The organism is Micromonospora sediminicola (assembly GCF_900089585.1).
GTDB classification, from domain to species: Bacteria; Actinomycetota; Actinomycetes; order Mycobacteriales; family Micromonosporaceae; genus Micromonospora; species Micromonospora sediminicola.
Map to the genome: position 1 here is coordinate 555,917 of NZ_FLRH01000003.1, position 46,584 is coordinate 602,500.

At 72.5% G+C, this 46,584-nt stretch carries 38 protein-coding genes and 2 tRNA genes (1 of these 40 running past the window's edge); 17 read left to right on the forward strand and 23 right to left on the reverse strand.

The genetic code is table 11. The annotated features are described in order from the left end of the window. Nucleotides 1–905: the 5' portion of a globin domain-containing protein gene (locus GA0070622_RS03110; RefSeq protein ID WP_091568206.1), read on the reverse strand. Its footprint begins 217 nt before the window's first position; the window shows 905 of its 1,122 coding nt (coding positions 1–905); it begins with the start codon at nucleotides 903–905; its stop codon lies off the left edge, out of view. 122 nt (nucleotides 906–1,027) lie between these two features. Between GA0070622_RS03110 and GA0070622_RS03115 the strand changes: the two genes are divergently transcribed. Continuing rightward, complete coding sequence (locus tag GA0070622_RS03115) at nucleotides 1,028–1,801, forward strand: CPBP family intramembrane glutamic endopeptidase (protein ID WP_091568210.1); 774 nt, start codon at nucleotides 1,028–1,030, stop codon at nucleotides 1,799–1,801. Between the two features lie 60 nt (nucleotides 1,802–1,861). Here GA0070622_RS03115 and GA0070622_RS03120 read toward each other — a convergent pair whose 3' ends face one another. Then, entirely contained in the window at nucleotides 1,862–3,451 is a 1,590-nt protein-coding gene (locus GA0070622_RS03120) for a hypothetical protein (RefSeq protein ID WP_245666114.1), read from the reverse strand. Nucleotides 3,452–3,699: 248 nt separating this feature from the next. Between GA0070622_RS03120 and GA0070622_RS03125 the strand changes: the two genes are divergently transcribed. The 5 genes from GA0070622_RS03125 (at nucleotide 3,700) to GA0070622_RS03145 (ending at nucleotide 7,510) form a co-directional block, all read left to right on the forward strand. Then, a tRNA-Ser gene (locus GA0070622_RS03125) sits at nucleotides 3,700–3,790 on the forward strand. A 36-nt stretch (nucleotides 3,791–3,826) separates the two neighbouring features. Continuing rightward, a tRNA-Arg gene (locus GA0070622_RS03130) sits at nucleotides 3,827–3,899 on the forward strand. A gap of 333 nt (nucleotides 3,900–4,232) precedes the next feature. Next, nucleotides 4,233–5,552: an FUSC family protein gene (locus tag GA0070622_RS03135; RefSeq protein ID WP_091568213.1), complete on the forward strand. Its 1,320-nt coding sequence runs from the start codon at nucleotides 4,233–4,235 to the stop codon at nucleotides 5,550–5,552. A 127-nt stretch (nucleotides 5,553–5,679) separates the two neighbouring features. Then, entirely contained in the window at nucleotides 5,680–6,561 is an 882-nt protein-coding gene (locus GA0070622_RS03140; RefSeq protein WP_218060564.1) for an NAD-dependent epimerase/dehydratase family protein, read from the forward strand. Between the two features lie 70 nt (nucleotides 6,562–6,631). Next, nucleotides 6,632–7,510: an RNA polymerase sigma-70 factor gene (locus GA0070622_RS03145; RefSeq protein ID WP_245666115.1), complete on the forward strand. Its 879-nt coding sequence runs from the start codon at nucleotides 6,632–6,634 to the stop codon at nucleotides 7,508–7,510. Between the two features lie 90 nt (nucleotides 7,511–7,600). On the opposite strand, the gene GA0070622_RS03150 is transcribed toward GA0070622_RS03145, so the two are convergent. The 6 genes from GA0070622_RS03150 to GA0070622_RS32360 form a co-directional block, all read right to left on the reverse strand. Next, complete coding sequence (locus GA0070622_RS03150) at nucleotides 7,601–8,257, reverse strand: dihydrofolate reductase family protein (protein WP_091568227.1); 657 nt, start codon at nucleotides 8,255–8,257, stop codon at nucleotides 7,601–7,603. Nucleotides 8,258–8,405: 148 nt separating this feature from the next. After that, nucleotides 8,406–9,260: an ABC transporter permease gene (locus GA0070622_RS03155; protein ID WP_141561953.1), complete on the reverse strand. Its 855-nt coding sequence runs from the start codon at nucleotides 9,258–9,260 to the stop codon at nucleotides 8,406–8,408. Then, a complete protein-coding gene (locus GA0070622_RS03160; RefSeq protein ID WP_091568237.1) occupies nucleotides 9,257–10,021 on the reverse strand; it encodes an ABC transporter permease in 765 nt (254 codons plus the stop codon). Before GA0070622_RS03160 ends, GA0070622_RS03155 begins: the two co-directional genes overlap by 4 nt. Then, nucleotides 10,018–10,974 (reverse strand): ABC transporter ATP-binding protein, encoded by a 957-nt coding sequence (locus tag GA0070622_RS03165; protein ID WP_091568241.1) that lies wholly within the window; start codon nucleotides 10,972–10,974, stop codon nucleotides 10,018–10,020. Before GA0070622_RS03165 ends, GA0070622_RS03160 begins: the two co-directional genes overlap by 4 nt. After that, entirely contained in the window at nucleotides 10,971–12,065 is a 1,095-nt protein-coding gene (locus GA0070622_RS03170) for a nucleotidyltransferase family protein (protein ID WP_091568245.1), read from the reverse strand. Before GA0070622_RS03170 ends, GA0070622_RS03165 begins: the two co-directional genes overlap by 4 nt. After that, on the reverse strand, nucleotides 12,055–12,852 hold the full coding sequence (locus GA0070622_RS32360) for a hypothetical protein (RefSeq protein WP_091568248.1): 798 nt from the start codon (nucleotides 12,850–12,852) through the stop codon (nucleotides 12,055–12,057). Before GA0070622_RS32360 ends, GA0070622_RS03170 begins: the two co-directional genes overlap by 11 nt. Nucleotides 12,853–13,551: 699 nt before the next feature. Between GA0070622_RS32360 and GA0070622_RS03180 the strand changes: the two genes are divergently transcribed. From GA0070622_RS03180 to GA0070622_RS03200, 5 genes are read left to right on the forward strand one after another with little or no spacing between them, the layout of a single operon-like run. After that, the gene (locus tag GA0070622_RS03180; protein ID WP_218012421.1) at nucleotides 13,552–15,084 is read left to right on the forward strand and encodes a B12-binding domain-containing radical SAM protein; all 1,533 of its coding nucleotides are present in this window, start codon (nucleotides 13,552–13,554) and stop codon (nucleotides 15,082–15,084) included. A 15-nt stretch (nucleotides 15,085–15,099) separates the two neighbouring features. Next, complete coding sequence (locus GA0070622_RS03185) at nucleotides 15,100–16,386, forward strand: radical SAM/SPASM domain-containing protein (protein WP_091568252.1); 1,287 nt, start codon at nucleotides 15,100–15,102, stop codon at nucleotides 16,384–16,386. A gap of 12 nt (nucleotides 16,387–16,398) precedes the next feature. Further along, nucleotides 16,399–16,788: a hypothetical protein gene (locus tag GA0070622_RS03190; protein ID WP_091568256.1), complete on the forward strand. Its 390-nt coding sequence runs from the start codon at nucleotides 16,399–16,401 to the stop codon at nucleotides 16,786–16,788. Then, the gene (locus GA0070622_RS03195; RefSeq protein ID WP_091568260.1) at nucleotides 16,785–17,699 is read left to right on the forward strand and encodes a phosphotransferase; all 915 of its coding nucleotides are present in this window, start codon (nucleotides 16,785–16,787) and stop codon (nucleotides 17,697–17,699) included. Before GA0070622_RS03190 ends, GA0070622_RS03195 begins: the two co-directional genes overlap by 4 nt. Continuing rightward, entirely contained in the window at nucleotides 17,696–18,670 is a 975-nt protein-coding gene (locus GA0070622_RS03200; protein WP_091568265.1) for a phosphoenolpyruvate carboxykinase (ATP), read from the forward strand. Before GA0070622_RS03195 ends, GA0070622_RS03200 begins: the two co-directional genes overlap by 4 nt. Here the strand turns inward: GA0070622_RS03200 and GA0070622_RS03205 are convergent. The 5 genes from GA0070622_RS03205 to GA0070622_RS03225 form a co-directional block, all read right to left on the reverse strand. Continuing rightward, entirely contained in the window at nucleotides 18,641–19,975 is a 1,335-nt protein-coding gene (locus tag GA0070622_RS03205) for an amidohydrolase family protein (RefSeq protein ID WP_141561950.1), read from the reverse strand. The two genes, GA0070622_RS03200 and GA0070622_RS03205, sit on opposite strands and share 30 nt — an antisense overlap. A 6-nt stretch (nucleotides 19,976–19,981) precedes the next feature. Beyond that, nucleotides 19,982–20,608, reverse strand: coding sequence for a histidine phosphatase family protein (locus tag GA0070622_RS03210; RefSeq protein ID WP_091568275.1), 627 nt, complete (start codon nucleotides 20,606–20,608; stop codon nucleotides 19,982–19,984). After that, nucleotides 20,608–21,081, reverse strand: a complete 474-nt coding sequence (locus GA0070622_RS03215; RefSeq protein ID WP_091568280.1) for an NUDIX hydrolase — start codon at nucleotides 21,079–21,081, stop codon at nucleotides 20,608–20,610. Before GA0070622_RS03215 ends, GA0070622_RS03210 begins: the two co-directional genes overlap by 1 nt. Further along, the gene (locus GA0070622_RS03220; protein ID WP_176710408.1) at nucleotides 21,078–21,545 is read right to left on the reverse strand and encodes a DUF6928 family protein; all 468 of its coding nucleotides are present in this window, start codon (nucleotides 21,543–21,545) and stop codon (nucleotides 21,078–21,080) included. Before GA0070622_RS03220 ends, GA0070622_RS03215 begins: the two co-directional genes overlap by 4 nt. A 71-nt stretch (nucleotides 21,546–21,616) precedes the next feature. Further along, on the reverse strand, nucleotides 21,617–22,420 hold the full coding sequence (locus GA0070622_RS03225) for a DUF1206 domain-containing protein (protein ID WP_091568284.1): 804 nt from the start codon (nucleotides 22,418–22,420) through the stop codon (nucleotides 21,617–21,619). A gap of 219 nt (nucleotides 22,421–22,639) precedes the next feature. On the opposite strand from GA0070622_RS03225, the gene GA0070622_RS03230 reads away from it, so the two are divergent. After that, nucleotides 22,640–26,083 carry an NACHT domain-containing protein gene (locus GA0070622_RS03230; protein ID WP_091568288.1) on the forward strand — a complete coding sequence of 1,148 codons (3,444 nt, stop codon included), beginning with the start codon at nucleotides 22,640–22,642 and terminating at the stop codon, nucleotides 26,081–26,083. Further along, on the forward strand, nucleotides 26,073–27,056 hold the full coding sequence (locus GA0070622_RS03235) for an alpha/beta fold hydrolase (RefSeq protein ID WP_396837263.1): 984 nt from the start codon (nucleotides 26,073–26,075) through the stop codon (nucleotides 27,054–27,056). The genes GA0070622_RS03230 and GA0070622_RS03235 overlap by 11 nt, the downstream gene beginning before the upstream one ends. Here GA0070622_RS03235 and fxsT read toward each other — a convergent pair. The 5 genes from fxsT to GA0070622_RS32365 all read right to left on the reverse strand — a co-directional run bounded on the left by fxsT (nucleotide 27,034) and on the right by GA0070622_RS32365 (nucleotide 35,573). After that, on the reverse strand, nucleotides 27,034–30,969 hold the full coding sequence (fxsT, locus tag GA0070622_RS03240) for an FxSxx-COOH system tetratricopeptide repeat protein (protein WP_091568293.1): 3,936 nt from the start codon (nucleotides 30,967–30,969) through the stop codon (nucleotides 27,034–27,036). The two genes, GA0070622_RS03235 and fxsT, sit on opposite strands and share 23 nt — an antisense overlap. Then, nucleotides 30,966–32,156: a TIR-like protein FxsC gene (locus GA0070622_RS03245; protein WP_091568297.1), complete on the reverse strand. Its 1,191-nt coding sequence runs from the start codon at nucleotides 32,154–32,156 to the stop codon at nucleotides 30,966–30,968. The genes fxsT and GA0070622_RS03245 overlap by 4 nt, the downstream gene beginning before the upstream one ends. A 129-nt stretch (nucleotides 32,157–32,285) precedes the next feature. Further along, nucleotides 32,286–33,092 (reverse strand): AAC(3) family N-acetyltransferase, encoded by an 807-nt coding sequence (locus GA0070622_RS03250; RefSeq protein WP_091576818.1) that lies wholly within the window; start codon nucleotides 33,090–33,092, stop codon nucleotides 32,286–32,288. After that, nucleotides 33,089–35,392: an FxsB family cyclophane-forming radical SAM/SPASM peptide maturase gene (locus GA0070622_RS03255; protein WP_091568301.1), complete on the reverse strand. Its 2,304-nt coding sequence runs from the start codon at nucleotides 35,390–35,392 to the stop codon at nucleotides 33,089–33,091. The genes GA0070622_RS03250 and GA0070622_RS03255 overlap by 4 nt, the downstream gene beginning before the upstream one ends. A gap of 7 nt (nucleotides 35,393–35,399) precedes the next feature. Then, nucleotides 35,400–35,573: a hypothetical protein gene (locus GA0070622_RS32365; RefSeq protein WP_176558965.1), complete on the reverse strand. Its 174-nt coding sequence runs from the start codon at nucleotides 35,571–35,573 to the stop codon at nucleotides 35,400–35,402. Nucleotides 35,574–36,076: 503 nt separating this feature from the next. Here GA0070622_RS32365 and GA0070622_RS03260 point away from each other — a divergent pair. Beyond that, entirely contained in the window at nucleotides 36,077–37,600 is a 1,524-nt protein-coding gene (locus GA0070622_RS03260) for a non-reducing end alpha-L-arabinofuranosidase family hydrolase (protein ID WP_091568306.1), read from the forward strand. A gap of 166 nt (nucleotides 37,601–37,766) precedes the next feature. Continuing rightward, nucleotides 37,767–38,060, forward strand: coding sequence for a DUF4287 domain-containing protein (locus GA0070622_RS03265; RefSeq protein WP_091568309.1), 294 nt, complete (start codon nucleotides 37,767–37,769; stop codon nucleotides 38,058–38,060). Between the two features lie 284 nt (nucleotides 38,061–38,344). Here the strand turns inward: GA0070622_RS03265 and GA0070622_RS03270 are convergent, their stop codons facing one another. The 5 genes from GA0070622_RS03270 to GA0070622_RS03285 form a co-directional block, all read right to left on the reverse strand. Then, a complete protein-coding gene (locus GA0070622_RS03270) occupies nucleotides 38,345–40,945 on the reverse strand; it encodes a cellulase family glycosylhydrolase (protein ID WP_091568313.1) in 2,601 nt (866 codons plus the stop codon). 240 nt (nucleotides 40,946–41,185) lie between these two features. Further along, the gene (argS, locus tag GA0070622_RS03275; RefSeq protein WP_091576820.1) at nucleotides 41,186–42,904 is read right to left on the reverse strand and encodes an arginine--tRNA ligase; all 1,719 of its coding nucleotides are present in this window, start codon (nucleotides 42,902–42,904) and stop codon (nucleotides 41,186–41,188) included. Between the two features lie 267 nt (nucleotides 42,905–43,171). Beyond that, nucleotides 43,172–44,230 carry a tryptophan--tRNA ligase gene (gene trpS, locus GA0070622_RS03280; protein WP_091568316.1) on the reverse strand — a complete coding sequence of 353 codons (1,059 nt, stop codon included), beginning with the start codon at nucleotides 44,228–44,230 and terminating at the stop codon, nucleotides 43,172–43,174. A gap of 88 nt (nucleotides 44,231–44,318) precedes the next feature. Next, entirely contained in the window at nucleotides 44,319–44,465 is a 147-nt protein-coding gene (locus GA0070622_RS32370; RefSeq protein ID WP_157779165.1) for a hypothetical protein, read from the reverse strand. A 49-nt stretch (nucleotides 44,466–44,514) separates the two neighbouring features. Continuing rightward, nucleotides 44,515–44,958 carry a PRC-barrel domain-containing protein gene (locus GA0070622_RS03285; protein WP_091568321.1) on the reverse strand — a complete coding sequence of 148 codons (444 nt, stop codon included), beginning with the start codon at nucleotides 44,956–44,958 and terminating at the stop codon, nucleotides 44,515–44,517. A gap of 273 nt (nucleotides 44,959–45,231) precedes the next feature. Between GA0070622_RS03285 and GA0070622_RS03290 the strand changes: the two genes are divergently transcribed. Both GA0070622_RS03290 and GA0070622_RS03295 read left to right on the forward strand, forming a co-directional pair. After that, the gene (locus GA0070622_RS03290) at nucleotides 45,232–45,681 is read left to right on the forward strand and encodes a hypothetical protein (protein ID WP_091568324.1); all 450 of its coding nucleotides are present in this window, start codon (nucleotides 45,232–45,234) and stop codon (nucleotides 45,679–45,681) included. A gap of 126 nt (nucleotides 45,682–45,807) precedes the next feature. Next, nucleotides 45,808–46,053: an SCO4848 family membrane protein gene (locus GA0070622_RS03295; protein WP_091576822.1), complete on the forward strand. Its 246-nt coding sequence runs from the start codon at nucleotides 45,808–45,810 to the stop codon at nucleotides 46,051–46,053. The last annotated feature ends 531 nt before the right edge of the window (nucleotides 46,054–46,584 follow it).

Here is a 46,584-nt window from a genome sequence, read left to right on the forward strand (position 1 = left end):
TGGGTCGCCACCAGCTCCTCCAGACCGGCCAGCCCGTACAGCTCCTCGGGGCGGCGGGCGCCGTAGAAGACGTGCACCCAGCGGGTTCGGTTGACCCGGGCCAGCTCCTCCACCAGCGCCTTGATCGGGGCCAGCCCGACGCCGCCGGCCACGCAGAGGATGTCCCGGGTGGAATCCGGGTCCAGCGTCATCGAGCCCATCGGCGCGGCCACCCGCAGCAGGTCACCCGGCTTGGTCCGGCGGACCAGCGCGCCGGAGACCCAGCCCGCCGCCCCGGGCGGTGTCCGGACGTGGAACTCCAGCACGTTCTCCTCGTTCGGGGCGTTCGCCACCGAGTACGTCCGCCACACCCGGGGGTGGTAGCGGGGCACCTCCACGCTCACGTACTGACCGGCCTTCCAGGGGAGCGGATCCTGGAGGGCGCGGACGGTCAGCACCGCCGTGTCCGGGCCGTGCCGCTCGTGGGTGAGCACCTCGGCGTGCCAGAACGGCGGGTTCCCGTCCGCCTCCGCGCCGGCGAGCATCCGCTCGCTGATGCTCGCGTACGCCTCCCGCCACGCCTGGTCGTACTCCAGGTTCCAGCCGTCGCCGGCGGTGCTGCGCAGCGCGTCGAGCAGGGCGACGCCCATGGTCTCGTAGTGGGCGGACGACACGTGGAACTTCCGGTGGTCCCGACCCAGCGCGCGCAGGTACTCGTCGAAGCTCTCCGGGTCGTCCACCGTCTGGGTGGCCGTGACGATGGCCTCCAGGATCCGGTCGCCCTGCCCGTTCATCTGCACCGGGAAGAGCGCGCGCAGCTCCGGGTCGAGGAGGAACAGCCGGGCGTAGAAGTGGCCGCTGAGCCGCTCCCGGTGCTCCTCCACCAGGGCCCAGCTCTCCTTCAGCAGCCGCGCGAAGTTCTCCACAGGGGCACGCTCCTTCTCCGTACGGGCGGATCGGCCCCCATAGAATGTCCACGCAGCGTGTCCGTCGGTCGCACACGATGTGCGACCGGCCCCCCTCGTCGCCGAGGTGGTTTCATGGTCCGGTGACGGTTGACGAGCTGGCCCGGCCGGTCTCCCGCCGGGTGCTGGGCACCGAGACGCTGCTCGTGCTCGGTCTCTCCCTCGGCCAGTCGGCCGTGTACGCGCTGGTCTCGCTGGTCGCCAAGCTCACCGCGTCGGGCGGGCTGTCGAAGCAGACCGCCGCGCTGAACACCTCCGCGTCCGCCCGGCCCTACCTCGACCTCACCTACCAGCTGCTCGGGATCGTCTTCGCGCTGCTGCCGGTGCTGCTCGCCGTACACCTGCTGGCGCGCGACCCCGGCGACCCGGCGCGGACGCTCGGCGTCGACCTCCGCCGGCCCGGCTCCGACCTGGTCCGCGGCGCGGGCCTGGCCGCGCTCATCGGCCTGCCCGGCCTGGCGCTGTTCTGGGTGGCGGCGCAGCTCGGCATCAACGCCACCCTCGTTCCGGCCGCCCTGCCGGACCTCTGGTGGGCGGTGCCGGTGCTGATCCTCGCCGCCGTGCAGAACGCCGTGCTGGAGGAGGTGATCGTGGTCGGCTATCTGGTCACTCGGCTGCGCCAGCTCAACTGGCGGCTCGGCGCGGTGCTCGCGACCAGCGCGGTGCTGCGCGGCTCGTACCACCTCTACCAGGGCTTCGGCGCGTTCGTCGGCAACGCCGTGATGGGGCTGATCTTCGGGTGGTTCTACCTGCGCACGCGTCGGGTGGCCCCGCTGATCGTCGCGCACACCCTGCTCGACGTGGTCGCCTTCGTCGGCTACGCGCTGCTGCCGAGGTCCTGGTTCGGCTGGCTCTGAGCGTTGCGCCAGGTCGGCGAGGTGGCGGGTGATGCCACCACCTCGCCGTACCGGTGTCGATCAGGCGCGGGTGGGCCGGTAGCGGGCGACCGCCCGGGCGGCGAGCCGCTCGGCGGCGGCCGTACCACCGGTCGCGGCCGCCAGCGCCGCCGCGCCCGGCAGCAACCGGGCGGCCAGCCGCAACCCGAGCCACCCACCCGCCTGCGCGGCCACCGGCGTGGCCAGCCGCCAGGCCGCCTCGGCCACCCGCCCCCACGGCCCGTCCGCCGGCTCGTCGGCCGCCCGGGCCGCCGCCAGCGCCGCCCGGGCCGTGCCGTCGTCCGGATGTACCGACGTCAGCACCAGCAACTCGGCCGCCCGGTCCGGATGCGCCGGCTCCCGCCCGTAGGCGGCGGCCAGGTGCAGCACCAGGTTCGCCTGGGTCCAGAGCACGGCGGTCAGCTCCGCGACCGGCGCGAACAGCCCGGCGCCCGCCGCCAACGCGCCGCCCGTGCCGGCCATCCGGACGAACCGCCGGGTCGCCAGCCGGGCCACCCCGTCCGCGTCCGCCTGCGGGTAGGCCCGGCGGACCTGCTCCACCCAGTCCCGGGCACGCGGACCGAGGGCGTCCACCGCGGCCAGGGCCAGCAACTCCGGCGCGAACCCGGGGTGGTCGCGCAACCTCGGCCCCACCGCCCGCCAGCCCTCCACCGGGGTACGCGCCACCGCCGCCGACCCGTCGGCCGGCCCGGTGCTCCGCTCACCCGTGCCCGCCGGGGTCGGCTGCGCGACGTCTCCACCGACGCGCTCCGGCCCGGCGGTCTCCGCGCCCGGCCCGGCGGTCTCCGCGCCCGGCCCGGCGGTCTCCGCGCCCGGTCCGGCGGTCTCCGCGCCCGGTCCGGCGTCCGGAGCGACGTCCGCGGCGGCCTGCTCGGCGGTGCGCTTCGCCGGGCTGGTCCGCGCCGCCGGGGCGGCCTTGGTGGTCCGGCGGGCGCGCGCGGGGCGGGACGTTGCCCCCGATTCCTCGGCCGTGACCGGCAGGGCGTCGTCGGGCCGCGGCCCGGCCGTGGACGGTTCGGTCCCGGCCGGGGCGGTGAACTCGGGCGCGCCGGAGGTCTTCCGGGTCGCGCCGGCCGCCTTCCGGGCGGCGGGCGCCGCCTTCTTTGCGGCCGGGGCGGTCCTCTTGCCGGCCGGGGTGACCTCCACAGCGGCAGCGGTCCCGTCCTCGGTGGCGGCCGTCCCGGTGGAGGCGCGTCGCGCCCGCTTCGGCGTCCCCTTCGCGACCGGGGCCGGCCCGGTCGCCGTCGCCCCGACCGGGGACTCCCCGGACGTCGTACTCCCGGCGGAAACCTCGCCCGGCATGGGATTGCCGGCCGCCGGTGGTGGGGCGGGCACCGCCGGCTCGCCGGGGAGCACGGCCGGCGGCGCACCGGGATCGGTGTCGTCCGGCTCGGTGGCGGCCCCGCCGGGCCGCGTGCCCGGACCGGTGTCGCCCGCCTCGGCGGCGGCCGTGCCGGCGCGCGAGGCCGGATCGGGCCCGGACAGGGCGCCGCCGGCGCGTGGACGAGGGGCCGGCGCCGTCTCGGTGACCGGGGTCGGCGGCTGGAAGACGACGGTCGGCGGGGTCCGACGCGACCGCCCGCGCGGTGGGGTGTCCTCCGTCGCCTCCACCGGAGCGGGCTCCGGCGCGGGTGGCGGACTGAAGGTCGGTCGGGGGGAGCGGCTCCGCCGGGCCTTGGCGGCGGGCTCGCGACGGGGCGGATCGCTCGGCGGGTGCTCCTGCATATCGATGGAGCGTAGCCGTGGAGGTGATCTGGCACACGGTGGAAACACGGTGGCCGGGTCGGGTACCGGTAGTCGCTTTGCTCCGGGCGGGTGCGGACCTGTATTCTCGGGCGCGGTGACCTCCGGGCCACCAGGGAGACTTCGCCTAGTCTGGTCTATGGCGCCGCACTGCTAATGCGGTTGGGGTCTTAAAGCCCCTCCCGGGTTCGAATCCCGGAGTCTCCGCGCGAAAGCCGGTTGTGTAGACTGGCCGAGCACCGGGCGCCCGTAGCTCAATGGATAGAGCATCTGACTACGGATCAGAAGGTTAGGGGTTCGAGTCCCTTCGGGCGCACAGGATTGATAAGGGCCCGAACTGCGGAAACGCGGTTCGGGCCCTTATTGCTGTTCGGCCTGTGCGGACAGCGGATGCGACGTGGTGCGGCTCCTCCGCGGCCTGCGGCAGTCGAGGGCCAGCCGGCCGGGGCGGGCGCGATCGGTCCGGCCGCGGTGCCCACTCCGTGATCGGCCACCCGGGCGCGCCCCGACAGCAGCAGTGTCAGCGCGACGGCTACCGCGATGATCGCCACCCCGTTGATCCCGGCCCAGAACATCGCCAGTTCCCGCAGTGTCGGGCGCTGCGGCCTTCATGGGTGATTCGTCCGCTCACGGCGGGGTAATCACCCCCATGGCCGATCATGACCGTGATGTCGCCCGTTCCCCGCTCGACCGGGTCGTCGAGCGGGGCGGCCACCTGCTCTCCACCGCGCGGGAGGAAGGCGGGGCGTTCGGGCGCGCCCGCCGGCGTCAACTGGAGATCATCCTGATGATCGCCGTGCAGGCCGGGCTGGCGGCCGGCTTGGCCGCGTTGCTGGCGGCCCGGCTCGGGCCCGGGGCCCACGTCTTCGCTCCGGCCGCGGCGGTCGGCACCATCGCCACCGCGATCGGTCAGCGTGTCCGGCGCACCCTGGAACTGCTCGCCGGCGTCGGCGTCGGCATCGTGGTCAGCGATGTGCTGCGCTACTTCCTCGGTTCCGGCGTCGTGCAGACCGGCCTCGTGGTCACCGTGGCCATCGCCACCGCGTTGCTGGTGGCCGGGCGCGGTGGTGCCCTGGTCGGCCAGGCGGGCGGCACCGCCGTGCTGATCGCCACCCTGGCCCCCGCCGACCACAACCTGGAGGTGCCCCGAATTGTCGACGCTCTGATCGGCGGGCTGGCGGGACTCTTCGTGGTGGCGGTGCTGCTTCCGGTGAACCCGCTACGAATACTCGACAATTCGGCCCAGCCCGTCATCTCGGGACTGACTCGGCAGCTCGACGCCATCGCCGAGGCGCAGACGAACCGGGACGCGGAGGCGGCCATGCGTGCCCTGGAGGCCCTGCGCAATCTCGGCCCCGACGTCGGCCGGCTCACCGACGCGCTCAGCGGGGCCCAGGAGGTGGTCACCATCGCGCCGGCCCGCTGGCGCCGCCGGCAACACTTCCACCGGTACGCCGCCGCCCTGCGTCACCTCGAACAGGTGATCCTCTACACCCGGTCCGTGGCGCGCCGTACCGTCACCGCCCTGCAACACGACGAGCCCGTACCGCCCGCACTGCCCATGGCCCTGTCTCGACTCGCCGATGCCCTGCGGGAGCTGCACCAGGCATGTCGTGACGAGCGCGAGTTCACCCGGGTTGACCAACTCGTCCTGGAGAGCGCCCAGTGTGTCGGCCGTGCCTGGGGGCAGGGGGTGCGTTCGGACGGTGAGGCGATGATCAACGATATTCGTACGGCCGGCAGCGAGGTGCTGCGCGCCGCGGGTTGCCCGACGGAGGAATCCAACGAGCTGGTGCGACGGGCGACAACGGCCGGTGAGGTCGAGACGCGTCCACCGGCGCGGGCACATCTGTACCGGCCGATACCCGACCGGGGGCATCGGCCGGTCCGATCCCGGTCACGCGCCGACCGAGCCGCCCCCGCCCGCCGCGCACGGAAGCGACGGACCCCGCCGGCGGACGGACGATGACAGCGACGCTCGCCCGGCGGCGGGTGCGACCGCTCTCCCGGGCCCGTGTCTCAGGTCACCCGGCACGGTGTCACGTCCGTGGCAGCCGTTCTGTCACCTGGTCATGACAGACATCAGGAACGTTCTGTTGGCAGGGGCGAGCGGCGTCTTCGGACGGCACGTCGCCGCGGAGCTGACCGCCGCGGGCTACCGCGTGCTGGGGCTGGGCCGGGGGCCGGGCAACAGCGTCGTGGCGGACCTGCTGGACCGGTCGGCGCTGGTGCGGGCCGTGGACGGTATGGCGATCGACACGATCGTGCACGGCGCGACCGCACTACGGCGCGCGCCGATGCGGCACGCCGACATGGCCGCGACCGACGCCCTTCGAACCATCGGAACCGCCAACCTGGTCGAGGCGGCACGGATCACCGGCGCCCGGCGGATGATCGCCGAGTCGATGGTGTTCGGATACGGATATCAGGACATGGGCGACCGGGTCCTCACCGAGTGCGACGAGTTCGGTCCGGCGGGCCAGGACCGGCGGTCGCAGGCACACGTCGACGCGATGCGCGTCAAGGAACAGTTGGTGACCGGCGCTGACGGCATCGAGGGCATCGTGCTGCGCTTCGGTCTGTTCTACGGGCCCGGTGGCACCGAGGCGATGGTGGACCTGCTGAACAAACGCAGGCTGCCGGCCGTGGCCGATCGTGGCCGGGTGCTGCCGTGGGTCGAGCTGGGCGACGCCGCCCGGGCGGTGGCGCTGGCCGTGGAGGGCGGGCGCCCCGGGCAGGCGTACAACATCGTCGACGACGCGCCGATGGGCTTCGGCGCGCACGTGCACGCGGTCGCCGCCGCGTTCGGCACCCCCCGGCCGATGACCGTACCGGCCTGGCTCACCCGCCCGATGTCGTACGCCCACCGGATGTTCACCACCAGCATGCGAGTGTCCAACGCCAGAGCCCGGGCGGAGCTGGGCTGGACGCCGCGTCACCGCGACTGTGCCGCGGGCCTGGCCGCCATGTGTGCCTGACATGCCATCGGCACGTCGTCGCAGCGCACCGCCTCCCGGCCGAAGTGGGCGGAGCTGGCACGATACCCCGGTGACGATCCAGGACGGGACCGAGCAGGACCCCTTCACCGCGCACCGGGGGTTGCTCTTCGCCACCGCCTACCGGATGCTCGGGTCGGTCGCCGACGCCGAGGACATCGTCCAGGACGCCTGGCTGGCCTGGAACAAGGCAGACCGGGCCGAGGTACGCCATCCCCGGGCGTACCTGGTCCGGACGGTGACCAACCTGGCGTTGAACAGGCTGACCTCGGCCCGGGCCACTCGCGAGTCGTACGTCGGCCCGTGGCTGCCCGAGCCGCTGCTCACCTCACCCGACATCGCCCACGTGAGCGAGACGGTCGAGAACGTCTCGATGGCGATGCTCGTCGTGCTGGAGACCCTGACCCCCGTGGAGCGCGCGGTGTTCGTGCTGCGTGAGGCGTTCGGCTTCGCCCACGGCGAGATCGCCGGATTCCTGGACCGCCCGGAACCCACGGTCCGGCAGATCCACCGCCGGGCCCGCGCTCACGTTCAGGCCCGGCACGTCCGGTTCGACGCGGACCCGGCCCGGCGCGAACAGATCACCGCCCGATTCATGAGCGCCTGCGCCGGAGGCGACCTGAACGCCGTCATGGAACTGCTCGCACCCGAGGTCACCGCGTGGTCCGACGGTGGGGGGAAGGTCACCGCGGCGATCCGTCCGCTGCACGGTCCCGGCAACGTCGCGCGTTGGCTGCTGGGCGTCATGGCCAAGCCCGAGATGGCGTCGGCGGCAGTCGTAACGGCCGTCGTCAACGGGGAACTCGGCATCCTGTGCCTCATGGGCGGTAGGCCCCTTGGGGTGCTCACCTTCGACATCGAGGACGGTGGCCTGCTGCGTCACCTCCGCTTCCAGGTCAATCCTGACAAGCTCGGCGGTCTCACGAACTGACGGCACCACGGCCGCGAACCAGGTTCGGGATACCGAGGATCGTGGTCGGCGGGGTGGCACCTGTCGTCCGCGTGCCACCCCGCCGGCCACCTAGCGGATGCTCTCCCTGCCGTCGCGGACCACGAACTCGCCGGCTTCGGCCGTGGCGAACGTGGTCTGCTGGAGCGTCAGCGCGACCGCCCCGGAACCGCCGTTCATGACCTGGGACTCGGCGACCCGGTAGCTGGCCGGGGCCGCGCCGTCGGCGAACAGGCGCTTGCCGTCGCCGACGACGACCGGGAACTGGATGACCCGGTAGACGTCGACCAGCCCGGCATCGTGCAGCGTGCGGACGAGTTGCCAACTACCGTGCACCTGCAACTCGCCGCCCGGCTGCTCCTTGAGCCGTCGCACCTGCCCGACGACGTCGTCGCCGCGCAGCACGGTGGTCGTGCCCCAGGCGGCCTCGTCGTCGGTGAGCGTGCTGCTCACGACGTACTTCCGCACGTGATTGAGCGCCGTGGCCACGACGTTGTCGGGATCGGTCACCGTCGACCAGTACCGGCGCATCATCTGGAAGGTGGTCCGCCCCAGTAGGATCGCCTCGGCCTTACCGAACCAGCCGGCTACCGGCTCGAGCTGCCCTTCGCCGCTGTGGGGCACCAGCCAACCGCCGCGGACGAAGCCGTGGGACGGATCCTCCTGTACCCCACCCGGCCCCTGCATGACTCCGTCGAGGCTGACGAAGGTGTGAACGCTGAGTCTCATGGTCGTCTCTCCCATGGTCGTGCGGCATGCCGCCGCCACCGGCGAGAGACGGATCGGTGTCCCTCGCCCATGACCTGTAGACAGGGATGACCGACCGGACGTGACACCAGCGGCGGTGTTCCGCACCACCGCCGGCCGTGGTTCGCCACTAACCGTCGAAAGTGATCGACCCGTCCCGTCGTCCGTGCTCGGCCAGCCGGCGGAACGTCAACACCGCGACGGTGAGCCAGCCGGCCGCCACCAGCAGTTCCAACCCGGCCTGGCGCAGCACCTCCGATCCCGGCCGGTGGTCCAGCGTGGCGCGGACGGCGGCCGTGCCGTGCCGGGCGGGACTGACGAAGCCGACCGCCCGCAACCAGTCCGGCAGCGCCTGAACCGGCACCTGGGCGCCGGCCACCAGGGAGATGCACAACCAGCCGATGTTGCCGACGACGTTGCGCAGCATCATGGCCCGCAGCACGAGGCCGGCGAGCACCAGGGCGAAGCAGTAGGCGCTGACCGACACCAGGCCGATCAACGGCACGACCAGCAGCGCCCGGGGCATCGGCAGTTCCACGCCGAACACCGGTGCCATGACGAAGAGGGCGATCGTCGCGCTCACCGTGCCGCTGGCCAACCACTGCGCGCTGCGACCGCAGAACACCAGCACCGGGTCGGTGGGTGCGGCGACCAGCAGGGGAAGGACGCCGGTGCGTCGTTCCCAGGTGGTGGAGGCGACCACGAACATCGACTCCATGACCGCGATCAGCACCGCGTTGCCGACCAGCAGGTAGCGGGTGCTGTCGGCGGAGTCGAGCAACCGGCCGATCAGCGCGAAGAAGGCGACCTGGCACAACACCCGTCCCAACCAGCCGAAGAGCCAGGTGCGCCAGGTGTGGATGGCGGCGAAGTCGGCGAAGCCGGCGGCGGCGGCGAGCCGTAGGGCCTCCGCCGTCTGCATCAGGGCGCGCGCCGGCGCGCGCCGCTGCGGCCGGACGGAGGGCGGCGCGGCCGGGTCGGTCATGCCCACCCCGCGCTGCCCGTCCGGCGGAGCCGTTCGGCGACCCGCCGGACCAGCAGGTGGCCGACGGCGTACCCGGTGACGCCGAGCGTCAGCACGACCGCGAGCCGGGCCGGGGCCGTCCGGACCGGATCGGGGTCGAGGGAGTCCCGGAGCAGGTCGGTCGCCCAGGCCAGGAAGTTGGGTAGCGCCAGCGGCCGCAACCAACCGGGCAGCAGCGCCACGGGCACGAGCGCGCCGCCGAGCAGGTACAGCGGATAGGTCAGTGAGTTCTGGTACGCGCGGGCGGAGCGGCTGAGCACGAACAGCGCGGCCATGACGGCGGCGGTGCCCGACATCGCCATCGCCGTGACGGACAGGGTGGCGAGGAAGATCAGCGGGTGGGCGATCGGAACCTTCGTCCCCAATGCCAGGGCCACCAGCCAGCTCTCACCGACCGCGAGCAGGCTGACCGCCGTCACGGTGGTGACCCGCGCGGAGACCACCATGGCGAGGGCGGTGGGGCTGGCCAGGAGGAGTTCGAGGACGCCGCTGCGTCGGTCGATCTCGATGATCTCGCCGGACGTGGTGATCGCCGTGGCGAGGATCGCCATGACAGCCGGCGCCAGCACCGCGTATCCGGCGAGGTCACCCCGGCCGGCGTGGCGGGTGATGGCCAGGAAGATCGCGGTGAGCAGCGGCACGGTCGTCAGGGCCAGCAGGTCTCCCGGCGAGGTGCGCAACACGGCCAGTTGCAGCCGTACGGCCGTGGCGGCGGCCCTCATACCCGCAGCTTCTTCTGGCCGAAGAGGTGCAGGTACACCTCTTCCAACGACGGTCGGCTGGTCGCCATGGACGTCACGCCGGCCTCCAGCAGCAGGTGCAGCACCTGGCGCGTGGCGGAGGTCGAGCTGACGTGCACGCGGAGCGTCTCCGCGTTCGTGCGCTCGACCTCCGTCACCCCGTGGACACCGGCGAGGGTGGCCGCGACCTGCGGGGGCACCCCGGTCGCGTCGATCCGCTCGTACGCCGACAGCCAGCCGCCGAGGGTGCGCGGCGACTCGGTGCGCAGCAGCCGGCCGCCGTCGAGGAGCGAGACCCGGTCGCAGAGTGCCTCGGCCTCGGCCATGTCGTGGGTGGTCAGGAGCACCGTCCGGCCCTCGTCACGAAGTTCGTGGACCAGGGCGCGGACCTCGCGGGTGGCCACCGGGTCGAGGCCGTTGGTCGGTTCGTCGAGGATCACCACCCGCGGGTCGCCGACCAGGCTCCGGGCCACGTGCAGACGTTGCTTCATGCCCAACGAGTAGGTCTCCACCCGGTCGTCCGCCCGCTCGGTGAGGCCGACCCGCTCGAGGAGTTCGTCCACCCGGCGTTTCGCCTCGGTGCGGGGCACCCGGTAGAGGCCCGCCCAGAAACGCAGGTTGCGCCGGCCCGACAGGCGGGTGTAGAGCCCGCGCTCGCCGCCGAACGCCAGCCCGACCATCGGGCGTACCCGGTCGGGGTGCCGCGCCACGTCCACGCCGTGCACCAGGGCGACGCCGGAGGTGGGCAGCAGCACGGTGGAGAGGATCCGGCACAGCGTCGTCTTGCCCGCGCCGTTCGGGCCGAGCAGCCCGTGCACCTCGCCGACGGGCACCGTCAGGTCCACCGCGTCGAGCGCGGTCCGGGCCGTCGACGTGCGGCGGGACGGAGGGTACGTCCGGACGAGACCTCGGACCTCCGCCGCCGGGACCGTCACCGCGCTCCGTCCAACGTGGCCAGGGCCCGCTGCGCCCGGTCGTACAGGTGCGAATCGACGAGCTGACCGGTCACCATCAGCGCGTCGGCCACGGGCGTGCGCAGCAGCGTCAGGTCGGGTTCCGGGGTGTGCAGCCGGCTGAGCGTCAGCTCGGGCCTGGTGGCCCTGCGCAGCACCATCCCGTAGACCGGCTGCCCGGCGCGGAGGCGTTCTTCCGGGGTCGCCGCGACCGCCGAGGGGTCGGCCGGGTCCGGCTGCGCCGCCCGCCTGGCCCGCTCCTCGGCGACGGCACACGCGAGTGCCGCGTCGAGACCGTCCCGGCGGTCCGCCGGCAGCACCGGTGAGCAGCGGGCGAGCAGCTGGGCCAGCTCCGGCGCCAGGTGGTTGTCCCGTGCCACGGCGACGATCGCCGCGTCGTCCGGGACCGGGTGTGCCGCGTCGATCAGGACGAGCACGTCCACGACGTCCTTCGGGGTGAACCGCCGCTGGAGACCCTCCTCGGCGAGGGTGAGCAGGTCGGCGAGCCAGGGATCGTCGGGGAGGCGGCGGCGTGCCGGGACGTCGCGGCCGTTGCCCGGAAGGGCCGTGGTGGAGAGTTCGACCTTGACGTCACGGTCGAGCAGGGGGTCGTCGGCGGGCCAGCTCAGCCCCACCATGACGTGCTGCCGGACGTCGTCGCGCAGCAGGGTGAGGTCGAGGTGCTCCACGGGGTACGCGTCCAGCACCGCGTGGGCCACCCGCCACAACCCCGCCTCGTCGGCAACGACGAGGTCCAGGTCGCCGACCGGACGGAGTACGCCCGCCGGGTAGCGGGCGGCCAGCGAGGGCCCCTTGAGCACCCGGACGTCGGCCAGCTCGCGCGCCCGGGTCAGGATGTCCCGGTACCGCGCGGCCCGCTGCCGGGCCCGGCGCAACTCGTCCGAGGATCCGCTGCCCAGCGTCGTCCCCTCACGTTCGAGCAGCGAGAGCACGAGATGAGGCAGCGTCACCGAGGAGTCCCGGGCGGCGCGGAGCAACGCCCGGTCGCTGCGGTGCTCCTCGACGTCGAGGAGTCGGCGAAGCAGGCCGGGCGAGAGGCGGTCAGCGGCCATCGGTGGCACGCTCCAGCGCGACGGTGTGGAAACGGTGGTCGGTGACCCAGCCCTTGCCGATCAGCGAGCACACGACGCGGTCCCCGTGGGCCTGGTCCGGCCCGTGCACGACGTGGCCGAGGAGGGGACGGCCCAGGGCGGCCGCCTCGGTCGCCGAGGCCGCCACGAGCGCGTCGGTCACCGCGCGGCCGGCGAAGCGGGGCTCGACGAGGATGTCGAGCAGCTCCACGAACGGGCGGCCGGTGACGTCGTCGAGCGCGTCCAGCAGCAGCGTCACGTGACCGACGGGCCGGTCGTCGGCGAGTGTCACGTACGACCGCCGGTCGGGGGCGGCCAGGATGCCTGCGGCGACCTCGACGGGGCGTGCCGGGTCCACGGACCGCGGTGCGGCCGCGATCAGGGCCCGGGCCAGCCAGTCCTCGATCAAGTGGTCGTCGGCCGGTTCGGCTGCCCGCACCTCGACGGTCGCGCCCTCGTCGGCGCCGACGCCCCGGTGGCGTACATAGGTGAGGTGTGGCGCCCAGGGTGGGGGCAGATCGGTGCCGGCGGATGCCCGGACCACCGCGCGGGCGGCGTCGGGGAACTCGACGGCGAGATGCCGGAGGAGTTCCTGCCGCCGCCGGGGCTCGACGAGCAGACGGTCGTCACAGTATTCGACGAGGCAGTAGCTCTCACCCGTGACCGGTTCGACGACGGCGCCGGCCACCACGGGTGATCCGTCCAGCATCCGGAGTGCGCCGACCTCGGCCATCCGGGACAGGTATCCGGCGTCGACTTCGATGGTCATGCCGTGTGTGCCGCCGTTCGTTCGTCGCTCCATGGTCGCCGCCGAGGGGTTGCCGTCACCAGAGGACGACAGGTGGCGGCAACCCCTCTTAGGAGAGGGCGTGACAATGGAATGTCACTTTGCCTTTTCCGTGTCCTTCGGCTTGGCCGAAGCGCCGATCTTGTCCAGTCGGGGCCGGAGCTGCATCAACATTTCATAACCCCCTTCCTATCCTCTTTTGCGGCGACTGCCGCTCATTGATGGGAAGGTGAACTCCGGTCAATGGGAATTCACCAGGCAGACCCTAGCAGGGGCGTTGCCCCTGTCGACACCCCAGATTCTTGGGTGCGCGCAGATTAGGGGTTGCGTCGGCGGGTTCCCCCTGTTCGAGCTGCCGGTGGTGGCAGGAGGGAGCGATGTGTTGTATCGGTGGACATGAAAGGACGCTCTTTGTCGCATACGGTGATCGTGGCGTTTCGAAGGGTGGTTGCGCATTGTTGGCGGCGGGGTTCCGGCATCGTCCGACGGCCTCTTTTCGAGACTTGTGGGCAGTCTTGACGGGGCATTGAGGTCCTGATTAGGCTCCCGACCTCAAGTCGCGGGAATTGTAGAGGTCGTGGTCCGTTTCTGTCCGGCTGTTCCGACGGTTGATGGGGGGCTTGCGTGCGCGATCGAGCAGAGCAGTCCCGATTCCGTATCCTCCTGACCACGCCGGCGCCGGTGACGCACCGGACCGCCGAGGAGAACCTCGGCCTCGGCTACCTGGCGGCGGTTCTCCGCGAGGACGGTTGGCAGGTGGACGTCGTCGACGGTTGGCTGGAAGGGCTGACACCCGCCGAACTGGCCCACCGCATCGTCGGGCGGGAACCGGCCCTGCTCGGCTTCGCCTGCTACCGCTCCAACATGGACCGGGCCATGGAGACGCTCGACCTGGTGCGCGCGGGCGGACTGCGCCCGTTCACCATGGCCGGTGGCTACGGGCCCACGTTCCACACCAACGAGTTCCTCCGGACGGGCGTCGACGTCGTGGTGCGCGGCGAGGGGGAGGCGGCGGTCATCGGGATCGCGCGTCACCTGGCCGACGGAAAGCCCGAGCTGGCGGACGTGCCCAACGTCAGTTACGTCGACCCGGACGGGGTGGCCCGGCACACGCCCGCCGGGCCGAAGATCCCGCTCGACGACCTGCCCGACCCGGCCCGGGACACCCTGCCGCTCACCATCCGCCGCCGCAGCCTGGTGCACATCCAGACCGCCCGCGGCTGCCAGGCCAGCTGCACCTTCTGCTCGATCGTCGCCTTCGAGCGCGTCGCGGGCGGCGACACCTGGCGGCAGCGGGGCCTCCGGCGCATCGTCGACGAGTTGGAGCGGCTCACCCACCAGGGCGCCACCCACTTCAAGGTGATCGACGACAGCCTCGTCGAGCCGCCGCGCGACGAGGAGTGGTGCGCCGCCCTCGCCGACGAGATCGCCCGCCGGGGCATCCGCCCCCGCCTGCGTGGCTCCATCCGGGCCGACCGGGTCAACGAGACCGTCGTCGCCGAGCTGGCCCGCGCCGGGTTCTTCTCGTTCTCCTGCGGCATCGAGAACTTCGCGGAAACGGCGCTGCGGCGGATGGCCAAGCGCGCAGACCTGGCCCAGAACCTGGCCGCTCTGGACACGTTCCACCGGCATGGGATCTACGTCCAGGCAGGTCACATCCTCTTCGACGACCGCACCACGATGGTCGAGCTGGAGGAGAACCTGGCCATGATGCGCAGGTACATCTGGACGGTCTCCAAGGGCATCTTCACCGAGATGTACGCCGCGGACGGCACCAACTTCACGCGTCGGTTGTCCCGCAACGGGCTGCTCGAGAGCGACCCGGCGGGGCTGGGCAACAACAGGTACCAGCTCGCGGACCCGGCGGTACGCGAGGTCTACCGGGCGCTCAAGACGTGGCACAAGGCGCACTCCGCCTGCTACGACCGCACCATCGACCCGATCTCGGCGCCGAAGGCGCTGGACGCCGACTCGCTCCGGGAGTTCCACCGCCTCGGCGTCTCGTTGCGCGAAGTCGACCTCGAGTTCTTCGGCCGGCTGATGGCGGTCGTCGGGGCCGGCGGGGCCGACCTCACGCGGGACGTCACGGACCTGGTCGCGGCGGAACTGGACCGCACCGTGCCCTGGTACGACGCCTTCGCCCACCGGGTCGACGCGGCGTACGCGGCATCCGGCCTGGTCTACGACGGCGAGCCGAACCCCTTCATCTGCTGACGAGGAGAGCCCAGCATGACCGACGCCACCGTGGGGACGAACCCGTCCCTGCTGCCCTGGAACCGGCCCAAGCCGCCGGTGCTGCTCGGCCAGATCAACCCCAAGGAGCACTTCGACCGGGCGGTCGGGCCGATCGAGCACGAGGACCTGGAGGAGTGCCCGGCCACCATCCGCAACATCGGCTGGACCCTGGGCAACGACTGTCCCTACCGGTGCACGCACTGCTACTCGATGTCGGCCCGGGAGAAGGGCATGAACTTCTCCACCGAGATCGTCGACCGGATCGTCGACCAGCTGGTCTCGATCGGGGTCGAGACGGTGAACCTCGGCGGTAACGAGCCACTGTTCACCAACGGGCCGAACCCGAAGGACACGCTGCTGCCGTACATCATCGACCGGCTGGTCGACTCGGGGATCCTGGTGGGTCTGACCACCTCCGGCATCACCGCCCTGCACCTCGAACGCGACCACAACAAGCAGTGGCTGCGCCTCAACGACCTCGACGTCAGCTTCGACTCCCCGTTCGAGGACGAGCACAACGCCAACCGGGGCGCGAAGATCTACAAGCAGGCCATCCGCTCGTTGGAGCTGGCCCAGCAGTACGGCCTGGACCACACGCTCATCATGTGCGGCATGAACTGGAACTTCACCCGGCGGCACCTGGAGCGCATGGTGGAGCTGGCGATCCAGTACGACGCCCACATCCGGATCAACCCGATCAAGCCGGTCGAGGCGGCCCACATGGAGTCGCTGCTCAGCGCCGAGCAGTACTACGAGGGGTTCGCGTACCTGATGTCGCAGTGCTCCCCGGTCGACCTGGGCGAGCCACCGATCGCGGCCGTGACGAACTACCAGAACGCGAAGGGCTGCCCGTGCGGGCGGACCTCGTTCCGGATCCACTCGATCACGCCGGACGGCCGGATCCCGGTCTCGCCCTGCGTCTACCTGCACGACTACAAGTTCGGCGACCTCCGGGTGGACAGCCTGGCCGACATCGTCCAGTCCCCCCAGTTCAAGTCGTTCCGCCGACGCAACGCCAACCCGGAGGCGATCCCGGGCTGCGCCGGCTGCGAGATGTTGCAGCAGTGCCGGGGCGGCTGCGCGGGCCGGTCCTACCTGCACCACGCGCACGAGACCAACGAGCGTTCGCTGTTCGTCCGGGACCCGTACTGCCCGAAGGAGATCCAGCCGACGCAGGAGTTCCCGCAGCGTCCGCAGGTGCCCACCGACAAGCGGCTGGTACACATGGACTACCTCTGCACGTGGATCGGCAAGCCGCAGCGCGTCCAGGCCGCGGGCTGAAGGAGAACGACGGTGGGGAAGCCGACTGACCCCGGTACGACCTCGCTGGCACTCGCCCGGGGCTTCCTGGGTCGGCGGGTACGGGTCGCCGTGGACCGGCCGCTGGGGTCGCGACATCCACGGGCGGGCTTCCGGTACGAGCTGAACTACGGCTATCTGCCCGGCGTCGTCGCCCCGGACGGTGACGACCTCGACGCGTACCTGCTCGGGGTGGAGGCGCCGGTCAGCGAGGCCGAGGGCGTCTGCGTCGCGATCGTCCACCGGCTCTACGAGGACGACGACAAACTCGTGGTGCTGGTGGGCGACGGCGACCCGCCCGGCGACGTACGGCTGCGTGAGCTGGTGGGTTTCCAGGAGGGCGACCGGCCGTACGAGATCATCCGCGCGGACACCGAGCCGTGACCTCGACGGTCGGGACGCCGCCGGGCTACGGCCTGGTCGGCGCGGTGCCGCACCACGTCGTCGAGGACATCAGCGACCACCTGCGGGCGAGTGTCGTGCGCCAGGTGGTCGCCGGTACCGCCCGGGACCGGTCGGTGAACGCCTGGTTCCGGGCCGAGACCGACGCGGGCACACTGTTCGTCAAGTGCTACGCACGGGCCGACCGGGCCGCCGTCGAACGGTCGGTGGCGGCCGACCTCCCCGAGGACCTCTCGCCACCGCTGCTGTCCGGCGGGGTGATCGCCGGCGTCGGCGCGTACAACTGCTTCGGGTGGCGGGACCTGAGTCCGCTGCCGGCGACGGCCGGGTCCCTGGCGCAGGTCGGCGAGCGCCTCGCCACGCTGCACGCCGTCCCACCCCCCGCCGGGCTGCCCCGCCGGGAGGTGGGCCCGGCGGCCTACGCGGCGCAGGTCGCCCGGCTGGCCGACGTCGCGCCGGACCTGGCCGACCGGCTGCGGCACCGGCTGCACGGCGGGTGGGCGGCGCAGCTCGTGGCGGAGGCGGAGGCGGCTGCCGCGCGGGCGCGACCGGTCCTGCTGCACGGCGACTTCTCGCTGCGCAACGTGGGCCGGCAGCCGTGCGGTGGGACGTTGCTGTTCGACTTCGAGCGCGCCGAGATCGGGCCCGCCGAACTCGACCTCGACCGGATCTGGGACCGGGAGGCCGTGGTGCCGCCGGGCGGACGGCGTGCGCTGTTGCACGGGTACACCACCCGCTCCGGGGTCCGGCCGGACCCGGTCCTGATCACGTACGCCCGGCTGTGCTGCGCCCTCTCCACGCTGGTGCGAGCACGGCTCTCCGGCGACACCGACTTCGAGGAGCAGGCGTGGGCGATCCTGGCGGCTCTGCCGTGGCGGCGGCTTCCCGCATGACGACCGAACTCCCGCTGCGATCCACGGTCGGCGGCTACCGGCTCGTCGGCGCCGAGCAGCACGTACGCCGACTTGCGTGGCTGGCCGCGCCGTTCTTCCACCCGGCCCCGGCCGACCCCGCGACGGCCTGGCTGGTGGAGCTGACCGGCCCGACGACGGCGACGGGACTGCCGGCCGCACCGACACAGCCGCCGCACTCGGCGCACTGGGTGACGGCCGCCCGGACACTGCGGATCGAGTGCCCCTCGGACACCTGGCTGCCGCTGATCGCCCTGCGCTACCTGCGCACGATCGACCGTGCCCAGGCGTTGACCCGGGGCGCGATCCCGCTGCACGGTGCCGCGGTGACCGCAGCCGGGCGGGGCATCGTGCTGGTCGGGAACAAGCGTGCGGGCAAGACCACCGCCGCGCTGTCGCTCGTCCGCAGCCTCGACGGCCGGCTGGTCTCCAACGACGACGCGTTGTTGTGGTCGCGTGCACCGGGATGGGTGGTCACCGGAGGGCCACGGTCGACGGGGATCAGGCTGTCGTCGCTGCCGGACCACATGCCGTCGCTCAGCCCGGCGGCGCTGGCGAAGGCAGCCCACGCGCACCCCGCCAACGGCAGCGTGCCGGACAAGACGTTCCTGCTCACCGCCGAGGCCACCGCTCTCGGCTGCCGGCTCGCGCCCGAGGCCCGCGTCGACGCGATCATCGAGCTTGACGCCGTGGCGGAGGTCGCGGAGCTGCGCCGGCTCGACGAGGACGAGGCCGCGACCATGCTGAACCGCCACCGCGAGCTGAGTGCCGACCGGCGCCGGCGGGAACTGCTCGCGGACCTGGGCGATCCGGCGCCCCGACGGGCCGCGTCGGTCATCGCGGCCGACGTGGCCTGCTACCGGTACGCCCATCCGCGCCACGGCTGGCTCCCCGACTTCATCACGGCGCTCGACCGGGTCGGTTCAGAGCAGGTGCCGGCGCGCGAACGGTGACATGACCGGGGTGTGCCGGGCGAGAGCCGTGCGCCACCCGGGATTCAACACCTCGGCGGCGAAGCGGGACAGCCCGTCGTCCAGCCGCCGGCGCAGGCGCTCCCTCACGGCGGGTGGCGCGAACGACGCGTCGACGCTGTTCCGGGCCAGCGCCGTCACCTGCTTCCAGGACAGGTCGAGGTGACGCGTCGCCACGTAGAACTCGTCGGTGAGCTGGCTGCCCCAGGCCCCCGGATTGTCGGTCGACAGGCAGGGCCGCAACCCGGCTTCGATGAAGCGCCGCAACGGGTGGGCGCCGTACCCGTCGATCCGGCCGAGGCGCACGTTGCTGATCAGGCTGCATTCCACCGCGACCCCGGCGGCGGCCAGGGCCGTCATGGTCTCCTCGTCCTCGACCAGGGCGAGGCCGTGGCCGATCCGCGACACCGGCAGCAGGGTCGCGGGCCGCACCTGGTACGCCGCGCCGAACCCCTCGCCCGCGTGTACGGCCACGCCCAGTTCCGGATAGCGCCGATGCAGCTCCCAGTAGGTGCCGGCCAACTCGTCGAGACTCCGTCGTGCCTGGTCCTCACGCCCCGACAGGTGGAGGCCGGTCCAGAGGTCCCGGTGCCGGTCGGCCATCTCGAAGCTGAGCCGCAGCCGGTCCTCGACATCCTCGGCGGTACGCGAGACGTTGATCAGCAGCCGCGCGGTCACTCCGCTCGCCGTCGCGCGGTCGCCGGAGAGAACAGCCCGGTACCGCGCCGCCATCTCGTCCGGCGGGACGGGACCGTCGGCACCCACGTAGCCGAACGGACCGGTCTGGAACTCCAGGTGGTCGACGTGCTCGGCGGCGGCCCGGTCGAGGGTGGCGGCCAGCACGCCGAGCAGCAGTTCGGGCTCCTTGCGCAGGTGCTTGAGCTGCGGGGTGACGCGGTCGAAGAAGGAGTCGGGCTCGTCCTCGCCCACCGTCAGCATGCCGTCCCACCGTTCGCGCTCGGCGTCGGACAGCTCGGCCAGCGGCCGGTGACCGGCCCGGCAGCAGGCGGGGAGCGCGGCGACGGTGGCCGCCGGGACGGTGACCACGGTCCCCCGAGCGTGCCCGTCGGGGCAGTCAGTCACCCGCACCTCGTGGGCACCGGGGCGCAGCGTCGTGGCGAGCGTGTACCAGTCGTCTGGCCGACCGCAGCCGGAGAGGTGGATGTGCAGGTCGGCGCCCTTGGGCAGGGCGAACAGGAGCGCGTACAGCTCGGTCGGCGTCGCTACCGCCCTGATCCGGTCGAACCAGCGTCCGGCGTCGTCGGCCCCGTCCGTCGTTGCGCCCACCACCGGTCAGCCCGCCAGGTGGTGGGCGAAGGAGTCCTCCAGGTGCCACAGGTCGTTGACCGCCAGCACCTGGACGGTCCCCTCGGAATCGGTGCGCAGCAGTGTGGCCGACGCGGTGGCGGGCCGGAACGGCGCCACCCCCGTCACCCCGATCACCAGGCAGAGCAGTTCGTTGATCACGTTCCCGTGCGTGACGACCAGGTGATTGCCCGGCGAGTCGTGCAGCCGGTCGAGGGCGGCACCGACCCGGGACCGGAACTGCGCACGGTCCTCACCGCCGGGCCATGCCGCCCACGTGCCGCCGCGCCAGGCCGCGCGGAACTCGGGCGTACGCTCCGACACGCCCTCCAGCCGACCCCGGTGGCACTCGGCCAGCCTGTCGTCCACGGTGAGGGACGGTTGGTGGACCAGGGCGGAATGGATGAGCTGCCCGGTCTCGCCGGCCCGCCGCAGCGGCGACACGCGCGCGGAGTCGAACCGTAGTTCGGCGAGTCGTTCGGCCAGGGCACCGGCCTGCGCCCGACCGATCTCCGACAGGGGCGGGTCCCACCGGCCCGCGTGGTCCGGGTGCGATCCGGCCTGCCCGTGCCGGACGAGGAGGACGGTCGACCAACGCGGGCGGGGCTTGATCATCAAGTATTGATAGCAGGTGATCGACCCGATGGGAACGGGGAGGCGGCAGCAAGGAGGTTCAGGAGGCCGTGCGGATACAGGATCGCCTCGCCATCGGCGAAGCGGCGCAGCGGCTGCCAGCTGACCGGGCTGCCCTCGTCCGCGACGATCCCGACGGCGTCCCGCTCGTAGATCGACGGGTCCGCCAGGTCGGCCGAGAAGACGAACACGACCTCGTGACCGGCGCGGCCGAACGCCGTGAAGATGTTCTCCAGGACGCCGAGGGGTTCCACCTTGGACAGCTCGACCGCCAGTTCCTCCCGCAACTCCCGCCGCACGGCCTCGGCGGCCGACTCCCCGAACTCGACGCCACCGCCCAGCGGCCGGTAGAACGTCTCCCGCTTCGTCGCGTCGTGCGCCTCGAAGACCAGGAGGTCGTCCCCGCGTCGCACCACGGCGAGGGCCACGGCGCGAATGTGCGGCGGTGAGGTCACGGCGTGACCTCCGCCAGGGTCCCGTCCGGTCCCGGGCGGAACCTTCGCGGCGGCCCCATGGCGCGCATCGCCTGTTCGTAGGCGGCCGCACGCGCCGCCTGTTCCCGACCCGTGGGGTCCACGACGTGGAAGCAGAGCCCGTCCACCACCGAGTGCATGCCGTGCATGACGATCCGCCTGCCGGCACCCAGGCGCAGTAGGTGCTCGGGCAGTTCCGAGGGGCGGTCGAGGACCAGCCGGCGGTCGCACAGGACCGTGGCCCCGGGTAGCGCCGCGACGTGGGTGACGTCGTCGGGCGGCCAGGTCACGCCGAGCGTGCTGTCGCCGGCCGGAGTGGCCTCGTACCCGGGAAGGGCCTGCCGGACGGCAGCCTCGGCCTCCGCCGGGTCCGAGGCGACCGCGGCCCGCAACGCCGGCCGCAGGTCGCCGTCGGCGAACGCCAGCAGCGCCGTCTTCGCGCCCATCGCACCTCCCGGTCGGTCCCCGGACGATACCCGGCATCGATCTCGACGGTGTGCCGGCGCCGCGCCCCGGGTCAGACCTTGCGGTAGCGCGCCTCGGTCACCGCGAACAGGCCGTACGCCGTGAACCCGACCCCCACCACGAGCAGCAGCCAGGTGCCGTAGCTCTCGTCGGCGAGCGCGCGCAGCGCCGCGTCGAGTCCACGCGCCTTCTCCGGGTCGTACCGCCACGCGGCCACCACGAACAGGATCCCGGCGATCGCGTACGCCAGGCCCTTGGCCGTGAAACCCACCGTGCCGAGCCGGCCGACCAGCCGCCGCGTCGCCGCCGCCATCCGGCCGACGTGCAGGTGCTTCTCGAAGCGCCTGGTGATCCCGACGATCGCCAGCCAGACGCCGATCCCCGCCAGGACCAGGCCGGCCGTCATGACGGCGACCCGGCCGGCGTCCGAGGCGAGCAGCCCCGCGGCGGCGTCCTGCTGGGTGTCGGCGCTGGACGACTTCTTGCCGCGCAGCACCTTGACCCCGCTGAACGCGAGGTAGAGGTAGAACGCCGCCCGGCCGGCCGACGCCGCCCGCTCGCCCAGCCGGCGTTCCCGGACGATCTCCAGCACCTGCCAGACCGCCATGGCCACCAGCCCGACGACGATCGCCCCGATGAGCGCCGCGCCGAACGGCTCGTCGGCGATCTGCTGCATGGCGCCCGACTGGTCGCCGTCGGCGGCCGGGCCGCCGAGGGCGACCTTCATGATCACGTACGCGAAGAGCAGGTGCAGGATGCCGTAGCCGACGAAGCCGGCCCGGGTCAGGCGCTCCAGCCAGGAGTTGTCGGCGGCACGGGAGGCGGCCCCGCGCGTCCGCGCGGACAGCGATGACATGGACCGTCAATCACCGATCGCGGCTCCCGCCAAACCTCCGGCCCCGGCGTGCGCGATGAAATGACCGCCTTCAACCCCTTGCCTCCCATTTATCGGGTGAATGAAATGAATGAGCGGCAAGTCGTGCTAAAGCCTTCGCCCCGGTGCGGAATCGATAGCTTTCCGTCAGTGAAGTTTCTATCCTTGAAGGATCCGATCGCCCGCAGCGAAAGGGGCGGCATGCCGCGCCGTTCGAGCCTCAGCTATCGAGATGCGTTACGACTGTTGGCTCCCGGCAGCACGCGCATCGCCGAGACCGACAAGGTCGTCAACGCGGGAATCCTGGGCGCCGGCGCGCTCTCGCACGGCGCGGCGCTGGCCCTGCTCGGTCCGAAGAACGCGCTCATGCAACTCGTCCGGGACGCCACCGGCAACCAGGCCGGCCGGATACGCGCATCCGGCGGAAAGGCGTACTACGAACTGTTGGAGGCCAGCCACACGGTGCTGGCGCTGTCCGCGTTCTTCGACGGATTCCGGGACGAGGTGGGCCCGGGATTCGACCGGCTGGAACTGACCGACGCGGAAAAGGTCGCCATGGTGCCGGCCGAGCGACGTCGACACACCCTGCCCCAGGAAATCGACGCCGGATACTTTCCGCTGCCGTCGTCGGTGCACGGCATGGACGACACCCGGCGGGACGTCGAGGCGGCCTACGTCACCCTCTACGACGCCACCATCGCCTTCTGCGACGGCCTCGCCGCCTGGCCGGCGGTGCGGCGCGGGCTGGACCTCACCTCGCTGCGGTCCCGTGTGGTCGCCCGCAGCATGTGGCACTACGAGGACCGCTTCGACCGGCTCGCCACCGACCTGCCGGAATTCGGGTTCCGGATGGTCCGGCAGGCGATCGAGCACAACCTGGTCGACAACCGGAAGCTGACCGCCGAGGTCACGGAACGGCTGGACGCGCTGGCGGACCTGTCCCGCAACCTGGCCGGGCTGGCCGGCCCGGCCGCGCCCGAGCCGGACCGGCTGCGGGAATCCCTCGACCGGCTCGCCGGCTCGCTGGGCGCGGTGTTCCGGCAGCCGCTGCTGCGGATCAAGGACATCGACTTCCACCTGCGGCTGCCCACCGTGGAGCGGGGGTTCATCAGCCCCGACTTCCGGGTCGCGGAATACGACAAGCGCGCCGCGCCGGAGCGGGAGCGCTGGTGGGAGGAGCAGCCGCGCAGCGGCGACCTGGTCGGGTTCCTCTCCGACTACCTGACCGACCCGGCGAGCCTGCACCGCCCGCTGCTGGTCCTCGGTCAGCCCGGCGCCGGCAAGACGCTGCTGACCCGGGTGATCGCGGCCCGGCTGCCGGCGAACCGGTTCACCGCCATCGTCGTACCGCTGCGCCGGATGTCCGGGGACACCTCGCCGACCGAGCAGATCGAGTCGGCGATCGAGCAGCTGATGGACGAACGCATCCGGTGGGCGGACCTGCGCCGCGCCACGAGCACCACCACGGTCGTGGTCGTCTTCGACGGGTTCGACGAACTCGTCCAGGTCACCGGCACCGCCCACTCCCAGTACATCGACCGGGTTGCCGAGTTCCAGGAGGCCCAGTGGGACCTGGGCTACTCGGTCATCCCGGTGATCACCTCACGGATGCTGGTGATGGACCGGGCCAGCGTGCCCCAGGGCACGGTGCTGGTCCGGCTGGAGGACCTGACCGACGCGCAGGTGACGACCTGGGTGTCGGCCGTCAACGGCGCCAACGAGGACCGGTCCGGCTACCGTCGCCTGTCCGCCCGCGACCTGCTGTCGCACGGCGAGCTGGCCCGGCAGCCGCTGCTGCTCACCCTGCTGGCCATCTACTACGACGAGCACCGGGTGGAGGGACCCCCCGACCTGGGCATCTCCCGGTCCGACCTGTTCACCGGCCTGCTCACCGCCTTCATCCGGCGGCAGATCGGCGAGAAGGCGCCGGGCGACCTGTCGCAACGCGAGCGGGAGGCCCGGGAACACCGGCTGCGGCGCGACCTGGCGATCACCGCGTTCGCCATGTTCAACCGCAACCGGGAACTGGTGAACCGGGCCGCGCTCCGCGACGACCTGGGCTGCTTCGGCTCCGGCTCCGGCGACGGCACCCGGTTCGAGCTCGGCGACGTGCTAGGGCCGGAGCAACTGGTCACCGCCGCCTTCTTCGTCGTGTACGGCCCGGACGACCTCCAGGGCGAGGACGCCCGCCGGACCTACGAGTTCCTGCACGCGACGATCGGCGACTTCCTGATCGCGGAATACGTGATCGGGTCGCTGCGGGAACTGGCCGAGCTGCGGCGGCGCACCCGCACCCCGGCCGGCTTCGGCTACCAGCTGGACACCGGCCAGTTCCGCGCCCTGCTCTCCCACCAGCCCCTGGTGAAACGGGAGGCGGTGGTCGGGTTCGCCCGGGAACTCAGCGCCCGGCACCCGGAGGAGCGTGGCGCGATCATCGAGACCGTCGCCGAGCTGCTGGCCGAGGCGCGGCAGCGGGGCAACGTCGCCGGGGTGGACGGCTACCGGCCGTCCCCCTACGACCCGGTGCGGCTGCTCGCCGCGTACACCGCCAACCTGGTCGCGCTGGCCGCGCTGGTGTCGCCCGACGGCGTACGGCACACCGACCTGATGGACGACGAGACCTGGGTCTCCACGGTCCGGCTGTGGCGGGCCGGGCTCGACGAGAAGGGCCAGCTCGCCATGATCAGCTGGCTGGGGCGGGACGCCGACGGCCGGATCACCGCCGAACGGCGGCGCGAGCGCCGGGGCGAGACCGTGAGCGTGGCCGCCGAGGAGGCCCGGCTGCTCGGCGACATCACCACGTACGGCCAGTTGCAGGCCGGCGCGCGGACGTGGCGCGGCCGGCAGCCGGACAGTTTCGAGGCCGGCCGGTTCCACGCGGACCTGGTGTCGCTGGCCACCCGGCGTTGGCCGGTGCCGTCGTTGCACCAGCTCATCCTCTACGACGAGCGCAGCTACCGGCGGCTGTGGGAACGGGCCGTCGAATCGCCGGCGGCGGTGTCCAGCACCAGCGCCACGGTGCTGCTGGAATGCCTCGCCGAGGACGGCGCGCAGCTGCCCCGCGAGGTGGTCTGCGGGTTGACCCGGGTGGCGCTGGACCGACTGCCCCGGTCGGTGACCGCGCCCCCGGAGCTGATCATCTCGTGCCCGTACCTGATCGACGAGTTTCCCGAGCTGCTCGACTCGATCGGCACGCCGGAGGACCACGCGGTCCTGCACGCGCTGATCCTCCGGCACGGGCTCGACCGGCTGCCGGCGGAGTACGTGCCCCGGGTGCGGGCGGTGCTCGCCGACATCGAGGGGCGGCTCGCCGAGTTGCCCCTGGAGGACGGGGTGGTCTCCGCCGAGATGGCGGAGCAGTTCGCCGCCGCGCGGGTCGACAACCGCACCGCGTTGTGGTTGCTGATGGCGCTGAGCGAGTACGCCGACCTGGCCTGGCGGAAGATCCGGCCCGGCACCATGGCGGCCCTGCTCGCGCACCGGCTGCCCGACGAGTTCCTCGACGAGACGAGCCTGTGCCGGCTGCTCCTCGACTACCTGCGGGCGCACGACCGGGTGCCCGCCGACGTCACGTTGACGGCCGCCGTCGACACGCTGCGCGTCCTCGCGGCGACCGATCAGGGCCCGGCCGCCGATGCGGTCTGACCGCGCGCCCGGCCGGCCCGCCACCCCCGCCACCACCGTCCCGGAGGCCCGGTTGTCACACCCGCCCACGCACCGCGCGCACATCGTCCGATCCGGAAGGCGGAGCCTGGCCGTCGACGTGGCCGGCGCGGAGCGCGGCTGGCCGGTGTTCCTGATGCACGGCACGCCGGGCAGCCGCAACGGGCCGCGCCCGCGGTCGAGTGTGCTCTACCGGCTCGGCGTCCGGCTGATCTCCTACGACCGACCGGGTTACGGCGGCTCCAGCCGGCTGCCGGGCCGCCGGGTGGCCGACGCCGCCGCCGACGTCGCGGCCATCGCCGACGACCTGGGCCTGGACGAGTTCTCGGTGGTCGGCCGCTCCGGGGGCGGCCCGCACGCCCTGGCCTGCGCGGCGCTGCTGCCGGAGCGGGTACGGCGCACCGCCGTGCTGGTCGGCCTCGCCCCGGCCGGCGCGACCGGACTGGACTGGTTCGGCGGCATGACGGAGGCGAACGTCCGCGACTACGGGACCGCCGAGCACGACGAGGTGGTCCTCGCCGAGCAGTTGCGCCTGCGGGCGGAGCGGACGATCGACGACCCGGGCTCGTTGCTGGCGCTGCTGGTCGAGCAGATGACCGAGGCCGACCGTCGGGTGGTGGCCGGGGTGCCGATCCGCCGGCAGTTGACCGACGCCTACGCCGAGGCGCTGCGGCGGGGGCCGGACGGCTGGATCGACGACGTCCTCGCGCTGCGCGCCGACTGGGGCATCTCGCTGGCGGAGATCCGGATGCCGGTACGGCTGTGGCACGGCGCCGACGACAACTTCGCCCCGGCCAGCCACACCCGGTGGCTGGCCGGTCGGATCCCCGGCGCGCAACTGCACGTGCAGCACCGCAGCGCGCACTTCGGCGCGGTCGAGGTGCTGCCGGAGATGCTGGCCTGGCTGACCCGCCCGTCGGAGCGGACCCCGGTCAGATCGGATGCGGGTCGATGATCCGCCGCTGGAACCGGTGCTGGCGGAGCGCCTCGACCGCCGGATGGTGCTCGCCCAGCCGGCGGGCGAGCTTGTCGGCGACGGTCTCGATCTCGGCCCGCCGGCCGGATTCCATCCGCTCCCGCATCAGCACCAGGTTGGCCCGGCAGCGCAGCGCGTTCGGATGCTCCGGTTGGAGCACGCGGTCGAGACCACGGGAGGCACGCTGCAACAGCTCCAGCGCCGCCCGGTCCGCCGCCTCCCGGCCCTCCGGCGGGTCCGGCTGCTCGGCGAGACAGATGGCCTGGTTCATCCAACCGGAGAGGGGGTACGGGTGCGCGTCGCCGAGCACGGCGGCGAGTGCGTCCGCCGAGCTGCCGGCGAGCTGCCGCGCCTCGACGAAGTCCCCGGCGCGACGGGCCACCATCGCCAGGTTGACCTGGCAGACCAGGGTCAACGGGTGCTCGGGGCCGAGGTTGCGCCGGTAGATGCGGTGCACCTCGGTGAGTTCCCGGCTGGCCCGCTGGTGGAGGTCGACGGTGAGCAGGTTGATCGACAGGCTCAGCCGGCAGGTGAGGGTCTCCGGGTTGTCCGGCCCGAACCGTTCGGTCAGCAGCTCGTAGGCGGCCTCGAGCAGCTTGCCCGCCTCGACCGCGTACCCGGCCGCGCGCAGCGACACCGCCAGGTTCGTCTGCGTCCGCAGGGTGATCAGGTGTTCGGCGCCGGCGGTGTGCAGCAGGTCCCGGTGGACGGCCCGCAGCCGGGCGATCGACTGCTCGTAGTCGCCGGCGTCGCGCATGTCGATGCCCACGTAGGCGGAGGAGGCCAGCGTGTCCGGGTGGCTGTCGGTGAGGGTGCCGCGGCGCCCCTCCAGCACCATCTCGTCGTTCTTGCGCGCCTCCTGGAAGTCTCCCATCAGGCGCTGGGTGCTGGCCAGGTTGTTCAGGGCGGCGAGGGTACGCGGATGGTCCTCGGCGAAGAGGCGTTTCCAGGCGTTGAAGGTGATCTCGTCGAGGCGCAGCGCCTCGCTGTACATGCCCATGCCGCGCAGGTCGCGCGCCAGCCCGCCCGCCGTCATCAGGGTGTGCGGGTGGTCGTCGCCGAGCAGTTCCCGCTGGGCCGCGAGCACCTTCTCGTCCAGCGCCCGGGAATCCTTGAACTGCCCCAGGAAGGCGAGGATGTTGGCGAGGTTGAACTGGAGGTGCAGCAACTGCCGGCGCAGGTCCTCCCGCGCCCGCTCGTCGGTCTCCTCCGCCAGCATCCCCTTCCAGGTCCGGACGACCTCCTCGCCGAGCCGGCGGCCGGTCTCCAGGTCGCCCCGCAACTGGAGGTAGCGGACCCGGTCGATCATCAGCGCCCGCACCTCGACCTTCCGGCTGAGCGCCGCCTTCGACGGCTCCAGGTGCGGCCAGATCACCCGGAACTTGGGCCAGTTGACCGGGTCGTCGACCTCGCCCTCGGGCCGGAAGGCGGCCAGCACGAGGTGGACCTGGGCGCGCGCCTCGTCGAGTTCCTCCTCCGTCATCCGGGACCGGACGGCGTGCTGGAGCAGGCGGTGCATGAGCACGAGCCCGCCCCGGCTCCGCTCGCCGCCGGACGGGTTGTCGGCCCGGAGGTCGACCCGGACCAGGGCGAGCCGGTTGGCCTGCTGCACCAGCTGCTGGCGGACCAGGCGCTCCTTCGCCTGTGGGTGGAACGGCACCAGCGCCTCGGCGAACTTGTTGCTGTAGACCAGGTCGGCCGAGATCTCCGGCGCGAACACCGAGCAGAGCTGGAGCACCCGGTAGGCCGCCGGGTTCCGGGTGCGCAGGTGGTTGAGGGACAACTCCCAGGTGGCCTCCACCGAGACGTTGCTGTTCGGTTCCATCACCGCGCCCGGGCCGAAGCGGGCGATCTCGGTGAGGTAGCTGTCGACCGAGTGGCCGGTGTCGGCCAGCCAGGCCGCCGCGGCGGTGACCGCGATCGGCAGGTCGCCCAGCAGGGAGGCGATCTTGTCGGCCTGGTCCGGCCGCATGTTCGGCACCCGCTCGGTGAGGTGCTGGATGCTCTCCGCCCGCTTGAACACGTCGACCTGCACGGTGGTCGCCCGCTCCACCCACTGGAGGTTGCGGGACGTGATCAGGACGTGGCCCTTGCCGTCCGGCACGTAGGGCAGCACGCCCTCGACCTCGTCGGCGTTGTCCATGATGAGCAGCCACCGCAGGTCGGTGTGGCGCAACGCCTGGAGGACCAGCCGGGCGTTCTCCCGGTTCGACTCCGACGCCTGCACGCCGAGGTAGGGCGCCAGGTCGCCGATCGCGGACTCGATGAACGGCACCTGGTCGGCGTCGACCCACCACACCATGTCGTACGCGGCGCGGTAGCGGTGGGCGTACTCCAGCGCCAGCTGGCTCTTGCCGATGCCGCCCATGCCCTGCAACGCCACCGGCCCGGTGCCGGCCAGCACCACCTTCGGGCTGCTGCGCAGCAGCGTCCGCAGCTCCCGCAGGTCCGCCTCCCGGCCGGTGAAGCGCTTGTTCCGGCCGGGCACCTCGAAGACGCTGTTGTCCCGGCCGGGAAACCGGGGGCCGGTCGGCAGCTCGACGTCGGCGCTCGCGCCCTCCCGCCCGACGAGCCGCAGGATGCGGGTCGCCGCGGTCCGGGCCTCCAGCCCGGCGACCGAGACGCTGTGCGCGGCCGGCACGTTGGCCAGCCGCCGCACGTCCGCGACGTAGACGACCAACGGCACCTGGTCGGGTGAGCGGTCCGGCGCGGCGAGCACGGCCTCCTCGGTGGCGTTGGCCTCGGAGACGATGATCAGCTCCCGGGCCGTGCGGGGCGTCTCGTCGTCGGCGAACCAGGGGTCGGTCACCCGGACGTCGGCCGAGGCGAGCAGGTTGCCGATCCACTCCGCCCACACCCGGTCGTACGGGTCGTGCCGCAGCAGGATCTCGTTCTCCACCGAGGTGGACGTGCGGGTGAACCGGGCGTTGACCCGGTCACGCACCGCGCCGCTCATCGGGGGCAGCGACTCCACCTCGCCCCGGGTGATCTCCCGGGCCAGCACCTCGTACGCCGACAGCAGCGAACCGTTGACGCCGGGCTGGTCGGCGAAGGTCGCCAGCAACTCCTCGTACGCGTAGTAGGCCTGGTAGGGGACCTGCATCCGGGCCCAGTAGCGGTCGCGTTCGGCCTCGCTCATCCCGCTCGGCAGGCCGCTGAAGCGCTGCCGGGCCACAGCCCGCCCGGTGTCCGCCTTGATCTTCTCGGCCGGGTCGATCCGCATCGGCACGGGCAGCACCCGGATCCGCCGCGAGCCGTAGCGGTGCTCGACCAGTCGGGCCACCTTGGCCGCCCCGGTGATGCCCTGCTCGCTCAGGGTGAAGCAGGTGACGAGCACGTCCGGGAGCTGGATGGTGCAGATGTCGGCGACGTCGGAGAAGCCGGTGCGGCTGTCGATCAGGACGTAGTCGTAGTTGCGCTTCATGTCGGCGCGCAGCGCGTCGAAGAAGTGGCCGCCGCCCTGCCGCTCGTAGAACTCGTCCCAGTTCATCCCGGCCAGCGCGCCGGCGTAGTCGTTGTTCTGCTGGCCCGCCGAGAGGAAGTCGAGCGTGCCGTCACCGGGGAAGTTCGACCAGTTCAGCGAGAACGAGTACTTGTGCACGCGGGCGTACTGCTCGTGCCAGCGGTCGTCGCCCTTGTCCTGCGTGGTGGTGGTCGCCCACTCGTACTCCCGGATCAGGTCGATCACCCCGCCGGTGCTCTCCAGCGCGTCGCGGTCGATGAACGGCGCGAAGAAGCGCGCCAGCCCGGGGGATTCCAGGTCCCAGTCGACGGCCAGGACCCGCTTGCCGTTGGCGGCGAGGATCCACGCCACGTTGGCCAGGGCCATGGTCCGGCCGGTGCCGCCCTTGTAGGAGTAGAAGGTGACGACCTGTCCCTCGGGTCGGGTCATGGCTCCACTCCTTCGTCGGGCGGCGGGTTCTCCCAGAGCCGGGGTTTGCTGATCGGCCGTCCCGGCGGCGGGTAGGCCGGTCGCGCGTCCAGGTAGCGGCGTCGCATCCGGTCGACCAGGCCGTGCACCCCGGCCCGCCAGTCGTCGTAGGTGGTGACCGCCAGCGGGCGGGCCGCCGGGGGGAACATCGCCACCGCCCGGTCGAGCAGCACCGTGGAGTGGGAGCGGCGGCCGGGCGCCGGGTCGTCGATGAGCACCACCACCCCCACCCAGCTGTGCAGGCAGTCGACGGCCGCGCGGACCGCCTCGGTGCCGTCCGGCGTCTCGACCACCCGCGGGTCGACCATGAGGACACCCGGGCAGCCCCGGAACAGGCCCTCGTCCGGCGCGAAGTCCTGGACGTCGATCGGCATCCGCAGCCGCTGGACCGCGTCGGTGACGTCGTCGACCACCGGGGGTCGGTCGCGGAACGGTCGCCACCGACCGGCGTGCGTGTCGGGCCGCCCGTTGAGCCGGCTCGCCCCCGGCGGCTGGCCGGGGGCGATGACCACGGCCAGGAAGGGCACCTCGCTGGTCGGGGAGGAGGGCACGTCGGTCGGCCCGGTCGGCGGCTCGGCCGGTTGCAGCGGAGTCTGCTCGGCGGTGTCGACGATGTGCTGGGCCAGCCGGCCCAGGACCTCCTGGTAGTCGCGCTGGAAGATCTGCAGGCGGCAGAGCGCGCTCATCCCGTTGGCGGCGTAGGCCTCCACGTCCGCGGCCATGGCCAGCGCCCGGGCCTGGTCGGTCGCGTGGACGGCGGCGGGTGACGGGGTCCACAGCACGGGCAGGATGTTGTCCCCGTCGGCCGGGCGGCCGGCCCGCAGCAGCCGTTGCCGGAACCACTCCCGCTCCCGGCGCGAGTCGTCCCGGTTGAGGTAGTCCGGGGAGTAGAGCGGGACGAACACCTCGGCCTCGGCGAGCGCCACGCGCTTCTGTTCCGCCCGGTCCTCCGACAGCCGGACGGTGAAGTCGGCGAAGCCCCGCCGCCGCAGTCGTGCACCCGGGCGCCCGTCGATGGCGAGGTTGAGATCGTGGTAGAAGCGGCGGACCCAGTGGTCGCCGAGGGTGCGGTCGCTGTGTGTCGGTGGGGGGACGTAGCTGAGGAAGAAGTAGCGTGCGCCGGCGAGGACGGGCCTCTCAGGACTCACGTCGGCACGACCCGTCCAGCGTGGACGGAACCTCCGACCGCCAACCGGTAATGATCACGCGCTGCTCTCCAGTCGACACGTTGTGCGTATCGATCAGAGTAAGAGACGGTGCCCACCGGTGAACAGGCCTCACCGTCCGGCGTGGTGATCCATCCAGCCGACCGCGGTGCGCACCGCCGCCGGCATCGGCAGCAGACGGGCGACTGCGTCCCCGACCTTTCCGTGGCGGGTGAAGTCCGCCCGGTCGAGGTCCTCGCCGATCGCGGTGAACGGGGCCGCGTCCAGGTGCGGGGCGACGAAGTCGAGCCGCTCCCGGCGACCGTCCCGGAGCACGTAGCAGCGGTAGGGGCGGATCATCGGCGGGTGGTGCGAGCGGTACTCGGCCAGGTGCAGGGCGGTGCACGACGACCAGCCGACGCCGAGCAGCAGGATCCGCGCGTCGGCGGCCTCCAGGGCGGCCAACGGGGACCGCTGGCCGAGGTGCGAGTCGAGGTCGTGGACGCGCATCAGCGCCTGCGCCCGGGGACCCCACGCGCTGAACGACGTCTGGGGGTGGCGGCTGCGCACCGCGCCGGGCAGCCGGCGTACGTGTTCGGCGAGCGCGCCCACCCCGAACGACGGTGTGGTGGCCGGGTCGAAGCCGGGCATCCGCTCCTCGTACGCCCGGCGCTCGTCGTCGGTCATCCCGGCGGTCGCGGTGCGGTACGCCGCGCTGCTGACCGAGTTGTCGGGGGTCTGCGCCGGCACCACGACGGTGCCCGCCGGCCCGACGGCCGCCCGGAGCGCCCGGGCCAGGGTGGCCGCGCCACCGGTGACCGGGCCGACGGCGCGCATCGCGCAGTGCACGAGCACGACGTCGCCGGGGCCCAGCCCCAACGCCCGCAGCTCGGCGGTGAGGGTGCCGAGTCGGTGTCCGGTGCGGACGGCGGTGGTCACGACGGCCACCCGGCCACCGCGTGGGCCACCTGCCGGAGCAGCCGGGAACCCACCGGCGTGAGGGCGTCCGCCCGCTCCAGGGCGCCGATGGCCTCGGCCGTCCAGTCCCGGTACCGCCGGTAGACCGCCTGCGCTCCGTCGACCTGGCGGTCGGCCCGGACGCGCCAGATGTCGGCCACCGCAGCGTGCGCGTAGATGCCCTGCAGCACGGCCTCCGGGGGGCGCGGGTCGGGCCGCCAGCCGACCGTGATTCCGGCCGGCCGGGTGCCGTCGACGAGGTCGTAGAGGTCGAGCAGGGCGTTCATCTTGCTGTGCTGGAACTCGTGCACCAGCAGCACCGCCAGCGACCCGGCGTCGGTCTCCGTGGCCGCGACGCCGCCGAACGCCTGCCGCGCGGTCGAGGCCTCGCTCACACCGGCGCCGCTGCGTCGCAACGGCACCAGGGCCCGCAGGCCGGCGCGCAGTTCCTCGGCGTGGCCCGGCGTCTCGTCCCGGACGATCGTCCAGGCGGCGCCGAACGTGGTCGCCCAGTGGGCGGCGGTCGCGTCGTCGAGCCGCCCGGCGGCGGGCAGCCGGTGGCAGTCGCGGTGCGGGTCGCCGTCCTCCAGCAGGACCGTCACGTCGTCCGCGACCAGAGCCCGGGTGGGTTGCCAGCGGGGCTCGTCCCCGGCCGCGTCGACGCGTACCGTCACCGCTCCGGCGGTCACCCGCAGCGACGCGGGGCCGACGTGGACCTCCGCCGCGCCGTCGCCGGCCTCGGGCAGCAGCACGGTGCCGACGGTCGGCAGGTGCAGGCGGCCGGCCCGGACCGGCACGGCGAGCCGGAGCGGGATGCCGGCGTCGCGCGCCACGGCGGCGGCGATCGCGGCCAGGTAGTCGGCGCCGTACCGGGCGCCGGTGCCGGCGCCGGCCAGGCACTCGACCGCCCACGCGCGGACGTACGGGTGGGCGGTGACCCGGGCGACCGACTCCGGCGCGTGCCGGTCGAGGTCGGTCAGGGCCGCCCAGCCGTCCGCTCCCGGACCGGGGCCCGGCAGGCCGGCGGCCACCGCGCCGAGCAGCGCGCGGACGATGGCGGTCTGCGCCTCCACGAGCCGGCGGACGGCGGACCGGTCGCCGGTCGAGGCCGCGAGACGGTCGATCAGGTCGTCGGCCGGGTCGGCGGCCAACGGGGCCGGCGTGGACGCCGGCGGGTTCTCGTTCACGTGCACGATCAGCTCTTTCAGATCGACGCAGTAGACGCTGGGACGGTCGAAGTGCCCGTCGCCGTAGCGGTGGGCGAAGAGGCCCCCACCGCACTGGGCGACCACCGGGCAGCGCCGGCACTCGTCGCTGAGCCCGGCGCGGCCGGTGCGGCGGCGGGCCAGTTCCGGGCTGCCGGCGACGTCGTCGGCCGAGTGCGAGAAGACGGTCATGCCGGTGGCGGGCGCGCCGTCGTACGTGGTCTTGAGCGAGTCCGCCTGCTCCCACTCACCGTCCGTCTCGATCACGGCCAGGTCGACCGGGTCGAGGCCGAGCCACTCGGTGCCGCTGGGACCGCCGCCGGCCGTGGACCGGAGCGAGTCGAAGAGGCGGACCGGGACCGGGCGTCCGTCCGCCCGCCACCGGTCGTAGACCGCGCGGAGCCAGTCGGCGTACGCGGCGCCGCCGCCCGGCCGTGGGGGTGGGCTGTCCCAGGTGGCGTGCGGGAGCAGGAAGTCGATCCGGGGCGGTCCCTCGGCGAGCAGCGACTCGTAGACGGCGAGCGGGTCGTTGCGGACGTCGACCGTGCACAGCAGCCCGGACCAGAGCCGCCGGTAGGCCGGGCGGCGGAGGAGGGCGAGGGCCCGCAGCACCTGGTCGTGGCTGCTGGCGCCGTTGCGAAACCGCCGGTGCCGGTCGTTGGCGGCGCGGTCGCCGTCCAGCGAGACACCGACCGCGACGTCGTACTCGGCGAGCAGGTCGCAGAACCGTTCGGAGAGCAGCACCCCGTTGGTCTGCATGCCGATCCGCAGGTCGGTGACCGGGGCGACGGCGGCCCGGAGGTCGGCGAGGACCCGGCGCAGCCGCTCGGGGCCCAGCAGCAGCGGCTCCCCGCCGTGCAGGATGACCGAGACGCGCGGCAGGTGGTGCGCGGCGGCGTGCTCGGCGATCCGGCCGGCCGCGGCCCGGAGCACCTCGGGCGTCATCCGCGCCGGGCGTCGGCGCCAGCTCTGGTCGGCGTGTTCGTAGACGTAGCAGTGGTCGCACGCCAGATCGCATCTGGAGTGGACCTTCAGCACGAACTCGGTCAGCGCCGCGCGGGCCGGCCCGGGGGACATCGCCGGATCAGATGAACGACGAGAACTTCGCGGCGGGGATCCTGGACTGATCGAGGTGAGCCGCCATGACCCGGCGCACGATCGGCGAGATGTCCGCGGCGGAGAGGCGGTCCAGCGGCTCCGCGCGAACCCTGCCCAGCGACACCGGGGGCTCATCCTGGGGCATGGGTGCGGTTGTCATGAGTCTTCCTTAGGTATTCGTGTGCGCGCCGTGCGGGCACATGAAGCGACGGCCTACCGTAGTGCGTCCATAGGTTGATCACCATCAACCCACCGGTGCGACACGGTCCTCATAAGACTGAGTGCGGCGAGTGTCGGCGGTGGCGTCGTACGTGCGGCGAGGGATCAATATTATGCCCCTTTTTGGGCATCAGGCATGATTCAAAAGTCCAGACTTTTACAGAAATCGGCCACCTGATCGCAACATGTGTGTGTCCGGCTCGCGTCCCTCCGGCCTGGACCGTGAAGACGTTACGTCTTGACGAACAGCGTGTTATCGCTCACAGTCGATGTCATAGGACGGCGACGCCTGTGGCTTACCGGGCAGGCCCTGCTTCGTCGAACCCTGGGTCGGACGTGCCTCACCATGCGTGGTGCCAAGTGTTAGCGCTAACAGGTCCTGACCCACGTCCCGGTCCGTCCGGCCCGGGCGGACCGCACGGCTCTGTTCACCGGAGGAGGATCATGTTCGCCCTCGATAGGTCCCCATCGATCGTGTCGTCGCCCCGACGGCGCAGGTGGCTGCCACGGCTCGTCGCCGCCGGCGTGACGGCGGTGCTGGCGGGTGTCGGCGCCGCGGCGGTGGTGTCGACCCCCGCCGCCGCGGCGACGGTCGACACCAGCGCGTGGTACGTGCTGGTCAACCGCAACAGTGGCAAGGCCCTCGACGTCTACAACCTGGCCACGAACGACGGCGCGCGGATCGTCCAGTGGGCCCGCAACAACGGCAACCAGCAGCAGTGGCAGTTCGTGGACTCGGGTGGCGGCTACTACCGCCTGCGGTCGCGGCTGTCCGGCAAGGTGCTGGACGTCTACAACTTCTCCACCGCCAACGGCGGCAACATCGTGCAGTGGTCCGACGCCAACGGCGTCAACCAGCAGTTCCGGCTCGCCGACTCGGACAGCGGCTACGTCCGGTTGATCAACCGGAACAGCAACAAGGTGGTGGAGGTGCAGGGCGCCTCGACCGCCGACGGCGGCAGCATCGTCCAGTACGACGACTGGAACGGCAGCAACCAGCAGTGGCAGCTCGTCCGCGTCGACGGCGGGGGCAACCCCACCACGCCGCCGCCGAGCGGCGGGTGCAGCCTCCCGTCGAGTTACCGCTGGAGTTCGACCGGTCCGTTGGCGAACCCGCGGTCGGGTTGGGTGTCGTTGAAGGACTTCACGGTCGCTCCGTACAACGGTCGGCATCTGGTCTACGCGACGACGCACGACTACGGGTCGTCGTGGGGGTCGATGAACTTCGGGTTGTTCAGCAACTGGTCGGAGATGGCCTCGGCCAGTCAGAACGCCATGTCGCAGGGCACCGTCGCGCCGACGTTGTTCTACTTCGCCCCGCGCAACATCTGGGTCCTGGCCTACCAGTGGGGTCCGACCGCGTTCTCCTACAAGACCTCGAGCGACCCGACCAACCCCAACGGCTGGTCGTCGGCGCAGCCGCTGTTCACCGGCAGCATCTCCGGCTCCGGCACCGGCCCGATCGACCAGACGCTGATCGCCGACGAGCAGAACATGTACCTGTTCTTCGCCGGTGACAACGGCAAGATCTACCGGGCCAGCATGCCGATCGGGAACTTCCCCGGCAGCTTCGGCTCGACCTACACCACGATCATGAGCGACTCGACGAACAACCTCTTCGAAGCCGTCCAGGTCTACAAACTGCAGGGCCAGACCCGCTACCTGATGATCGTCGAGGCGATCGGGGCGCAGGGCCGCTACTTCCGCTCCTTCACCGCGACCAGCCTCAACGGCTCCTGGACCCCGCAGGCGGCGACCGAGAGCAACCCGTTCGCCGGCAAGGCCAACAGCGGCGCCACCTGGACCAACGACATCAGCCACGGCGAGCTGATCCGTACCAGCGCCGACCAGACCTTCACCGTCGACCCCTGCAACCTGCAACTGCTCTACCAGGGCCGCGCCACCAACTCCGGCGGCGACTACGGCCTGCTGCCCTACCGCCCCGGCCTGCTCACCCTCCAACGCTGACCTACCCGGGAATCGGGAGCCCGACCCGCGCGGACGCGGATCGGGCTCCCGAACCGTTGTCTGTGAGGCAACGGTCATGCTTCCCATCGTCGTTGATCGCCCGGTGCCGCTGACCGAGGCTGGTGGTCGACAACGACGGAGAACGAACGACACCGGGGGCGACCAGATGTCCTTCCAGGCTTACCTCGACACGATCGAGGACCGGACCGGCAAGACCCCGCGCGCCCTGGTCGACGAGGCCAGGCAGCGCGGCTACCACCGCACCGACGTGAAGGCCGGCGTGATCGTCGACTGGCTGAAGGAGGAGTACGGCCTGGGCCGGGGACACGCGATGGCCCTCGTCCACGTGATCAGGAAGGGCCCGACGATCAGCGCCAGGCACGTCGGCTCCACCGGCTCGCACCGCGACGCCACGGACACGTTGTGGCTCGACGGCAGGGCGGCACGGACTTCCGCGTAGGGCCCGGGTGGACGGTCACGGCTAGCGTTCGGCACATGGGAGCGATCAAGCCGCCCTCCCGCGCCATTCGGCCCAGTTCGTCGGTCCGGTGGGTCGAACCGACGTCGACGTCGCCGTCCGGACCGGTGAGGAGGAGGCGCATCGACCGGTCGGCGGCGTACCGCACGCGGCCGTTGATGCTGGGTGTCATCCGTGCGTCTCCTGGGGTCGTGGATCGCCCGCCCACTCTAGTCGGGTGCCGGGACCGGAATCGCCGAAGCGGCTCCGGTCCCGGCACCTCGGCATCACGACGCGTACGCGGCGACGGAGTCGATCCGGAGGCTGCTCGCGCCGGTGGTCCCGCCCGGGTAGAGCGACATCTGCGTGACCGAGCCCAGGTCGAGCGGGCCGGGGGTGGCCCACGGCGGCGGCGCGAAGTCGCCGAACGGCACCTGCACCACCCGCGCCTCGGTCCCGGCGAACGTGAGCGTCTTCTCCCAGTAGAAACCGGACGCCACGAACTGGACGGTCAGCTGCTGCCCGTCCGCGCCCGGCTCGACCCACATCCGCAGCCCGGTGGTGCCGCGCCAGTCCTGCGGCACGGACAGGTTGCGGATGACGCCCGCGTACCCGCTGGCGCCGGGCGTCCAGTCCAGCCGCATGCTGTGCCCGCTGCCCTCCCCGGCCGGGGCCAGCGTCGCGGTGATCGGGTCGCCGCCGGTGTTGCGCGGGTAGTCGGCGGCCAGCGCGGCGTCCGACGGGTAGGTGTCGAAGTCGTCGACGACCACACCGGGCAGGTCGGCGCGGGTGGTGAACGCCGCGGTCGCGGTGGTCGAGCCGTACCCGTTGGTGGCGGTGATCCGCACGTGCAGCGTGGTCCCGGCGGGCCACGCCGTGGTCGGCGTGAATCCGGGGGTACGCAGGCCCGACACCGCCACCAGCGGCGCGCTCAGGTCGGCGTGCGCGGAGACGGTGAGCGAGTAGTACGCGGCACCCGGCGCGGCGGACCAGTCCAGCGCCGCCAGCCGGCTCACCCCGGTCGCGTCCGGCGCCGGCGCGGTCAGCGCGAAAGCGCCCGGCGCGGTGCTGGCCGTCGAGTCGGAGCGGGCGGTCAGCGCCACCGAGGCGACCGCGAAGCGGGCGTCCCGCCCCCACACCACGCGCATCCCGTCCACCCCGCGCAGGCCGGCGACGGAGAGCGCGTACCGGCCGGGGCCGACCCGGTCGATCCGGGGCCGCACCGTACGCCAACCGCTCGTGCCGTCGGCGGACACCTGGAGCACGGCGCGGGGACGCCCGGACGAGGCGACCGTGACCGTGGCCGCGGTCAGGTCCGCGCGCCGGTACCGCAGCTCGCCCGAGCGCCCCCGCCCGGGCGCGACCAGCACGCCGTCGCCGGCCGGCGTGCGGCGCAACGAGTCGCTGTGCCCGGCGCTGACGAACCAGTCCTCCAGCGGGTCGTACACCTGGTCCTGGCTTCCGGTGGTGCCGACCGTCCGGGAAACGGCCAGGGCGGCGCCGGTGGCGTCGACCGCCACCACCCGGTAGGAGACCGGGCCGGTCGGGGTGGTCAGGTCGAACCACGGGGCGTCGTCGGCGCCCACCGGCTCGGTGCCGCTGACCGTGGCCCAGGCCCCGCCCGGACCGCGCCGCTGCACGAGGTAGCCGGTGGCGCCCGCGGTTCCCCGCCAGCGCAGCGTGTTGATGCCGTAGTCGGCGTCGACGGCGGTCAGCAGCGGTCGGTCCCCGGTCACGGCCGGCGCGGGACGGCCCGACATCCGACCGGCGAAGCGGGTCAGGGCGGTGACCGCCGTCCGCATGGCCGGGGTGTCGCCCGGATAGTGCACCGTGAAGCCGTCGCCGTGCGGCACGAAACCGTGGTGGTCGTGGTGGCCGAAGAGCGACCAGAACAGCGCGCCGGTCACGTCCGGGTTGGCCGCCACCTGGTTCAGCAGCTCGTCGGTGGCCTGTCCGGAGCCGAACTCCCCGGCGACGTAGACCTTGCCGGCGGCGGTGGCCGCGGCGGCGTCCGCCGCGATGCCCGCCGCGGTCGGCGGATAGTAGTGCGAGTCGCTGATGTCGACGTGCGGCGAGGCCAGGACGGCGGGGTCGACGCCGTGCTGGCTGCCGGCCGCGACCAGTTGACGCGGGGCGAGCGTCCTGACGTGTCCGGCGAGGTCGTCGACCCAGTCGGCGGTCATCCCGTTGAGTTCGTTGCCCAACTCCCACGCCATGATCGTCGGATCGTCGGTGTACGCCGTGCCGGTGTAGCGGTTCACGTGGGTGAGCAGCGTCCGGACGTACTCCTTGAACGCGGCGCGCGCCGCCGGGTCGGTGTAGAACGCCGCGCCGTCGTCGTCGGTGCTCAGGCCGAGCCAGCGCAGGAAGTCGTACCGGCCGCCGTGGTAGTACTGCCAGTTGTCGGTGAGCGGGACGATCAGCCGCAGGCCCTGCCGGCGTGCCTCGGCGATCGCGTAGTCGATCCGGTCGAACGCCTCCGGGTTGAACTCGCCGAGCGAAGGTTCGAGCGACCGTGGGTGTCCGGTGGAGACGCCGAGGGTGTGGGCGCGGACCACGGTGGCGCCCATCCGCCGGGCCGTGGTGAGCCCGTCGCGGATCCGGAAGTAGGTGGGGTGGTCGACGGCCGGCGGGTCGGCCGGGTCGGTGCCGCCGACGTTCTCGTCCAGGCCCAGCCAGTACATGTTGGGTCCGGCGAACCGGAAGGGCCGCCCGGCGAGGGTCAGCCGGGTGCCGTCGCGGACCACGAACGTGTGGTCGGCGCGTCGGGCCGATTCGTCGGGTGCCTGCTGCCGGGCGCCGGCCCCTGCCGGTGGGGCGGGCAGGGCGGTCGTCGCCAGCGCGGCGAGGACCGCGACGACGACGGTCCGGCGGATGCGCAGTGTCATCGGAAACCTCCGCAGCTGTGCCGCCGGGGCCGGCGGCGACCGAGCGGCGACGGCGTCCGTCGATGTCCGGCCGTCGCCACCGCCCACTGAACCGGTTAAGGTATCGAGCGTCAAGCGCTGGAAACACCGCGTTATTCGAACGTTATCGATGACGTCACGAGCCTGGGCCCGTCCGAGCGCACGCCTGAATCGGTTAACGGGCGGCACCGGCCGTCAGGGTCCGAGCATGAGCGGGCCCGCTCACAACCGCTCCGGGGTGCGGATGCCGAGCAGGTGCAGGCCCTGGTGCAGGACCCGCGCCGTCAGGTCGCACAGCACCAGCCGGCTCTCCCGCACCGGCCCCTCCGCCCGCAGCACCGGGCACCGCTCGTAGAACGCGCTGAACGCGGCGGCGAGCCGGTGCAGGTATGCGGCCAGGTGGTGGAACTCCAGGCTGCCGGCCACCGCGTCGACCACCGCCGCGAACCCGACCAGCTCGACGGCGAGCGCCCGCTCGGCCGGCTCGGCCAGCGAGATCCCCGCGTCCGGACGCGCGGCGACGCCGGCCCGCCGGAAGATCGACCGGATCCGCGAGTACGCGTACTGCAGGTACGGCGCGGTGTTGCCGTCCAACGCCAGCATCCGCTCCCAGTCCAGCACGTAGTCCTTGTGCCGGTCGCCGGACAGGTCCGCGAACTTGATCGCGCCGATGCCGACCGCGCGCCCCACCTCGGCCGCCTCCGCCTCGCCCAGCTCCGGATTGCGCTCGCGGGTCAACGCGGTGGCCCGCTCCACCGCCTCGGTCAGCAGCCCGACCAGCTTCACCGACCCACCGGCCCGGCTGCGCAGCATCCGCCCGTCCGCACCCAGGATTGACCCGAACCCGACGTGCTCGGCCCGCGCCGGCGGGGTCAGCCAGCCGGCCTGCGCGGCGGCCGCGAAGACCATCTCGAAGTGCCGCCGCTGCGGCAGCCCGACCACGTAGAGCAGCCGCGTCGCGCCCAGCGTGCCGGTCCGGTGCCGCAGCGCCGCCAGGTCGGTCGCCGGATAGCCGTACCCGCCGTCGGACTTGCGCACGATCAGCGGCAGCGGCTCGCCGTCACGCCCCACCGAACCCGGCGGGAACACGCACTCCGCGCCGTCGCTGCGCCGCAGCAACCCGAGCCGGTCCAACTCGTCGACGGTGGGCGCGAGCAGATCGTGGTAGCTGCTCTCACCCCGGAAGTCGGCCCGGGACAGGGTCACGTCGAGCAGGTCGTACACGGTCAGGAAGTAGCTCTCGGACTGCGCCACCAGCAGCCGCCACAGCCGGAGCGTGGCGGGGTCGCCGCCCTGCAACGCCACCACCCGCGACCGGGACCGGTCCCGGAACGCCGCGTCGTCGTCGAACTTCCCGCGCGCCGCCGTGTAGAACGCGTCCAGGTCGCCCATCGACAGCTCCTGCGCCGCCTCGGCCTCGCCGAGGTCGACCAGGTGCTCGATCAGCATGCCGAACGGGGTGCCCCAGTCGCCCAGGTGGTTGGCCCGCGACACCCGGTGCCCCAGCCATTCCAGCGTCCGCGCCGCCGCGTCGCCGATCACCGTCGACCGCAGGTGCCCGACGTGCATCTCCTTGGCCACGTTGGGCGCCGAGTAGTCGACCACCACGGTCTCCGGCGCGGCGGCCACCGGCACCCCGAGCCGCGGATCGACCGCGACCGCGGAGACCATCCCGCCGAGCGTCCGGTCGGCCACGGTCAGGTTCAGGAAGCCCGGCCCGGAGACCTCGACCGCCGAACAGAGGTCGGCCAGCTCCGCGCGCTCCCGCACCTCCTCGGCCACCGCCCGCGGCGGCCGGCCGAGCCGCCGGGCCAGGCCCAGGGCCGCGTCGGACTGGAAGTCCGCGTGCTGCGAGCGCCGCACGACCGGGTCCACCGGTACGCCGGCCACCGCCGCGAACGCCGGCGCCAGCCGGTCGGACAACAACTTTTCAAGATCCATCGGTACGCCGATCTCGCTCGGATCCGTCGCGCGGATCACCGGTCGGGACTGCGGCGGAACGAGGACGATCGACGACGACCGGCGGCTCGATCCGCCGGTCGCAGGAGGGGAAGGCTCAGCGCAGGCGGTCGCGGGACCGCCGGCGTCGCAGCGCGCCGAGCCGGACGTCGGAGGACGCCGTCGGGTACGCCTGCGCGCTGGTCATGTCGGCAGCGTAACCGGCCGGTCCGGGGTACGCGCAACCGCGTACCCCGGACCGGCGGGTCGTCAGGCCGGCGTGGCCACGGCCTTGCGGTAGCGCTCGGCCCGTCGCCGCACCTGGGTGTACGCGCCGGTCAGGCCCATCGCCCGGCGGGCCTCGACGAGCGTGCGGCGCACCTCGGCGCGGGTCCGCTCGGTGCCGGCGACGATCAGCTCGTCGACCAGACCGGGCTGCGCCTCGAACCGGGCGCGGCGCTCCCGGATCGGGTCGAGGAACCGGTTGAGCGCGGTCGCCAGGGCCTCCTTGACCTCGACGTCACCGACCCGGCCCGCCCGGTAGCGGGTCCTGAGGTCCTCGACCTGCGCCCGGTCCGGGTTGAAGATGTCGTGGAACTCGAAGACCGGGTTCCCCTCGACCGTCCCGGGCACGTCGGCGCGGACCCGGTTCGGGTCGGTGTACATCCCCATCACCTTGCGGCGCACGGTCGCCGCGTCGTCGGCGAGCCCGATCGCGTTCCCCCTGCTCTTGCTCATCTTCCCGGCGCCGTCGGTGCCGACCAGCGTGGGCGTCTCCGACATGATCAGGTCGGGCACCGGGAAGACCTCGCCGTAGAGGTGGTTGAACCGGCGGGCGATCTCCCGGGTCACCTCGACGTGCGCGGCGTTGTCCCTGCCCACCGGCACGACCTGCCCCTTCACACAGAGGATGTCGGCAGCCTGGAGGACCGGGTAGCCGAGCAGCCCGTACGGCATCTCGTCCTTGCCCGCGTCCCGACTCATCTCCTTCAACGACGGCACCCGCTCCAGCCGGGGCACCGTGATGAGGTTCTGGAAGAGCGTGTTCAGGTCACCGACCTCGGGGATCGCCGACTGGAGATAGAACGTGGCCCGGTCCGGCTCGACACCGGCCGCGAGGATGTCGGTGACCATCTCCCGGGCGTTGTGTGCGACCCGCTCGATGTCGGGGCGGCTGTTGCGGGTGGTGAGCATGTGCAGGTCGGCGATGATGAAGAAGCTCTCGTAGCGCTGGTGCAGCCGCACCCGGTTGGCGATGCTGCCGACGTAGTGGCCGAGGTGCAGCCGCCCGGTCGGGCGGTCGCCGGTGAGCATGCGTGCTGAGGACATGGTGGTACGCCTTTCGTGCCGGTCGCTGGCGGGGACGCGCGGATGCGCGGGCCGACCCGGGTGACCCGGATCGGTGGAGGTGGGCTCGTCAGAGCGAGCGCCGCCATCGCCCGCCGGCGCGGAACCGCAGCCCGCCGGCACGAAGGACGTCGAGGATCTGCTCCCGGCCGTCGTCGGCACGGCGACCCCGGAGACCGACGGGGGTCTCCGGGTCGCAGGTGTTCGACCGGGGCATGTCTGACACGGTAGCGGCTCGCCGGCGCCGCCGGCTGCCCCTCAGGCGGTCAGTGCTGCCGGTAGCTCTCCGTGTAGTAGCTGCCGACCCGGTCCCGGTAGTCGGCCCGGCCGAAGTCGTCCGGGTCGAACGCCGGTGACTCCTTCACCTGATCCCGCGTGCGGTCCACGTGCACCACGCGCTCCAGGTGGTCGACCCGGGCGACGGTGCCCGCCGGCAGCAGCACCTTCTTCCCGAAGATCCAGGGCCCGGTGTCCACCACCAGGTACCGGGCGTCGGCGTCCTCGCTGGCCTCGTCGATCGAGCCGATCCGGCCGTCGGTCGCCTCCACCCGGTAGCCGGTGAGGTCGATCGGCGTGCCCGGACCGGGCGCGTCCGGTCGGTCGTCCGCGTCCCCGGAGCGCTGCTGCGGCACGTCGTCCGGGTCGGTCTGCTGGTAACCCCCGGCGAGAGCGGCGGGATCCCGCCAGGACCACGGGTTGAACGGCTGCATCACGGCACCTCCGGATCGTCGTCTCGGGACTCTCGACGGTGCCCCGCCGACCGCCGCCGGAAACGCGGACGCAATTGGCGAATTCACCTCGCCTCATTTCTGCGAGATAGCTCATAGCCCGTGCCGTATCGTCTCCGCCCCAGCTCAGGGCCGATACGACGGCCGGTCGGCACATCGGCTGACCACCGGTGGTGTGACCGGCGCACATTCGGCGGCGGTCGCCGTGTCGACCATTCTTTGCCCGCATCGGTGGCAGCGAACAAAGGAGTGCAGATGCAACGGCTCATTCGACGCGTCGGCGTCTCGACGGCCGCGGCGGCCGTCCTGGTCGCGCTCACGGGCGCCACCCCGACGTCGCTCCCCGAGGCGCTCTGCGGCCCCGGGTACGCCGCCGTCGACCAGGACCCGATCCACGATGCCGCCACCGGGGAGGCGCTCGGCAGCGTGCACCTGCTGCGCAACCTCCTGACCGGCTACGGCTGCGCGGTCACGGTCAAGTCCGCGTACGCCGGCACGTTCACCGAGACCCGCGTCTACCTCGCTCCGGAACACCTGCCCTTCGTGGTCGACCAGGGCAGCCGCCGCTACGCCGCCGGCCCGGTCCACGGCTACGTCCGCGCCCGGTGCGTCGTCTGGGGCGGCTCGATGACCGACCCGTCGGGAGTGGTCCACCACCACGACCGGGCCAACCCGGCCATCGGTGGCGCGGTCACCTGCTTCTGACGTCTCCGCTCCCGGCCGGTGGGTCGGGCCGTCCGCGCGCCGGCCGTTCCGCTCCTCGGGTCCACTGGCGGGTCGGATCCTCCGGCCCGCCGGCGCCGGGAGCTGCCGCTGGCATACTGGCCGACCATGGTTCTGTCGCGTGGCTGGTCGTTGTTCCTGCTCGGGGTCGGCGGGTGGACCTGGGTGATCTGGCCGAGGTTCGCGGTCGCCATCTGGAACGACCCGCGGGCCTGGTCCGCCGGCGTCGTCGGCGAGGGCGATCCCACCGCCTTCCTCTGGGTGCACGCTCTGCTCATCGCCGCGTCCCTGGCCATCGGTACGACCGTCGGCGTCCTCGGCCTCCGCGCCTGGCTCGCCACCCGCCGCCGCTGACTCCCTCCGCCCGCCTCTCCCGCTCTCCCGGCGTTGACCAAGGAGTTTGCGTCGCTCAGGGACCGTTCTCCTGACCGGAACTCCTTGGTCACCAGGACCGGACGAGGACGCCGAGCGTTCCGGTAGTGGTGCTGAGCTGGGGAGATTTGCGGTCGAAGATGGTGTGACGCGGGACGCTACCCCTGGATTTGACGATCAAACCCGCAGACGCGTAACTTTCTCTCTGCCAGCGCGGAACGGGGCAAACGGGACGAAAGCCCGGGAGTGCCGAACCGAGGTGGTACCGGGTCGGACGGAGGCTCTGCCTCCTGAGGACGCGGTCCGGGCGAGGCCCCGCCGAAACGCCGCAGGGCGGATTTGGCGGAGCGGAACCGACCGGGTAAGGTTGTCGACCGGCAGGGCACCGGGCGAGCTTGCGGGAAACCGCAGCGGCCGGCCTGCCAAATCCGATGATCAAGCGCACGGCTTGCCGCTGCGCGCGGTCAGCGGCGCCAACCCGTACGAAGCATGACAGACCGGGACACACGGTTT

What these genes read in the sequence shown, in the direction of transcription:
- GA0070622_RS03135 (WP_091568213.1), top strand. Translation starts at nt 4,233, where the DNA reads ATGGCCGATCATGACCGTGATGTCGCCCGTTCCCCGCTCGACCGGGTC.
- GA0070622_RS03150 (WP_091568227.1), bottom strand. Translation starts at nt 8,257, where the DNA reads ATGAGACTCAGCGTTCACACCTTCGTCAGCCTCGACGGAGTCATGCAG.
- GA0070622_RS03155 (WP_141561953.1), bottom strand. Translation starts at nt 9,260, where the DNA reads ATGACCGACCCGGCCGCGCCGCCCTCCGTCCGGCCGCAGCGGCGCGCG.
- GA0070622_RS03160 (WP_091568237.1), bottom strand. Translation starts at nt 10,021, where the DNA reads ATGAGGGCCGCCGCCACGGCCGTACGGCTGCAACTGGCCGTGTTGCGC.
- GA0070622_RS03170 (WP_091568245.1), bottom strand. Translation starts at nt 12,065, where the DNA reads ATGGCCGCTGACCGCCTCTCGCCCGGCCTGCTTCGCCGACTCCTCGAC.
- GA0070622_RS32360 (WP_091568248.1), bottom strand. Translation starts at nt 12,852, where the DNA reads ATGACCATCGAAGTCGACGCCGGATACCTGTCCCGGATGGCCGAGGTC.
- GA0070622_RS03185 (WP_091568252.1), top strand. Translation starts at nt 15,100, where the DNA reads ATGACCGACGCCACCGTGGGGACGAACCCGTCCCTGCTGCCCTGGAAC.
- GA0070622_RS03200 (WP_091568265.1), top strand. Translation starts at nt 17,696, where the DNA reads ATGACGACCGAACTCCCGCTGCGATCCACGGTCGGCGGCTACCGGCTC.
- GA0070622_RS03210 (WP_091568275.1), bottom strand. Translation starts at nt 20,608, where the DNA reads ATGATCAAGCCCCGCCCGCGTTGGTCGACCGTCCTCCTCGTCCGGCAC.
- GA0070622_RS03220 (WP_176710408.1), bottom strand. Translation starts at nt 21,545, where the DNA reads ATGGGCGCGAAGACGGCGCTGCTGGCGTTCGCCGACGGCGACCTGCGG.
- GA0070622_RS03225 (WP_091568284.1), bottom strand. Translation starts at nt 22,420, where the DNA reads ATGTCATCGCTGTCCGCGCGGACGCGCGGGGCCGCCTCCCGTGCCGCC.
- GA0070622_RS03230 (WP_091568288.1), top strand. Translation starts at nt 22,640, where the DNA reads ATGCCGCGCCGTTCGAGCCTCAGCTATCGAGATGCGTTACGACTGTTG.
- GA0070622_RS03235 (WP_396837263.1), top strand. Translation starts at nt 26,073, where the DNA reads ATGCGGTCTGACCGCGCGCCCGGCCGGCCCGCCACCCCCGCCACCACC.
- fxsT (WP_091568293.1), bottom strand. Translation starts at nt 30,969, where the DNA reads ATGACCCGACCCGAGGGACAGGTCGTCACCTTCTACTCCTACAAGGGC.
- GA0070622_RS03255 (WP_091568301.1), bottom strand. Translation starts at nt 35,392, where the DNA reads ATGTCCCCCGGGCCGGCCCGCGCGGCGCTGACCGAGTTCGTGCTGAAG.
- GA0070622_RS32365 (WP_176558965.1), bottom strand. Translation starts at nt 35,573, where the DNA reads ATGACAACCGCACCCATGCCCCAGGATGAGCCCCCGGTGTCGCTGGGC.
- GA0070622_RS03260 (WP_091568306.1), top strand. Translation starts at nt 36,077, where the DNA reads ATGTTCGCCCTCGATAGGTCCCCATCGATCGTGTCGTCGCCCCGACGG.
- GA0070622_RS03265 (WP_091568309.1), top strand. Translation starts at nt 37,767, where the DNA reads ATGTCCTTCCAGGCTTACCTCGACACGATCGAGGACCGGACCGGCAAG.
- GA0070622_RS03270 (WP_091568313.1), bottom strand. Translation starts at nt 40,945, where the DNA reads ATGACACTGCGCATCCGCCGGACCGTCGTCGTCGCGGTCCTCGCCGCG.
- argS (WP_091576820.1), bottom strand. Translation starts at nt 42,904, where the DNA reads ATGGATCTTGAAAAGTTGTTGTCCGACCGGCTGGCGCCGGCGTTCGCG.
- trpS (WP_091568316.1), bottom strand. Translation starts at nt 44,230, where the DNA reads ATGTCCTCAGCACGCATGCTCACCGGCGACCGCCCGACCGGGCGGCTG.
- GA0070622_RS32370 (WP_157779165.1), bottom strand. Translation starts at nt 44,465, where the DNA reads ATGCCCCGGTCGAACACCTGCGACCCGGAGACCCCCGTCGGTCTCCGG.
- GA0070622_RS03285 (WP_091568321.1), bottom strand. Translation starts at nt 44,958, where the DNA reads ATGCAGCCGTTCAACCCGTGGTCCTGGCGGGATCCCGCCGCTCTCGCC.
- GA0070622_RS03290 (WP_091568324.1), top strand. Translation starts at nt 45,232, where the DNA reads ATGCAACGGCTCATTCGACGCGTCGGCGTCTCGACGGCCGCGGCGGCC.
- GA0070622_RS03295 (WP_091576822.1), top strand. Translation starts at nt 45,808, where the DNA reads ATGGTTCTGTCGCGTGGCTGGTCGTTGTTCCTGCTCGGGGTCGGCGGG.